This window comes from Halorussus salinisoli (genome assembly GCA_005239435.1).
GTDB classification, from domain to species: Archaea; Halobacteriota; Halobacteria; order Halobacteriales; family Haladaptataceae; genus Halorussus; species Halorussus salinisoli.
On the sequence record ML241305.1, the window covers coordinates 673576 to 728213 of the forward strand.

Genomic DNA, 54638 nt, shown 5'->3' on the forward strand with positions numbered 1-54638 from the left:
AGGTCGTCCTCCACGGGGTCCACGATGTCCGTGCCCTCGCTCTCCAGGGCGTCCACCACGTTGCCGCCGACCACGGTCACGCTGTCCCGGTTCGTGCTGGCGACGAACACGACGTGGACCGTCGCGTCGAAGCGGTCGGCGACGTCGGCGGCGTGCTCGATAGCGGCGTCGCCCCCGTCGCTCCCGTCGACTGGCAGGAGAATGTCCTCGAACATGACGTTTGGAACATTAGCGAGGAATAACAAAGAGGTTAGCACTCGGGAGCGCGGAGACGGTTCTACGGCCTCAAATCGACCCGACGGTTACGTAGAAGGGGACGACCTCGGCGCGTCGGTACTCGCCGTCGCTCATCTGCTCGACGACGGCCCGGCCCATCTCGCGCCAGTCGCTCCGGAGGTCGTCGTACTCCGCCACCGAGAGGTCGCCCGCGAGCAGGGTCGCTCGGTCGTCGGCCAACCCCTCGCCGCTGGCCTTCCGGCGGGCCGAGTGCAGGTCGCGGTCGGCGTAGGGCGGTTCGACCGTCCGCGTGTGGTAGTGACGGCGCGTGGTCGCGTCCGAGAGGCCCGCCTCGCGGAACGCCTCGCGGGTACCCTCGCCGCCCAGCGTCACGTCGGTCTCGACGCCGCGCAGGTACGCCCGGCGCGCGCGGGCCGCGAGGTCGCTCTCGGACTCGACGGTCGATTCGACCGAGACTCCGGCGTTGTCGGGTTCGACCGCGGCCACCAGGTCCGACGAGACCCGACGGAACTCCCGAACTGCGGCGACGGGGTCGGGAAGGTTGATGAGCAGGGCCTGACAGACCACGAGGTCGAAGCTGTCGTCCGGAAACGGCAGACGGAGCGCGTCGCCCGCGACGGTTTCGACTCCCGCCCGGTCGCGGGCGACCGCGAGGAGGTCGGGGTCGGCGTCGACGCCGACGACTTCGCCGGGCGTCTCGCTGGCGAGGACCCGCGAGAGTTCGCCCGTGCCGCATCCCACGTCGAGGACTCGCTCTCGGGAGTCGAGTTGCAGGTCGGCCAGCGCCGACCGGTCGTCCCACATTCCGCGGCGCGTGTCTCGAAGGTAGTCGGCGGAGAACTGTCGCACGGCTGATTCTGGGTCGGGGTTGGAGGTGCGCGGTGAAAAACGGGGCGGTCCGGGCGAGCGAGTCCCCGGGCGTTCGGCCCGAACGCTTCGCCGGAAAACCAAGGATAATATCGTTGGCCCCGCCTACGAACGGGCAGTGTCATCTCCTCGTGCCGACTTCCTCTCGGGCGTTCGAGTCGCCTTACCGATTCTCCTCGGGGTGTTCCCGTTCGGGATGGTGGCGGGCGTCGCCGCGATTGGTGCGGGCATCCCCGCAATCGAGGCGTTCGCCATGTCGGTCGTCATCTTCGCCGGAGCCTCCCAGCTCGCGGCGGCCGAGCTCGTCGGTCGGAACGCGCCCGCCGTCGTGGTCGTGTTCACCGTCCTCGTCATCAACCTCCGGATGATGATGTACAGCGCCTCCATCGCGCCGTACTTCCAGCGCCAGTCGACCCGGTGGAAGGGCGCGCTGGCGTACCTACTCACCGACCAGGCCTACGCAGTCTCTCTGTTACGGTTCGAGAACGACGAGGACGTCTCCCGGCGGTGGTACTACCTCGGCGTCGCCAGCGCGCTCTGGGTGACGTGGCAGATAGCCACGGTCGTTGGTATCGTCCTCGGCGCGAGCGTCCCCGACGGCTGGCGACTGGAGTTCGCGGTCCCGCTGGTGTTCCTCGCGGTACTGGTCCCGGCGGTCACCGACCGTGCGACCGGGACCGCCGCGCTCGTCGGTGGATCGGTCGCAGTCGCCGCCAACGGACTTCCGTTCAATCTGGGACTGATAGTCGCCGCCGTCGTCGGCATCGCGGCCGGGCTACTGGCCGAGGAGGTAGCGTAGATGGCGACCGACTACGGCACGCCGACGCTGTGGCTCGTCATCATCACTGCGGGAGTCGGGACCTTCCTCATCCGACTCTCCTTCATCGGACTGTTCGGCCTCCTCGACGACGTTCCCGAGGGAGTCGAGCGCGCACTCCGGTTCGTTCCCGCGGCGGTGCTGGCGGCGCTGGTCGCTCCACAGTTGGTCCTCTCGGACGGGTCGGTCGCGCTCTCGCCCGCGAACCCGCGACTGCTGGCGGGCGCGCTCGCGGTGCTGGTGGCGTGGCGAACCGAAGACATTCTGGCGACGCTCGTCGCCGGGATGGCCGGCCTCTGGCTGTTGACGTTCGCGCTCGGGTAGAAAGCGAGGACGGGACCGACTACTCCCGCAGTTCCTTCACGCGCTCGATGTTCCACGCGAAGCCCTTGCCGTCCTCGTGAGGCGTTTCGAGGACGAGGGGCACGTCTTCGAGGTCCGGATGGTTGATGAAGGCCCGCATGCCCTCTTCACCGATGAGGCCCTCGCCGATGTGGGCGTGTTCGTCCTTGTTCGTGCCGCACTCGTGCTTCGAGTCGTTGAGGTGGACGCACGTCAGATGCTCCAGTCCCACCACGTCGTCGAACTCCGCGATGGTGTCGTGGACCGCCTCCTCGGTGGAGAGGTCGTAACCCGCGGCGAACATGTGGGCCGTGTCGAGGCACACGTCGAGGTCCTGCTCGGAGCGCGAGAGGACTTCCGCGAGATGCTCGAAGTCACCGCCGAGTTTCGTCCCGGACCCGGCGTCGCTCTCGACGAGGACCGTGACGCCCTCCGGGACGTCCAGTTCGTCCAGCGCGCTCGCGGCGTTGTCGAGACCGCCGTCGACGCCCGCCCCGGTGTGTGCGCCGAGGTGGACGTTGACGTAGGGGACGTCGAGTTTGTCCGCGGCGTCGACCTCCTTCTGCATCGAGTCGATGGACTTCTCGCGGAGATCGTCCTTGGGAGTACAGAGGTTCACGAGGTACGACGAGTGGATGACCCACGGCCCCACGTCGTTCTCGGCCGAGAGCGTGCGGAACTGCTCGGCCTCGTCGTCGCCGATGTTCGGGTCCTGCCACACCTGCGGGGAGTGAGTGAAGATCTGTCCGCAGTTGCCGCCGTCCTCGACCTGCTCGTCTACGGCGTTGTAGACGCCGCCAGCGATGGATTCGTGCGCGCCAACTCTCATGTATTCGGGCAGGAATGGGAGGGTCAAAGGCGCTTCGGAACCGGGGCCGGATTACCGTCGAGTCGGGACCACCACCGTATGCCGTGCAGTATTCTACCAATCCACACGCTTATTGGATTCCGAGGCTTACGCGGGGTGTGCCCATCGCCATCGACACCTTCGAGGAGGGCGGCGAACGGTACTCCATCGAGGACCGGATCGTCGAGTTCCTCAGGGAGAACGACCAGCAAGCGTACAACGTCCGGGAGATAACCGAAGCAGTGATGGAGACCGGGTGGTCGGAGTCCAACGTGGACCACCCCATCGAGAACGGAGAACTGATCGGGTGTATCCTCGACCTCGCCACGGTAAGCTCGATTCTGGACCAACTCGTCGACCACGGTGCGCTGGAGCGTCGGGTCGTCGACGCAGGGGAGGGCGAACGAAGCTACTACCACACTCGCGCGGTGTAGTCCCCGATTCGGAGATTCACGCGGCGTGGCCGAGGAGTTCGACGACGAGGGGCCGGAGACGTTCGGGTTCTAACTCACTCGGTCGGGTCCTCGCGGTGGCGGACCCACGCCTCACTCCCGAACTTCGCTTCGGCGCGCTCCTCGGCGCGCGCCAGTTCGTCGTCTGTCCAACCGCCCTCGTCGGCGTCAGCCCAGTCGCGGAGGGCACCTTCGACCGCTTCGACGGCCTCCTGCCGGCCGACTCCGGCCTGCTCGTTCATGGTCGTCACGCGCTCGCGGAACTCCGCGGGCGAGGTGTCGGGGTCGGCGAAGGTCGAGAGGTGGCGGTCGGCGTCGAGGTCGAACTTGAGCGACCCGTGCTGGATGACCGCGTCCTTCCGGCGATACTGGGCGTTGCCCGAGATTTTCCGCCCGTTCGCTACCACGTCGTGGGCCGGGTGAAGTTCCCGGAGGTAGCAGGCCGGTTGGTGAATCTCGGGCAGTTTCTCGTCGGTGAACTGGGCGTCGATGCCGAGTCGCTCGAAGGCGTCGAAGACGGGTTCGCAGAGCAGTTCGTAGGTGTCCATCAGGTCGCCCGGCAGTTCGTCGGCGGGCGCGACGATGGAGTAGGAGACGTCGCCGTATCGGTCGTGGTAGATGCCACCGCCCCCGGTCGGCCGTCGCGTGACCGTGATTCCCTCGCGGTCGCAGTAGTCCCACGCCACGGTGTCGGTGTCCTGACGATAGCCCAGCGAGAGCGTACTCGGGTCCCACTGATACACTCGGACCGTCCGGGGACCGCCTTCGGCCGCGGTCTCCGCCGCGATTTCGTCCAAGGCCATGTTGAGCGGGCCGCGTCGGGACTCCTCTCGAATCAGCCGCCACTCGCGGTCGGACAGCGCCATGTCGGGACGTTCGGGCGAGGAGACCAAGTGGATTGCGAAGCCGAACAACTAAGTAGTTTAGGCCACCCTAAACTAGATATGGGACTGGACCGATTCGGCAAGAAGCGCGCGAAGCGAACTCGAACGTGGGCGGCGGTGTGCGCGGGTCTGTTCGGCGATCCCGCGTCCGAGGAGCGCGACGAGACCCAGTAGCCGTCACGGCTTTTGACGTGGGCGGCGAGGTCCGAGGGGGGAACGATGTCCGAACTCTCGATGCGAACCTCGGCGTTCACACACGGGGAATCGATTCCCGAGAAGTACACCTGCGAGGGCGACGACGTGTCACCGGAACTGACCGTCGCGGACGTGCCCGACGACGCGGCGGCGCTGGCGGTCGTGGTGGACGACCCCGACGCGCCCGCCGGAACCTTCACCCACTGGTTGCTCTGGAACCTGCCCGCCGACACCGTGGAGATTCCGGAGGGCGTGCCTCGACGCGAAACAGTCCCGGACCTCGGCGACGCGAAGCAAGGCGAGAACGACTTCGGCGACGTCGGCTACCGCGGCCCCTGTCCGCCGGAGGGCGACGGTCCCCACGAGTACCGGTTCACGCTCTACTCGCTGGACGAGCGACTGGACGCGGACGCGGGCGCGCTCCGGCCGGAGGTCCAGGACGAACTCGACGCCAAGACGCTCGACTCCGACCAGTTCACCGGGACCTTCGCGCGAGTGTGAAGACGACGCCGCGACGACCGACGCCGCACTCCCGGTCCGCCGCCAAGAACGAACGACGACTAGCGTCTTGTCCACCGTTGCAACTTGGTGTACCCTTCTAGATTCTACTTCTCCCCTGTTGGTGAGAAAATTCGTGTTAGTCAAGTAAACTATCTCCCGGCGCAGTTTTTCGAGTGTTTAACTACGAAACCACAATCTGCCTCGAATTCTGCGTTTTGTATCGCCGTACTTGGTTTATATCTGGTGGCCAGATGTGCTTATCCGAAACCGGGATAGAGTTCGTCACCCAAGTATCCATTTACGGCCTGTATTCGAATCGAACTACCGCGGTCGGGCGTTGCGCGGGGCTTTTATCCGGCGAGCGACTACGTGGCGGTGATGGTCCAGAACGTCGCGGGCATGCTGACCGAGTTGGAAGCCGAGGACTTCCACTTGCTGTCGGGCATCGAGCAGGGGATGCGCTTCTCGGAGTGGGTCGCCCGCGAGAAGATTCCCGAGTTCTCGCGGCTGACCACCGAGGAGGTCGATTACCGCCTCGACAGGTGTCTCGACCGCGAGTTGATCGAGCGCAAGACGATACAGTACGAGGGCTACAGCCTGAAGTTCGAGGGGTACGACGCGCTGGCGCTCCACACCTTCGCGGAACGAGACACCTTGGAGGGGTTCGGCTCACCCCTCGGCGTCGGCAAGGAGAGCGACGTGTACGAGGTCCAGTCGTACAAGCCGCTGGCGCTGAAGTACCACCGCGAGGGGTACACTAACTTCCGCGAGGTCATGAAAGAGCGCGACTACACGTCCGACCGCGAACACGTCTCGTGGCTCTACACCGCCCGGAAGGCCGCCGAGCGCGAGTACGAGGCGCTCGAATCGCTCTACCCCGACGTGAAGGTTCCCCGACCGGTCGACCACAACCGCCACGCCATCGTGATGGAGAAGATAGACGGCGTGGAGCTCTCGCGGACGAAACTCGAAGACGAGCAGGTGATGCCGATTCTCGACCTCATCCTCTCGGAGATGAGCGACGCTTATGCGGAGGGCTACGTCCACGCCGACATGAGCGAGTACAACGTCTTCGTCAACAACGAGGGCATCACCATCTTCGACTGGCCGCAGGCGACTCCGACCGACCACGAGAACGCCGACGAGTTCCTCGAACGCGACGTGGACAACGTGGTCGGCTACTTCCGGCGGAAACACCCGCAGCTCGTGCCCGACGACATCGACACCGCGGCGCTGGCGTCAGCGCTCGCAGACGGAGCGTTCGAGACCGTCGGCGAGTACGGTTCCGCGGAGTAGAGAACTGTCGGTCGGCTTCCTTCTGCTGGTCGGTGAGTCGGGTCTCCTCCTCGAACGACCGACGGCGTGACCACTGACGACCGCGGTCAGCAATTGGCCGTCACAGCACCAGCGAGACCACCGCCAGCACGAGGAAGGCGATCACCAGCCACTTTGCGATGTCCATCGACAGGCCCGCGACGCCACCTGCACCGAGTGCCGCTGCGATGATGGCGAGGACGAAGAAGCCGATAGCGAGTTCGAGAATGGCCATGCTATCGACCCCCCGAAGGTCGCGTCTGTCGAGCGTCGTCGAGTCGGTCACTGGCTATCTCGTATGCCATGTAAAGACGTAGTGGACCGAGGCTCTTTGTTATCCGCCGACTAATCGATTAACTGTCGAATACAGTCGAAACGGGACGTATGGAACGGTCTGCAACCGAAATCGGACGCTCGAAACGGAGGACGAAGACGAAGGCCTTAAACCCGAACGACGTGAAATTCGGGCTAACTCGCTGGTAGACGGGCACCAGCGGGCACCTGTGGGCCGCGGGCGGGCAGTTCCGCCCGCCCGCGGCCGCAGGACGGAATGTGGCCTGCGAGGTTCGATACGTCTCGCAGGCTGAACCACACAACGCCCGTGGTGACAACCATGGCAAAAAGTTTCTACTCCCACATCAAGGACGCGTGGAAGGACCCGGACGACGGCGATCTCGCCGAACTCCAGTGGCAGCGAAAGCAGGACTGGCGCGACCAGGGCGCTATCGAGCGCATCGAGCGACCGACCCGCCTCGACAAGGCCCGCGAACTGGGCTACAAGGCCAAGCAGGGCGTCGTCGTCGCCCGCGTCAGCGTGCGCAAGGGGTCGGCCCGCAAAAAGCGGTTCAAGGCTGGCCGACGCAGCAAGCGGCAGGGTGTCAACCGGATCTACCGACGCAAGAACCTCCAGCGCATCGCCGAGGAGCGTTCGAGTCGGAAGTTCCGCAACCTGCGCGTGCTGAACTCCTACTGGGTCGGCGAAGACGGTAGCCAGAAGTGGTTCGAAGTGATCCTGCTCGATCCCGAGCATCCGGCTATCGAGAACGACGACGACCTGAACTGGATCTGCGACGACTCCCACAAGGGCCGTGCGTACCGCGGTCTGACCAGCGCCGGACAGAGCAACCGCGGTCTCCAGCAGAAGGGCAAGGGCACCGAACACAACCGCCCGAGCAACAACAGCGGTCAAGGTCGCGCGAAGTAAGCAGACCGCACGCGCCGTGCCCGAGCGAATTTTTCACTCTTTCGAACCGACCAGCGGCGGGTTTTTACACCGAGACCACCAACCCCCGGACATGAGTCTCTCGCTCGACCCGACCCAACTCGACCGCTACTCCCGGCACATCATCATGGACGAGGTCGGACCCGAGGGTCAGCAGTCACTGCTCGACGCCGCGGTGCTGGTCGTGGGCGCTGGCGGCCTCGGTGCGCCGATTATTCAGTACCTCGCGGCCGCGGGCGTGGGCACCCTCGGAGTCGCCGACGACGACGAAGTGGAGTTGAGCAACCTCCAGCGCCAGATTATCCACGGGAACGACGACGTCGGTCGCCCGAAAGTCGAGTCGGCGGCCGACTTCGTGGCCGACCTCAATCCCGACGTGACGGTCCGGACACACGAGGTCCGAGTCGAACCCGACAACGTGGCGGGGCTAATCGAGGACTACGACTTCGTGGTGGACGCGACCGACAACTTCCGGACGCGCTACCTCGTCAACGACGCCTGCACGCTCTCGGGCACGCCGTTCTCCCACGGCGCTATCTACAAGTTCGAGGGACAGGTCACGACGTTCACCACGGAGGGGCCGTGCTACCGGTGTCTGTTCCCCGAAGCGCCGCCGGAGGGGATGGTCGCCGACTGCGCGAGTACCGGCGTGCTGGGCGTGCTTCCCGGCACGGTCGGATGCGTGCAGGCGACGGAGACGGTCAAGTACCTGCTCGACGAGGGCGAACTGCTCGACGGCCGAATGCTGTTCTACGACGCGATGGACATGACGTTCGAGGAGGTCGAGTTCCGCCGGAATCCCGACTGTCCGGTGTGTGGCGACGACCCCATCGAAACGCTTTCGCAGGTCGAGTACGCCGAGGAGTCCTGTCCGGTGAACGCCGACTGAACGACCGGCCCGCGAACTTGTTCGGCGTGGAGTATATCGTTCTCTGAAACTGGGAACCACTCTCTATTTATATACCCTACAGGCGCGTCTGTTCAACTGTAAGGTGAACTCCGATGGCAACTAACGAAATCAAAACCAGAGTGAACGAGTTCGAAAGCACGATCGGCGGCGTCACGGTCCACGGGAAGGCCCACAGCCTGAGCGCGTGGTTCGTTCTCGCGTTGCGGTTGATGATGGGCTACGCCTTCCTCTACTCGGGTTGGGACAAGATTACGGCGGCCGAACCCTTCAGCGCGACCGGCTACCTGATGAACGCGGTTCCGGCCGAGAGTCCGCTGGTGGACATGTTCCACTGGATGGGTAGCACGCCGTGGTTCGCCGACTTCCTCACCATCGCCGTGCCGTGGGGCGAACTCCTCATCGGGTTGGCCCTGCTGGTGGGCGCGCTGACCCGCCTCGCGGCGTTCTTCGGCGCGTTCATGATGCTGATGTTCTACTTCAGCAACTGGGACGTCGCCCACGGCCTCATCAACGGGGACTTCGCGTACATGCTCGTCTTCCTCGCCGTCGCGGCGTTCGGTGCGGGCCGCATCCTCGGGTTGGACGCGATCATCGAGCAGTACGACCTCGGTGGCGAGGCGCTGGTCGAGCGCTACCCCAAACTGCGCTACGTCCTCGGCTGAACGCTCTTTTCTCGAAACGTGAAAGCGACGAACTACTCTTCTCGTTCTCGTTCGCGGCGCTTGCGACGAGTTTCGGCTATAACTCCGCGGCCGACTCTATAACTCCACGACCGACCCCTGTTCGGCGCTCTCGTAGATGGCGGCCATCGCCTCCAGGTCCGTGAGACCGTGGCGGCCGTCGGGGTGGACGTCTCCGCCGGTCCGGAGTTGGTGGGCGAAGTAGTCGAACTCTTCGAGCATCTGGTCTACCTGCTCGTAGTCCACGTCGGCGGTCGTCCCCTCGACTTCGAGGGCTAACTGCCGGTCCTGGCGGTCGAAGAACGCGGGTTCGATACGGACCTCGCCCTCGGTGCCGACGACCTTCAGGTGGCTCGACCGGTAGGCGTTCTGGCTGGCCGAGCAGGCCGCCAGCGTGCCGTCGTCGAATCGAATCTCGAAGGTGGCGGCCTCGTCGGGCACGTCCGCGAACGCATCGTCCTCCGAGCGCGCGAACGACGAGACCGCCACGGGGTCTGCGTCGAGGACGAAGCGCGCGGTGTTCAGCGGGTAGATGCCGAGGTCCATCACCGACGCGCCGGGACCCGAGAGGTCGGGGTCGAGTCGCCACTGGTCGGGGTTCGGAATCATCTCCAGCAGGTCCTGCGACATGCTTCCGTGGACGAGAACCGGGTCGCCGATGGCTCCGTCGTCGACGAGTTCGCGCGCCCGTCGGACCGCGGGTTCGGTCTGCATCCGGTAGGCGACCATCAGCGTCACGTCGGCCTCCTCGCAGGTCTCGACCATCCGGCGGGCGCGCTCGGGGGTCGCCTCCATGGGTTTCTCGCAGAGGACCGCCTTGCCGAACTCGGCCGCGGACTCCGCGAACTCGAGGTGCTTTGCGTTCGGCGTGGCGACGTAGACGGCGTCGTACTCGTCGGTGGCCTCGCCGTCGTGGAACTCGTCGTAGGTAATCGCCGTTTCGGCGGCCTCGGCCACGTCCTCGGCCTTGTCGTGGTCGCCGCTGACCACCACGGTCGTCTCGCACCAGTCGCTGTCCTCGGTCGCGGGGATGGCCTCCTCGCGGGTCCACCACCCGAGTCCGATCATGGCGAATCGAACGGGTTGGAGGTCCGATTCGGTCTGCCAGTCGCGGCGTCCGAACTCCGAGAGGGCGTCTGCGTCCATAGCGGACGCTCGGCCCCCACGGTGACGTAGCTTTCGGCGGACGTCCCCGGCCGTGCGCTCCCCTCGGCGTTCTGCCTCGGTACGCCTCTCTCGATTCTGCCTCGGTACACATCTCTCGATATTCCCCCTGCGCACGACTCTCGACACCTAACTCCGGCGCGTGCTGGCGCGGCGCGACTGCGCCGCGCCAACCGCGCGAGGTCTTCAGGAGCGGAGTGACTGAAGGCTCGTCAGAGTGTGCCTCTGACGGTGGACGACTGAGCGAAGCGAAGGAGGAGGCTGGGGTGGAGGAGGCCCGCGGTAAGCTGTGCGGTTGCGGTGCGGTTGCGGGAGCGGTGCAGTTGCGGTACGAATGGCTCACGAGTAGCTAGCTTCTTCGCTTCCTCTCGAAGAGTTCCGAGCCTGAATCAGCCTTTCGACCGTATTCAGACGGTCGTTCACACGTCATAGAACGAAATGTCTATACTAAAGAAACTATATCACATGTTTGGGAAATAGAAACCAATCTTACAGACCATTCCAAGCGGGTCGACGTCACAGCGAACGGTCTATTGCGGCGGCACTCCGAGAGACAACACGAGCATGACAGACCGACAGAACGGCGACGGCAACCAGCACTACGACGTACTCGTCGTCGGCGGCGGCGTCGCGGGCCGGTCGGCGGCCATCTACACCGCGCGAAACGGTCTCGAAACGGTGATTCTGGACGCGGGCGGGTCGATTCTCCGTCGGAACGCCAATCTGGAGAACTACCCCGGATTCCCGGCGGGCGTGGACGCCCGACTCCTGCTGGAGATGATGCTGGACCAGGCCGAACGCGCCGGTTGCGAGTACCGAGAGACCGAGGTCACGCGGGTCCGACGACCCGACGGGAGTCGCGGCGATTCGACAGAGGGGAGTCGAGTCGGAGCGACCGGCGGCGGATTCGTGACGGAGACGGCCGACGGCGGTCGCTACCGGTCGCAGTACGTCGTCGCCGCGACGAAGAACGCGACCGACTACCTCGAACCGCTCGACGGCCCGGAGTTGGTGGACCGCGGAAAGACGTTCGTTGCGACCGACGAGAAGGGGCGAACCGGCGTCGAAGGACTATACGCGGCGGGGCGACTCGCCGGAAAACCCCATCAGGCAATCGTCAACGCCGGACACGGTGCCGAAGTCGCGGTGACGCTCCTCGAAGACGACGACCGACCCTTCTACCACGACTGGGTCGCTCCCGAGGGGTACTTCACCGGCCGCGGCCGGGAGGTGCCGCCCGGATGCGAGGAGATCGGCGACGACGAGCGCCGTAGCCGCGAGGACGATTCGCGTTCGGCGATGCAGGACTACTTCGACGAATCGCATCCGGACGAACCGGAGATGCACCCGAGCGTGGAGAACGCCGAGGAGACCGATTAGAACGTTCGTTTTACGTCGTCTCCGACATCGGAGTCGGTGGAATCAGCGTTGGTGAACGAGGAGTGACGTTGGTTCAGAAAGCCCCCGCCCGGTCGTGGTCGCTCAGCGACGTATCCTCGCTCGCTTCGCTGTCTCGGATAGAGGCCGCTGAGACGACCACGGGCCAGAGGCCCGCGACCGGGCGGCCCCTTTCAGTCCCACCCACGGTAGAGTGGTCGCCCGAGTGCCCGCGGAGTCGAGGAAGTAGCGGCCGTCGGAAGGATGCAACGGATACAAATCGCCGCGAAACCGATACTCGCGCATGCACACTCGTTCGGTGGCGCGGGGAGCCACGCTCCTGACTGCACTCGGCGCGGTGCCGGTCGCCTCGGCCCACGGCGGCGAGGCGACCCCGCCGATGCCCCAATGGTTGGCGCTCGCGGTTCTCGTCGTCGGGATTGCGGCGACGGTCGGGAGCGCGTACGCGCGGCGCTGGACCTCGGCGACGGCCGCGCTCGGGGGTGCGTTCGCGGGGCTCGTCGTGGCCGCAGTCGGAGCGGTCGGGTTGGTCCAGCTCTCTCCGGTCGAGACGCTGGCGACCAGCCAACCCGCCATCTCGCGGGCGTGGTTCGGCCCGCTGACGCTGGGCATCGGTCTCGCGATCGTAATCGGGAGCCTCGTCGTCGGCCGGGTGCGCTGGTCCGACCGACCGCGGTACGCCGCGCTCGGGATGGTCCTCGGCCTCTGGGTCGCCTACCCCGTCCTCGTGCCGGGGTCGCTCACGAACCCGGTCGGCTACCTGCTCGCCGCGACCGCGCTGGCGACCGTCGGCTACGTAGTCTGGCGCGACGGAAAGGTTCTGCTCGGCCGGGCGCTGGCCGACCGACCGAGCAGGTGGTTCGGGGCTGGCACGGGCGTGGTGGCCGGTCTGTTCTTCATGTTCTCGATGGGCATGCTGACGTTCGTGCCGGAAGCGGGCGGCGGCGTGGACCTGAGCCGGAGCTTCGTCACGACCGCGCGGGTCGCCAATCCCCTCGTCTACTGGCCCGGCGTCGAGTTCCACTTCCACGACTTCCTCGGGACGACGCCACTCAGCGGCGTCCTGTCGGTCGGGATGGGCGGCATGGTCGGACTGGTCGCGGTACTGGTCGGGTTGAACGCCGCGCTCCTCGCCTACCAGTGGCGCGCGAACGCCACAGGCGGCGGTGCGGAAGTGACCACCGGCTCTGCGGCCGTGGCCGCCCCGAACGCCTGCTGTTGCTGTGGCCCCGTGGTCGCCGAACTGGCCGTCGCATCGGCCGGTCCCGCCGCGGCCGCGCCGCTCTACTGGCTCTTCGTGGACCTCGCGTCGCCACTCGGCGCGCTGTTCTTCGTGGCGAGCATCGCCCTACTGGTCGGGAATCTCGTTCGGGCCGGAACTCGCGCCTGAGACTCGTCGCGCTTTACCCTCGACGGTCGTAGAAGCACCACTCGACTTCGGGCGGGTCGTCGGCCCGTTTGCGGTACTGCTCCACCGCGGCCTCGCCGAGGTAGCAGGGAAGCAGGAGTCCTCTAGTACGTCGAGACTACCGGTAGCCCGGGGACGTTGGACTACACGGCTCCGTGAAACTCTCTTCGATCGAAAAGGGTAGAGAGAAATCTCCCCCGTCTCGGCGGAAACGGTAGTTACCCGTTAGTATTGACGATTTTCCTCGAGACAATTTACCGTGACTCGGGTGAACGATATGCTCGCTATAAAATGTCGTGGATAGTCGCTGGAAGAGATGTCAAGAGGAGAGAAATCACCGCGACGGCGCGACGTTCTTCGAGTAAGCGCGGGGGCCAGCCTGCTCGGTCTCACAGGGCTGACGGCCAGCAGTGCAACCGCACAGGAGGAGACGACCACGGAAACCGAAGACGACCACGACGGCTTCGAGGTCGAGATACTCGGAGAGCCCGCAGCCTTCTCCGACGACGTGGCTGCGACGTTCGAACTCACCTTCGCCGACGCCGAGGACGAGGAACCCATCGTCATCGAGATGGACGATGCGTCTAACGTCATCGTGGCCGAGGCGACGTGGACGGAGGGAGCGAGGTCCGGCTGGCACCAGCATCCCGGGATGTCCATCGTCCACATGGTCGAGGGGGAAATCGAGTTCACGATAGCGGATGATTGCGTTACCCGCACCTACGAGGCGGGTGATGCGTGGATCGATCCCGGTGCCGTCCACACGGCGGACAGCGAAGACGGAGCGCGAGCCTACGTGATCTTCCTGGGCATTCCCGAGGGGGAACCAGCGACGGAGTCGATAGATCCCGAGTCCGTCGACTGCTGACTATCCAGTCCGAGAACGTGGTGGCTCACGATGGCAAGCGAGTCCGGGGAGTGTCCAGCAGACTGTTGTACCGCATCGGTCTCGGGCCAACCACCGACCGCCCAGGAACACCCGACAGTACTGTATATGTTCGTCAACGCTCTTTTATCGCCTCTCTCGAAGAGTACACGAGATGACGGCTGTCCACGCTGTGAACGGAATAGAAAGGAGCCAACGGAAAGCAAGTGTGATCGCCCTCGAAGCGTTAGAAGAGCACGTCAACTGGGAGTCGCGGGATTCGACCCTCTACGATTTCGTCGATACAGATGCGCTCGATAGCCTGGTCAGCCACGCCGGAGATTCGGACGTGTCCGTCGAGTTCGATATCGAGGGTTTTACCGTGACGGTCTGGCAGACTGACGACGAAATCTATTCTCGCGTTTACGATCGGCAAGAGTAACGTTACGTACCGACACCATCACGGTCCGGCGATTGGAGAGAAAGGCGCGACATCGAGGCATCGGAACCGTCAAAAACGGGTTGAACAGGCGGGGGCGAACTACTGTCGATTACTCCTCTCAGTCGTCGGACGTCGTCTGTGCCGGTGATTCCGGGACAGGTGCCGGTGGTTCGTGCGTGCCGAAATCGGGATGAGTCTCTTCCATCCAGAAGTACACGACCGCACCCGAGACGAACATCAGGATCGCCGTCATGTAGAAGGCGGCCTCGGCATTCACGAACTCCATCGACAGTCCGATCAGAATCGCGCCGACGCCGTAGCCCGAATCCCGCCACATCCGATAGACTCCCATCCCTGCCGACCGCCACGTCGGATGGGCCGCGTCGCTCGGAACCGTCATCAGGTTCGGATACAGCAGCGCCATTCCCAATCCGGAAATACCGGCCAGAATCGCCCACGGAAGGTATCCGGTGACGAACACCATCCCGAGGACTCCCGCTCCAGCGACGAACATGCCTACGACGACCGGCGGGCGTCGACCGATGCGGTCGGCGAGTCCACCGGTCGCGATCTGGAGGAAGTACATCGCGCTGTGGACGCCGACGACGACGCCGACGGCCGCGATTCCCAGACCTTGGCTCGTGAGATACAGCGGTACTGCGATCCAGAACAACGTATCCACGAAATTTTCGACGTGTCCAGCCTGTGCCGCGGCGAACAGCGTCTTGTCGCCGTAGGTCGCCCGCTTCAAGACTTCGTTGAACGGCAGGTTCGCGTCGTGGTGATCGTCGTCGCCCTCGGCCTGCGCGTACTGAACCGTCTCCTTGATCAGGAAGATGGAGATGAGGAACGCCAACACCACGACGGCGGCGAGGAAGTAGAACGGCTCGGGTCGGAGGCTCGTCCGGCTCGCGATGACACCCGTGATCCACGCACCGACGGCGACACCGGTGTAACCGAACGCCTCGTCGATGCCGACAGCCAGTCCACGTTGGTCAGGGCCAGCGAGGTCGATTTTGGCGTTGATCGCCATGCTCCACGTCAATGCTTGATTGACGCCCAACAGGACGTTCCCGACGGTGATCCAGCCCCAACTCGGCGCGAAGATGAGGATGACCGGGAGCGGGAGTGCAGTCGCCCACCCGAGGATGAGGACGGGCTTGCGGCCGTACTCTTCGCCCCACTTGCCCGCGTAGAGATTGAGGAGAGCCTTGACGAATCCGAACGAGACGACGAACGAGCCGATGACGAACAGCGACTCGACGCCAAGCACGTCGCGACCCAGTACGGGCACGACGGCGCGTTCGGACCCGATAGTTAGGCCGGTCGCGAACACCAGCAGGATGTGTAGCGAGAACTGGCCGAGATGTTCGCGGATACCTTGTTCGAGGGTCTTCGTCTCACTCATGAGTTATTCGGCCGCACAGCGGTTGGGTCCCAGTTCGAGGTCGGACAGTTCCTCGTCGGGCACCGATTCCCGACCGACGTTCGCTCGCTTGACGCGCTCGAAGTTCGGCGGGTGATCCGGGACGTCCGAGGCGAGCGTCTCTACGAACTCTTCCCGGTCACGTCCGAGGTCCTCGTTCTGCGCTTCGACTTCGCTCAGCGTCGCCGTCACAGGCGGTTCCGGCGACCCCGAATCGTGGGCCGGAAGAACGACTGCGTCGTCTGCCCGGTCACGGAGTCGCTGGAGGCTCTCGTAGAGCGTCGCCGCGTTGCCTTCGACGTCAGAGTCTTCGATACCGGCTTCGACGCCGAGTTCGACGCGTCCAACGCTTTCGTGAAAGAGCGTATCGCCCGTGATGAGCGCCTCGCCACCGACGTCGAACGAAACGCTCCCTTCGCTGTGCCCCGGCGTGTGGACGACCTCGATGTCGGCGTTTCCGACTCGAATAATCTGGCCGTCTTCGAGTGGGGTTGCGTCGATAGCGAGCGCGTCTTTCGGATGGAGGAAGTACGGAACGCCGTGACGAGTGGCGAGTTCCTCGCCTCCAGAGACGTGGTCGGCGTGAGCGTGTGAGTCGAACACGGCGACGAGTTCGGCGTCGTAATCGTCGACGATCTCCTCGTACTCTTCGACGTAGCGAGACGGGTCGAACACGGCAGCTTCGTCGTCCGAAATCAGAACGTGGGAGAGACAGCCCTTGCCCGGACGGGCGACCTGAACTAGTTGCCCGTCGAGGTCGACGGACACGGCTGCGTTCCGGTGGACGCGGCTCCACCCGTTCATTCCGTCCGTGAGCGTGATGGCGTCGTATCCCATCTCTCGGAGAACGTCAGTCGCGGTCCGCGAGACGACGCCTGCGGCACAGACGGTGACGATTTCCGGTTCGTTGGGGAGTTCTTCGAGAGCGTCTTTCGCTGCGTCCTGATCGTCGACCAGTTCGTCGTACACGTCGACGTTGACGCTGTCTGGAACGTGCCAGTCGTCGTAGTCAGCCTGGTGGCGAATATCGAGGACGAGAAGACCCTCCTCGTCGGCCTGCAACCGGTCGGCGAGTTCGTTCGGACTGATTTCAGTCATCGGTACTCCTCTGTACGGTAAGTATCTGGATATAGGTGGTGCCGGTCATGACCGGCACCGTTAATTCGGGTGAGACCGAATCTGTTTCTATGAGTCTGTACGAGGCTTCGTTCCGGGTGAAACACGAGTGTCCGTACCGGAAAATCTCGGAACGGTATCCCGACCTCAAGATACGCGAGTGGTACTTGAGCGACTGCCAAGTCCTCGAAATCACCTCCACAGCGGCACCGACAGACGAACTGCTCGAGGAGATAACGAAGCTAGGGAGTATCCTTCACCAGTCGGTCGACAGTACCGGTCTGCACGTCGTTACGCAGTCTTGCCTCTGTTCGCTCGAGGACTCCATTATCGACCGATTCGAGGAACACAACTGCCTGTATCAACCGCCGACGATACACCAACAAGGGTGGGAGCATTACACGGTAATCGCCTTCGACGAAGCCGACGTCCGAGCGTTGCTTTCGGACTTGGAAGCAGATCGAGACATCGAAGTACTCTCGAAGACCGCCATCACGGAACAACAGATCCCGCACAGTATGCTAGCTCCGGTCGACCAGTTGTTCGACGACATCACCGAGCGACAGTTGGCGGCACTCCAGTTGGCCCTCGAGAGCGGGTACTACGAACAGCCCCGAAGAACGTCACTTCGGGAACTCGCTGAACGGACGTCCGTGGCCCGGTCGACCTACGAAGAACACCTTCGGAAGGCGGAGAACAAGTTGCTCACGAATGCGGGTCAGTTCTTACGGTTGGTGACTGCGACCTCTGCCGTCAATCCATTACAAGTTGAACGGTCAGAAGCGCCCGAACAGAGTGCTGACTAAAAGACGTTCGCACATCCGATCCAACCCCGTCAGAAGTGGATCGTCTAGACGAGGCCTTCGGCATCGTTCGGCAGGTGCAATCCTCGAACTGCTCGGCAAGCAGGGAACGGTCCGCTCGGAGTAGAATCCCTCTACACGGACTGTCCTCGTGAGGAGAGGCAACCGGAAGGCTTCGCTTCGGGTGATGGGCTTTTCCCTCTCGCGCCGTAACGCGGATGTATGAGTACGATCGACGAAGACAGACTCACCGTCTTCTCGGACTACGTTTGTCCCTTTTGTTATCTCGGGAAAGCGGCCATGGAGGAGTACCTCGAGGAAGCCGACGATCCGCCGGACGTCGAGTGGCACGTCTTCGACCTCCGGGGCTACAAGCGTCAACCCGACGGAAGCATCGACCACGACGTAGACGACGGGAAGGACGACGACTACTTCGCGCAGGTCCGCGAGAACGTCGAACGTCTCAAGAACGAGTACGACGTCGAGATGACGCTCGACTACTCACTGGAGGTCGACTCGTGGGACGCCCAGAAGGTCTCGTTGTACGTCGAGCAAGCGTACGACGAGGAGACCTTCGAGGCGTTCCACGAGCGCACGTTCGAGGCACTCTGGCAAGACGGCCGTGACATCGGCGATTCCGTCGTCATCGCAGACATCGCTGACGGCGTCGGCGTTCCCGAAGACGAAGTGTACGACGCTATCGACGACGACCAACTCGAAGCCGAGATGAAACAGCGCTTCGAGGAGGCGAAAGAACGGGGCGTCTCGGGTATCCCCACGTTCGCGTACGACGGCCACGCCGCTCGCGGGGCGATTCCGCCACATCAATTCGAGCGACTCGTCAACGGAGCAGAAGGTCGCTGATTACGGTCGTTCTGGATACACCGCCGGCTTCGTCTCGTAGTAGTGGTCTTGAGGAGAGGAATAGTTGACTCTGCAGATTCCTTCGGGCTCGAGAGTAGTTGGCGATTCAGTTGTGGTGTGGATTAATCGGTTCCGCTCTCGGTCGTGGTCACGTTCTCGAACTCGAACTGCGCCCCGCCAGCGTCGCTTTCCGTCACCTGGCAGTCCCACCCGTAGACCTCGGCCAACTCCTTCACGAACGCCAGTCCGAGCCCCGTTCCCCCCGTCTCGGACGCGGTCGTATAGCCCTCCCGAAAGACGGTTTCACGCTCATCTGGCGGGATTCCAACTCCGTCGTCGGCCACGTAGAATCCAGTCGAGAGTTCGCCGACCGTGACCGTGACGTCGCTCCCGCCGTGCTCGACCGCGTTGTCGAACAGGTTTCGGAACAGGTGGTGGACGTACGTCTTGTCCGCGTGAATCGTGTCGTCAATCGCGACCTCGAGCGCCGCGTCGGGCGCATCCACGTCGTCCCACGCATCGTGTGCAACGTCCCCGAGTTCGACCGGCGTGCGCTCGCCCACGGCCTCGCGGCCCCGGGTCAACACCAGCATAACGTCGATCATTTCCTCGATCCGGTCGAACGCCTCCGTGACGTACTCGACCGCCTCCGGGTACGTCTCGTTCGGCAGTTGTCGACTGTAGATCTGACCGATGTTGACGGGATTCCGGAGTTCGTGCGCCAGCATACTGGCAAACTTATCTAACCGCTCGTTCTGGCGCTGGAGGCGACGCTCGCGCTCAGTCCGCTTGAGTGCGGCCTCCGCAGTCGCCGCGACGAGTTGCACGAGGTCCTGAGCGTTCATCTCGAACGTCTCCTGATCTGCCTCTGTGACGGCGAGGACGCCGTAACTCCCGAGCGGAACCAACATCGTTCGGCGGTCGCCAGTCACCGTTTCGGGCGTGATAGATTCGGTAAACTGCGTTTTGCCTTCCTGAAAACTCCGCCAGACGGGCGAGTCTGCTCCGGCACTGAGCGACGCCAATCGGTTCGTATCCGACTCGGCCTCGAACGACGAACTCACCGGTTCCAGCGCGCTCTCGGCCGCGTCGAAGCGGTACACGACCGCGTCGGACAGTGCGGCGTCGTCCGTCAGCGTTTCTACGATGATGTCGCCGATCTCCGTCTCGGTCTCCGTGTTGAGCAATCTGCGCGTCGATTCCTGTAGCGCGGTGAGCGTCTGCTCGCGTTCCTTCCGTCTGATCGCGGAGATGGTGTGACTGATTGTCTCGCCCAACTCGCTCATCACGGCGATTTTGCGTTCGTCGAAGGCGGACTCGCTATCGGCGTACACCGTCAAAATGCCGTACTCGGCCTCGTTGTACACGAGCGGGACCGTAAGCGCCGACCCGTAACCCGCTGCGAGCGAGGCCTCTCGCCACGGTTCGCCGCCGCAGTCGGTTTGGAGTCGCTGTACGGGTTGGGGCGTCCCCGTCTCGAGTGCGGTCGCTCCGACGCCTTTCTCCGTTCGCTCGGCAGTGTCCGCGTCCGCCGTCCGAATCGCGTCCAGATACGCCTCGTCGATGCTGGCCGACGCTCGCGGCGTAACCTCTTCGTAGTCGGCGGTGTACTCGGCGGTCCACGCGGCCGAAAAGGGCTCAGACGCCGCCAACCGATCGCACACCGCCTGTTCGACCTCCTCGCGCGAGGTGGCCGAGACGAGCACCTGGTCGATGTCTCGGATGACCGCGTTGATTTGGTTGAGTTCGTCTAACTCGTCGCGCTGGTCGCGGAGTCGTTGTTCGTACTCGTGGCGCTCGGTCATGTCCCGGGTGACTTTTGCGAACCCACGGAGGTCTCCGTCGTCGTCATGGAGGGCCGTGATGATGACGTTGGCCCAGAACGTCGATCCGTCCTTGCGGACGCGTTCGCCTTCGTCCTCGACTCGACCGTTTTCGTGTGCTTTTTCGAGATTCTGTTCGGGACGGCCTACCTCTTTGTCCGCCTCGGTGTAGAACGTCGAGAAGTGTTCACCGATGATCTCGTCGTCATCGTAGCCTTTGAGCTGTCTCGCACCCTCGTTCCACGTCTGGACGATTCCGTCGGTGTCGAGGAGGAAGATGGCGTAGTCTTTGACCTCGCGCACGAGCGTCTCGAATCGTTCTTTCTGCTCGCGGAGTCGTTGTTCGTACTCGTGGCGCTCGGTCATGTCCCGGGTAACTTTGAGGAACCCTTGGAGGTCGTCGCCGTCGTAGAGGGAGGTGAGCGTGATGTTTGCCCAGAACCGCGAACCGTCCTTCTGGACACGCCAGCCCTCGTCTTCGACACGGCCGTCGTCAGCCGCTATCGCGAGATTCCGGTCGGGGACGCCCGCTTCTCTGTCCGCCTCGGTGTAGAACGTCGAGAAGTGCTGGCCGACGATCTCGTCTTTCTCGTAGCCTTTGAGCTGTCTCGCACCCTCGTTCCACGTCTGGACGTAACCATCAGGGTCGAGGACGAAAATCGCGTAGTCGGTGACTGCCCCGACGAACTCGTCGAACTGCACTCGTTCGATTCGAGACTCGTCACCGTCCGGAGTGGTCTGGGGTTGCTCGGTCGGTCGCCACCAGATTCGTTCGTTTGCACCGACTGTCCGGGTCCCGAGTTTGCCTCGGTCAGCCAGTTCTTCGAGATTGCTGGCGGCAACGCGTCGAGTAGCGTCTAGTTCGTCAGCGACTTCGGACGTCGTGAGAGGCGTTCCTGAAGTGTCCCTCGTGAACACAGTAAGTATCTCGTCGAGTGTGTGTTTCGAGGGCCCTGACGTTCCCATAAGCCGTAGTAGACTGCTCGACCTATAAAATCACCCTGAAAGACGACTTCAGTTACCGTATCGCTCCTCCGACTTCTGATTCGTTTCCCTCTGAATCGAGTGACCTTTGCCGAACCCGTACTCCGTCAGGTGTCCCAACGAAGTCACGAGAACTGATATCACCCGAACAGACGGTAGCACGCGTCCGGTGTCCTCCCGTCGTGGCTGTTCGTCGTGAATTACTCGAGTTTCGAGAACGGACGCCGATTTCGAGAATCGCGCGACTACGCCTCGCCTCTCGACTCTACGAACTCGACCACTGCCTCGGTCTGCTGGAACCCCTCGGCGAGTCGTCCGACGAGTTCGCCGTCCTCGAAGAGGAGGAGCGTGGGAACGCTCCGGACGTCGTACTCCTCGACCAGTCGGGGGTCGTCGCGGGGGTTGAGCATTCCCACCGCGGCGTCGGTCACGCGAGCCACGTTCCCCACGACCGGCTCGATAGCCTGACAGAGCGAACAGCCCTTGGTGTAGAAGTCCACCAGCACGAGGTCGTGGTCGGCGACGAAGGCGTCGAGGTCGTCGGCGTCGTCGAGGTGGACCGGCTTCTCGGAGGCCGCTGAAGTTGCGTCGGTCATGTTCAGTCGTACGTCGTCGGTAACTGTTAGCCCTTCCGCCCACGGCCGATTTCGTGCGTCTTTTCCGTGGTGACAGTCGAGCACGCTCCCCGTTTCGAAACACCCGCCGCGCTGGACGAGAAAACCCAATCCCCTCGTCGGCTTCCGATTCCTATTTTTGGCTCGGGCCACTTTAGATTCACTCATGGACGCGGCGCTGGGGCCACCCGAGAAGATGGCCGAGAACGAGGACGACCTGACGCCGATGATGAGTCAGTACTTCGAGCTATGCCGAGAGTACGACGACTCGCTCGTGCTGTTTCAGGTGGGGGACTTCTACGAGACGTTCTGCGACGCCGCCGAGCGAACCGCCCGACTGCTCGAAATCGCGCTGACCCAGCGCGAGGACTCGACGGGCACCTACCCGATGGCGGGCATCCCCATCGACAACGCCGAGTCGTACATCGAGACCCTGCTCGACGCGGGCTACCGGGTCGCGGTCGCCGACCAGGTCCAGGAACCCGAGGAGGCCTCCGGCGTGGTGGACCGGGCCGTAACGCGAATCGTGACGCCCGGGACCCTGACCGAGGACGAACTCCTCGACACCGACGACAACAACTTCGTCGCCTGCCTCACGGAGGACCCCGACCGCTACGGTCTCGCCCTGCTCGACGTGTCGACCGGCGACTTCTACGCGACCAGCGCGCGCCGGGCCGACGCAATCGCCGACGAGGTGAGTCGGTTCGGCCCGGCCGAGGCCATCGTGGAACCCGGTACCGACGCCGACCCCTTCGACGCGGACTGCATGGTCTCGCCCTACGACGCCGAAGCGTTCGACCACGAGGCGGCTACCGAGAAGGTCGAGGCGTACTTCGGGTCGCCCGACACCCTGCTCGCGGCGGACTCGGAGGTCCGGGCCTGCGGTGCCCTGCTCGCCTACGCCGAGTACACCCGCGGCGGAGAAGACGACCGCCTCGACTACCTCAACCACCTGACGCGCTACGAACCGCGGGAGTACATGCTGTTGGACCGGGTGGCGCTCTCCAGCCTCGAACTGTTCGAGCGCCGGACGGTCCACGGCGACGCCGACGTGACCCTGCTCGGCGTGCTGGACGAGACTTCGTGTGCGCTCGGAAGCAGGAAACTGAAGGACTGGCTCCGACGCCCACTGCTCGACCCCGACCGAATCGAGGCCCGACTCGACGCGGTAGAGGAGTGGACCCACGACGTGCAGGCCCGCGAGGAGGCCCGGAACCTGCTCAGGGACGTGTACGACATCGAGCGTCTCGTCGCCCGCATCTCCAGAGGACGAGCCAACGCCCGCGACTTGCGGTCGCTGAAGGCCACACTCGACGTGGTGCCCGAACTGAAGGCCGCGATGGCCGACTTCGAGTCCGAACTGCTGGCCGAACTCCGGGGGAGTCTCGACGAACTCGCCGACGTTCGGGACCTCGTGGACCGCGCCATTCGGAAGAACCCTTCGCGCGAAATCACCGAAGGCGACGTGATTCGGTCGGGGTACGACGACGAACTCGACGAACTCCGACGGACCGAGCGCGAGGGCAAGGCGTGGATAGACGACCTGGAGGAACAGGAGCGCGAGCGAACCGGCATCGACTCGCTCAAGGTGGGTCAGAACTCGGTCCACGGCTACTACATCGAGGTCACGAATCCGAACCTGGATTCGGTGCCCGACGACTACAACCGCCGCCAGACGCTCAAGAACTCCGAGCGGTTCTACACTCCCGAACTCAAACAGCGCGAGGACGAGATTCTGCGGGCCGAGAGTCGGGCCGACGACCTCGAACACGAACTGTTCCGCGACGTCCGCGCGACGGTCGCGGCCGAGTCCGAGCGCGTGCAGGCCGTGGCCGACGCCCTCGCCGAGTTGGACGTGCTGGCCGCCCTCGGGGAGGTCGCCGCCACGCGCGACTACGCCCGACCCGAAATCGGCGGGGACGGCATCCACGTCGAGCGGGGCCGCCACCCCGTCGTGGAGCGCACTCAGCAGTCGTTCGTGCCCAACGACGCCCACTTGGACTCGACGGCCTCCTTCGCGGTCATCACCGGCCCGAACATGTCGGGGAAGTCGACGTACATGCGGCAGGTCGCGCTCGTCACCGTCCTGGCCCAGACCGGGAGTTTCGTCCCGGCCGCCGAGGCCCGAATCGACCCTGTGGACCGCATCTTCACCCGGGTCGGCGCGAGCGACGACATCGCCGGCGGTCGCTCCACCTTCATGGTCGAGATGACGGAACTCGCCTCGATTCTGGAGAGCGCGACCGACGAGTCGCTGGTACTGCTGGACGAGGTGGGCCGGGGAACCAGCACCACAGACGGTCTCGCCATCGCCCGCGCCGTGACCGAACACGTCCACGACGAGGTGGGCGCGCTGACGCTGTTCGCCACCCACCACCACGAACTCACCGAGACCGCCGACGAACTCCCGCGGGCGTTCAACCTCCACTTCTCGGCCGACCAGACCGGCGAGGAGGTCGTCTTCGACCACGACGTGCGCCGCGGCGCGGCCACGGCCTCCTACGGCGTGCAGGTCGCCCGCGAGGCCGGAGTCCCGGACGACGTGGTCGAGCGAGCGCGCGACCTGCTGGCGGAGGCGGAGTCCGCAGACGTGGAGGCTTCTGCGTCCGACCCGCCACCGCAGGCCATCGCCGACGGCCCGGAGGACGAACTCGCCGCCCGCCTCCGCGAGGTGGACGTGGCGACGATGACGCCGCTGGAGGCGATGAACGAACTGGCCGAGTTGAAACGCGAAGTGGAGTGACCCGCCCGGTCAGTCGGATTCGCAGACGTGCTGGTCGTCGGTCGGACGCCCGCCGTCGGTAAGCGCGCGGTCGGCGAACGGAGACCGGAAGAGTCCTCGAACGTCTATCGACTCGCTGCCGAGAACCGCGAACCCGGCGAAGATGGTGAGGAAACCGGCGACCGCGAGCGACGAGACGTTCTCGCCGAGCAGTGCCCACCCGCCGAGCGTCGCCACGACCGGCACGAGGTAGAAGACGAGATTCGCGCGAATCGCGCCGGTGCGGTCGAGGAGTCCGAAGTAGGCGATGTACGCCAGCGCGCCGGCGAAGATGCCGACGTACCCGAGCGCGGCCAGCGCCTCCGGAGTCCACGTGACGGACGCGACCGACTCGCCAGCCGACCAGCTCAGGAGGTGACAGAGCAGCGCGCCGAAGGGCAACCCCCACGCAGTGCGGACCGTACTCGACAGTTCTCCGTCGGCCCACCGAATGAGGACGCTCCCGAGCGCGCCGCTCACCGCGCCCGTGAACAGGATCGCCTTGCCGACCGCGTCGCCGCCGAGCAGGTTCGCCGGGTCGGGGCTGACGACCAGACCGACGCCGACGAGACCGAGGAGCATTCCCGCGGCCCCGCGAGCCGAGAGACGCTCGTCCGCCAGCAGAACGGCCGCGAACACCGGCGTCAGGATGGGGTTGAGGCTGAAAACGATAGAGGCGACGGCGCTGGTGGCGTACTGCTGGCCGACGAACAGCAGGGCGTTGGCCAGTCCGATGGCCAGAACTCCGGTCGCGAGGATGCCAGCAGCGTCACCCCGCGTCCGCGGGAGTAACTCGTCGCGCGACGTCGTAAGCACTGCGTACCCCAGCAGCACCGTGGCCGCGACGTCGAACCGTAGCGCGACGAACAACAGCGGCGGGAAGTAGTCAAGGCCGGCCTTCGCGGCGACGAACGTCCCGCCGAAGAGGACGCTGACGGCCGCGAAGAAGACGAGGGTGCGGCGTTCGACCACGTTCACGCCACCTCCCTGCGTATCGCGTGCGCCGGACCTGCGAGGAGCGGCGCGTCGAGAGAGCGTATCATAGAGTACTGTAGGAGCGCCGGGGTTATAGTTTCGTTCAGAAACTATTTCACGGCAAGAAATAACCGTGAGTCGGCCGGAGGCTTCGAGTCGTGAAAGATTTTCACGGTGCGAAAACGGTTTACTGCGAGGGGACCGAGTATCGGCTATGGAGTCTGCGCTGGAGGAAATCGAGTTCCTCGCGCTCTCGCCCAATCGAGTCGAAGTGCTGCGACTGCTCGCCGCCGACCGCCACACGCGGAGCGACCTCGCGGCGGCCACGGGCGCGTCGCAGGCGACGCTCGGCCGTATCCTCGGCGACTTCGAGGAGCGGTCGTGGATACGCCGCGAGGACGGCGAGTACGCGGCGACGGCGACGGGGCGACTCGTCGCCGAGGGGTTCACCGACCTGCTGAATATCCTCGAAATCGAGGGGGAACTCCGCGACGTCGTGCGGTACCTCCCGACCCACGCGATGGACTTCGACCTCCGGCGACTCGCGGACGCAACCATCACCGTCCCGAGTCAGACGCGGCCGAACGCGCCCGTCCAGCGCGTACTCGACCTGCTCGGCGGCGCCGACGAGATCCGGGTGTTCTCCCACGCGTTCAACGAACAGAGCCTCGCGCGGATTCGCGAGCGGACGACCGCCGGGGAGGGAACGTTCCGGGGCGTCTTCTCGCGGAGCGCCATCGGCGCGCTCGCCGACGATCCGGGGTTGCGCGAGCAGTTATCGTCGCTACTCGACGCCGACGGTGTAGCGATACGGGTCCGCGAGGAGGGAATTCCGCTCGCGGTGACGGTCGCCGACGAGGTGGTCCACCTGCTGTTGCGCGACGGGAACGGCGTCCTGCAGGCGTCCGTGGACACCGACGACCGGGCCGTGTACTCGTGGGCACAGGACACGTTCGACCACTACTGGCGGACGGCGGCCCCGCTCGAACCCGACGAGTTTTCGACCTGAGCGGTGCCGTCACTCCGGCGGGCCGAGCGAGACGAACTCCAACCCGTTCTCGGCCAGCAGGTTCCGGGCGCGCTCCGTCACGGAGGGCGCGACCAGGAACCCGCGAATCTCGGCGTCGGCGTGGAGTTCGCGGTCCAGCGTCTCGACGTATCGCGAGAGCTGACCAACTGCATCGGGACCCACCCGCTTGCGCTTGAGTTCCACGACGACCGTCGCGCCGTCGCGGTCCTCGCCGTAGATGTCCACCGCGCCAGCGGGCGTCTCGCGCTCGATGGCGAGCGGTCGGAACCCGGCTTCCACAAGGTCCGGGTCGTCGAGGATGCGCTGGCGGAGGTCCTCCTCGGTACCCGTCAGCGCGAGGTCGTTGCGGTCGGTCACGTCGAAGGTCGAAATCCGCTCGACCTGCTCGAACGCGACGACCAGTCGCTCCTCGGGCGAGGTCCGGCGGCTTCGAATCCGAAACTCCCCGTCCTCGACGCCGACCTCGTGGCTACACCCCGGCGGTTGCCAGTTGACCGGCTTTTGCCCCTCGTCCGTGTGGACCAGCGCGGTACCGTCGGGCTTGAGGACGACCAGTCGGTCGCCGGGACCGAGCGTGCTGGCGGCCCGACCCTCGTACTCGACCGTACACCGGCCGAAGACGGTCGTCATGGCCCCGCGGTCGATCGCCGCGGCGACGCGGTCGCGTGCCGTGGCGGGGTCCGGCCGGTGGAGAGTCCCGCTCGCCGAGTCGCCGTCTGCGATTGTCACTGGGTCCGAGTAGGCGACGAGCGCACTAAAGCGGCCCGTGTCGCAGAGATGGAAGGTTCCCGGTAGCGTCAGTCGGGCAGTATCACCGTCCGGTCGTCGGCCCACGTCTCGACGCGTTCGGAGAGGCAGTCGGTGGCTTGCTCGCGGGCGAGCGCACTCCGGTCGACCATCTCGCCGACGACGGCCTTGGTCCCGCGGAACCAGCCTCGGAAGTAGTCGGCGTTTCCGGGGCGGGCCTCGACGAGTGCGCCGTGCCCGACCGTCTCGCTCCGCTCGACGGTCTCGCTGTCGACTTGAGGCCGAACCAGCAGACGTGGAAGGCCGTCGTCCGGTAGTCGGTCCCGACGCGATAGAACGCCTCGTGGTGGAGGAAATCGAGATAGTTCGCGGAGACGTCGGACAGCGAGACGTCGGTTGCTATGGGTTCGGAGTCCACCGCGAAGGCGGTCTCCGCGGCGAAGGGGTCGTCGGCCGAGAGGCGGTTCGAGAGCGCGAAGTCGGCCCCGCCCCAGTGCGAACGGTGGAGGTCGTAAGTGGCGTCGCAGGTGGTCGGGAGGTCGTCGGACGAGTCGGTTCGGTCGCCGGTCGAGGGGTCCGTATCGTCGGTCGAATCGTGGCTATCGTCGGTCGAACCGGTGTGTTCGTCGGTCGAGTCGGCGGGGTCGTCGTCGCGGCGGTACGCGAGGAGTGCGCGGTGTCCCATCGCCGCGAGTTCGTCCCGTCCTCGGATTTAAACGTTCGTCCGGGGTCGGAGCACGCACGAGAACTATCCCGCCAGAAGATAGCTAAATATGTCTTAAACACGTATACTCTTTCATTAGAAGATTGTATAGATTGCTCCATCCGACCAGTGACTTCGCCGAGAGACGGAAAGGACTGCCGGCGTCTACGACGCGGCATTCGCATCGATTCCGGACGGCGACGCCGCGGACCCGCCGAGACGCGGGTTGCGCCGTCGTTCCTTCGTACCCGTTCTCGGAGAAGGTTTCCGACGGCTACTCTCCTTTTGACGTTCGGTGCGTAGTCCGGAGTAACCGCTCATGTCTACGACTACGAGTGCCGAGCGATTCGTCGGCAATCTCACCGACTTCCGGTACCGGGAAGTACTGATGACTGGCGCGACGGCCGCCATCGTCGTCGGCGCAGTCGCGCTGTTTCCCGGCGTCGAAAGCGTCTCGAAGGGTATCGACGGGAACCTGACCGCGTGGCAACTGGCACTCTTCGTCCTCCTGCCGGTCGCAGCAGGCGCGATAAAGGGCACCATCGGCTTCGGCTACGCGCTCATCACGACGCCCATCTTCGCCACGGTCATCGACCCGACGATGGCCGTGGTGGTGCTTGCGATTCCGCCGTGGATGATAAACGTGTTTCAGGTGGGCGAGACCGACACCGGACTCGGCTACGTCCGTGAGCGATGGTCGCTCATCCTCCTCGCGCTGGTCGGCTCCATCGTCGGCGTGTTCTTCCTCGACACGTTCAGCACGCATCCGGTGGTGCCGTTCCTCATCGGCCTGCTGATTCTGGGCTACGTGGGCTTCGAGGTGGCGAAGAACTTCGTCACGGTCGAGAAGGCCCACAACCCGCTCGCGCTCGGGAGCGTCGGCCTGCTGGAGGGCTTTCTCCTCGCCGCGGCCAACCTCGGACCGCTCCTGCCTGCGTATCTCCACACCTTCGAGCGCGACACCGAGCAGTACGTCGGCGGCCTCTCGATGGTGTTCACCTTCGTCTTCACCGCCCGTATCGTTCAGATGGCGCTGTTCACCGACCTGCTGACGACCTATCGCCTCTGGCTCGGCTGTGCCCTCGCAGTCGTGACCCTCGTCGGCCTGTTCGCGGGCACGTATCTCCGCCGGACGGGCGTGGACGAAGACCGGTTCAACTGGCTCGTGGTGGGCCTGCTGTTCGTCATCTCGCTCAACATCTTCTCGAAGACCGGTCCCGCAGTGGCGGCCTCGGTCCGGAAAGTTCTCCCGGCACTCGTCCCCTGACAGCCGAGGCGTGCCGCCCGTGCGCCGCTCGATTTCGACTAACTTCCGCACTCTCTCGGAGGACGCGCCGTGCTCGCCCGGAAGGTCGCTCGGAAAGCGTTCGGTCTCGGGTGGCGGTACCCGTCGACTGGCGTACGGTGTGATAAATTAGTTGACGCGATAGCAAATCTGTCTCGCAGCGTCAGTCGGCAGTCGCGGGGGTAGTCGTCTCGTCTTCCCGCAGGCTCTCGATGCTCGCCCAGACCACGGCCCCGCTGACCAGCAGCGCCGACCCGAAGATGAGCGCCATGCTGAGTCGGTTCAGCAGTTCGATTCCGTAGGCGTTGCCGAGGTTCTTGCTCGCCACGGCGGCCCCACCTGCCAACAGCATCGCGGCGAAGTACTCCGTGATTTCGTCTTCGTCCACGAGCGTCGTCGCGGCAGCACCGACGCGGGCACCCATCGCGCTCCCCGCCAGCAGGGGCAGGACGATGGAGAGGTCCACCGCGCCGGACTCGGCGTAGGTGAACGCGCCGAACGCACCCGAGGCGGTGATTTGGAACACGTCTGTTCCGACCGCGACCGCGGCAGGGACGCCGAGGCCGTACATCATCGCGGGCATGAGTAGGAATCCCCCGCCGACGCCGAGGAAACCGGAGAGAACGCCGATGAACACCGCGATGGCGAGCGTCAACCAGAGAGACACCTCCGCGCCGCCCTTGATGGAGACCATCGGCGGAATCCGAACGGACTGGAGTTTCCGGGCGAGCGCCGACTCCTCGTCGTCGGCCCCGTCGGCGTCCTCCTCGCGGGCGTCTCGGAGCATGAACAGACCGACGGTCGTCAGCAGGCCGATGTACGAGAGGCTCACGACGATGTCGGCCGAACCGAGTTCCTTCAGGAGGTAGACGAACTCCTTTCCGACCTCGATGCCGGCGGTCATACCCACGATGAACATCAGGCCGAGTTTGTAGTCTACCTGTCCGTGGTCCCGGTGCCGGAGCGCCGCGATGACGGAGGTTCCGAACACGAAGGCCAGTCCACTCCCGACCGCAGTCGTCGAGTCGTACCCCATCACGAGGAGTGCAGGCGTGACGAGGAACGACCCACCCATCCCGAAGAATCCGAACAGCGTCCCGACGAGCAGACCAAAGCCGACGAAGAGACCGAGTTCAGTCGCCGCGATGCCGAAAAGTTCCATCGTCACGACGATCCTCCTCCGAGGACCCGTCGGACCGTCCCGCTCAGTGCGGTCGTCATCGCTCCATAGCCGGCGTAGAGGGCTATCGCCTCCCCGAGAACCGTGCCGACGTCGGCCACGGCCCGTTCGGCCGGACCGAGCGTTTCGAGACCGATCATCGCTCTGTCACCGTAGTTGTGTACGGTTGTGTCGTAACCATGAATATCTACGGCTCAAGCCACGGTCGTTTAATAGTTTTGTGGAACTCGTGCAATATAGTATTCGCGATGGATTGGCATCACGTCGCGTATCCAAGGCATAACCTATCGGATATCGGACGTGGAAAGGAGTCGATAGCCTCCGGGACGTCGAAAGAGGCACTCGATTTGTGTCCACACCCCAATACCGAGCCGTCTCGGGAGCGCGCTGATACGGAATCGCGTGAGAAGCGTGCTTCTCGCGGGCGCGCGAAGTACTTATTTAAAATACCAGAGGAGAGTAACCCAAGGTACTGTCGCTGGACAGTCGCTGGCGACCCATGCCGGAACGACGCTCGGTCTGACTCAGGCGATAGCTTCGTCTTTGTCCTCGGCCGAGTGGAGGTGTTCCATCCCCCAGTCGAGCATCTCGAAGATCAGGGTCTCGAGCGACTCGCCCTGTTCGGTCAGCGAGTAGTTGACGCGAACCGGCTTCTCGCTCACTATCTCTCGGTCTACTAACTGCTTGTTTTCGAGATCCTCCAGACTGTCCGACAGGACCTTGCTGGAGATGCCGTCTACGTCCTCTTTGAGTTCGTTGAACCCCATCGGTCCGCCTTCGAGCAGTCGATGGATGACCACCGGGTGCCACTTCTTGCCGATGAGCATCGCGGTCGCGGTAATCGGACACCACTCCTGGCCAGCGCACCAGACGGGGAGTCGGTCGGTCGCGTCGGTCATAGACGAGGGTACTCTGGCGATAGTTAAAAAGTTACCTCCACTCATTTAGTTACCGATAGTAACCGACTTGGAGAGACGCCGTCGAGTAGAGACCACGGTGACTCCCGTTCCACCAACGTCGTCGCTAGTTCCGTCCAAATCACCACCGATTTGTCCGCGCCGACGCAATCTCCGCCAATGACCGACCTTGGCAAGGTAGACCGCGAGTTCTTCGACCGGCACATCTACCCCCACCTCGGAGCCGACCGAGACGACGTGCGCCTCGGCCCCGAACACGGCGTCGATTTCGGCGTCGTGGAAGTCGGCGGCGAGGCGGTCGTCCTCGCCAGCGACCCGCTCTCGCTGGTCCCGGCGCTCGGCTTCGAGAAGGCGGCGTGGTTCGCGGTCCACGTCGCGCTCTCGGACGCCGCGGTGTCCGGAATCGCGCCCTCCCACCTCGCGGTCACGTTCACCCTCCCGCCGGAGATGACCGACGGCGAGTTCGCTACGGTCTGGGAGACCTTCGACCGCGAGGCGAGCGAGTTGGGCGTCAGCATCGTCACGGGGCACACCGCCCGATACGGCGGATGTCGGTACCCGTGGGTCGGCGGCGCGACCACCCTCGCGGTCGGCGACCCCGCGGACCTCGTGCGACCCGACGGCGCGAGTCCGGGTGACCGCCTGCTGGTCACCAAGGGTCCCGCGGTCGAAGTCGCGGGCTTTCTGGTGACGCTCTTCGAGGACGCCGTGGACCTCCCGGAAGCGACGATTACCGAGGCCAAGGAGCGATTCTGGGACATGAGTCCGGTCCGGGACGCGCTGACCGCCGCGGCGGCCGGCCCAGTCACCGCGATGCACGACGCGACTGAAGGCGGACTTCAGGGCGCGCTGGTCGAACTCGCGCGGGCCGGTGGGGTTCGATTGGACGTGGACTCGGACGCAGTGCCGATTCTCCCCGGCGTCGAGGAGTCGTGCGACTTCTTCGGCATCAACCCGTGGGCCGCGACCAGCGAGGGGACGCTCGTCCTGACGGTCGAATCCGACGGCGTGGGCGACGTGCTGGCCGCGCTGGAGTCGGAGGGCATCCCGGCGGCCGAAATCGGAGCAGTGCGAGAGGGCGACGGCGTCTTCGTGGACGGCGAGCAGGTGGAACATCCGGAGGTCGACCCCTCGTGGGCCGTCTTCGAGGAGTACGCCGAGAAGGTAGGGTTGGAGTAGGTGAAACTGTAGTCGGTCGGACTGGAACAAGCGACTGCGGGAGGTAGGACTGGAATAGACGCGACTGGAGTGACCTCTCGGTCGTCGCGCTCGGCTTCAATCCTTATGTCTACGCAGAACGTATATCTGCGGAGATGACCAACTGGTACGCAGTCGTGGTCGGGTTCGTCGTCATGACCGTGGTCGGCGTCGTCGGTCTCGCTATCCCCGGTCTGGGTCAGCTAACTGCGGGTCTCGTCGGCGGATTCGTCGCGGGATACATGGCGGCAGGCAGCGCGGGCCGAGGGGCGTGGCACGGCCTCGTCGCCGGGTCGCTCGGCGGTATCGCCGTCGCGCTGATATTCGGCTTCGCGGTGGCCGTCCTCGGCACGGCCGGTCTCGGACCGTTCGGCCCACTGCTCGGCGGTGGCGTCCTCGTCGTCGGCGTCGCCATCACGCTGGTGATGGGCCTCGAAAGCGCGCTCGCCGGGGCAGTGGGCGCGTGGGTCGCCGAGGAGTGAGCGAAAGTCGGTCTCTCCGTGTCGAGGGCGAACCGGTGGACCTCACCTCTATCGATTTGTAGCGCCGATCAGACGAGACGTCGTAGCGCGAGTCCGGTAGGACGTGGCACGCCCCTCTATCGAAGTGTTTCGCCGGAGGAGACGTTCTATCGGCTAGACACCTCTATCGAAGTGTTGGAAACGGGGGAGAACTCGGACGGAGACACCTCTATCGATGTGTTCCGGAGTCGAGGGTACGCTTCGAAATCGGGATACGCTCCGTAGTCGGGGCGAGCAGTCGGACAGACTCCGATTCGTGTCCCTTACTTCGAGATTACGTACAGGGTAGACCAGTCGTTACGCACGGAGTAGAACACATCGAACACTTCGATAGAGGTGACTGTGAGGTCTGTGAAAGTCTTCGAGTTCGAGCGGTGGTATTACAGCAGAGCGACGGCGTTCCCGGCCGACCACCACAGAGTTTACGCTCGAGAAGGCGACCAGCGACCTGACCCGTCCCTCCACCCCACCCGACCCGGACGAACACTTCGATAGAGGTGTCTCTGTCCGTGGAGACACGGTCTACGACAACCGGACCGGTTCTACGGCAGCGAACACATCGTCGGACCCGACCGAAACTCGGGGGCTACGCCACCGAGAGAGGAGAATCCTGTACTGGAGCGAAGTATGCACGCGGAAAACACATCGATAACGGCAACGTTTAATGGGCTGACCGAGACGCCCGAAGCATGGATTCCGACGCCCCAGTTGGAAATATCGAAGAGGGGGACGCTTCTCTACGCGACACCGAGGTCGATTCGCTCTCCACGGAACCGCGAGTCTCGGAAGAGGACGCGGATGCAGTCGAAGAACCGTCCGAGACCGGGAACGGGTCGAAGTCGATAGAGGAGATGCTTCTGGACTTCGACGAGCAGCAGTCGCTCATTCGGAACCGGTCGCTGCTCAATCCGAACGAGGTCGTCGAAGAGGAACGAATCGTCGGCCGCGACGAACAGTTGACGCAGGTCACGAAGATGCTTCGCGTCGCAATCGGCGACAATCGACCGCCGAATCTCTTTCTGTACGGTCCGTCGGGGACCGGGAAGTCGCTCATCATCAACGCGGTGTGTAAGAACATCGGCCGCCTCTGTGACAACCGGGGAATCCGGTTCGGCGTCATCGAGATGAACTGCCAAGACATCGGCACGCTCGGGTCGGCCGTCTACGAACTCGCGCGGAAGGTCGCCGACGAGGCGGACGTGCCCCTCGAAGTTCCACAGCACGGCGTCTCGACCAAGGAGAAGTGGCGCGAACTCTACCGACTGGTCAACCAGAACTACGATACGGTCGTGTTCGTCCTCGACGAACTCGACATGCTCGTCGGTCGGCGTGACAAGGACCAACCCGCGTTCTCGCGCCTCCTCTATCAGCTCTCGCGGGCCGGGTCGAGCAACGACATCACGGCGCAGGTCTCGATTGCCGCGATTACGAACGACACGAAGATGCTCGAATCGGTGGGGAGTCGGGCGCTGAGTTCGTTCACCCCCGAGGACGTTCACTTCGACGACTACGACGCCAACCAGTTGCGAGCGATTCTCCACCACCGAGAAGACGCCTTCTACGACGACGTTCTCGAAGACGACGTCATCCCGCTCGCGGCCGCGTTCGCCGCCCAGACTCACGGTGACGCGCGGAAAGCCATCGACCTGATGCGGGTCGCGGGCGACCTCGCGGAACGGGAGGGGGCAGACCGCGTCACCGAACAGCACATCCGGAAAGCGCAGGACAAGGTGGAACGAAATCGCGTCCTCGAAGTGACGCGCGGAATCAGCACCCAGAAGAAGCTCTGTCTGTACGCGACTGCGGCCGTGGCAAACGAGAGCGGAAACAGTTCCGCCAGGAGTACGACGGGGTATCAGGTCTATCGCTTCCTCACCGACACGCTCGACACCGACCAGTACCACCAAGAGACCTACGTGAACAAGATGAAGGAGCTAACGACCTACTCCATCGTCGAATCCGAGCGCAAGAGCCACGGTCCTTCCTCCGGGATGTTCATCGAGTTCACCTTCAACGAACAACCGGAGACCATCATGGAGACGCTCCGCGAGGACTCGCGTCTCGGCGACCTGTCGAGAAACGAGGCGACGGCCGTCGTTCGGGCGCAACTCTCGAACGGCGGGTGACCTGCCGCCGCGACTTCCGCGAGGCGTAGCCCTACCCAACGGTTTTGCGTCCGTGGTCCGAACCCCCGGCCATGGCGACAATCGACGCCGACTCCCTGCTTCCGAACGAGCGGATGCGCCGCGGCGCACTGGCCGGACAGATATCCCAGATTCACCGCGGCGACCGGTACGCCGACGAAGGCGACCGGTTCGAGGTGGACGGCGAGTCGTTCGAGGTCGTGGAAGTCCGCGAGCGAACGCTCGGCGACCTGACCGACGAGGACGCCCGAAAGGAGGGAATGGCCGACCTGGAGGAGTACCGCGAGATACTGAACCGGGTCCACGACGACTTCGAGTGGTCCGACGACAGCGACGTGGTTCTGCACCGATTCGAGAAGGTGGCGTAGAGCATCGGTACGTCTCCAACTCGAAGGAGTCTACGTCTACAGGCCGACGCGCGAGCGGGCGCACCGACCGTAAGCAAACCTATTTGTTTATCTAAGGAACGGATATATTGCCGAAAGAATTGCGGAGTTATTAGCGGCGCTCGCGTAGCTCCGCCCGCAGGTCCGCGAGGTCCATCTCCTTCATCGAGAGCAGGACCAACAGGTGGTAGACGATGTCGGCGCTCTCGTGGGCGATCTCCTCGCGGTCGTCGTCCTTGGCGGCCAGCAGCAGTTCCGTCGTCTCCTCGCCCAACTTCTCCAGCACCGCGTTCTCGCCCTTCTCGTGGGTGAACAGCGAGGCGGTGTAGGAGTCCTCGGGCAGGTTCTCCTTGCGGTCTTCGACGATTGCGAACAGTTCGTCGAGTACGGCGTCGGTGTCTTCGGAAGCGGTCGATCGTTCGCTCATGGTCCCAGTTCCGCCACCTCTCGGATGTCCTGCAACTGGTCGAACTCCTCGCGCTCTCGGCGGCCGGACTCGAACACGTCGGCCTCGACCTCGATCGGAGCGTTCGTCCGGGCCGCCAGCGCCAGCGAGTCGCTCGGTCGGGCGTCCACCACCGTCTCACCGCGCGGCGTATCGATGTGGAGATCCGCGATGTAGGTGTTGTCCTCCAGCGACGAGACGACGACGCTGGTGACGCGCCCGCCCAGTTCCTCCACGAGGTCGAGCGTCAGGTCGTGGGTCAACGGCCTGCCGATGTCCTCGGCCTCCATCCCGCGAGCGATGCTGACGGCCTCCTCGAAGCCGATGAAAATCGGGAGTACGCCCTCCTCGTCGTCGGGTGCGAGCACGACGACCGGAATCGGCCCGTCGTCGGTCATCGCCACGCGCACCGCGTCGATGTCGGCGTCCATGTGCGTACCGACGAGAGCCAGAAAGAAAAGTCTGCCCTACTGGAAACCGTAATCGGAACGACCGCCGAGAACAGCGAACGCGCCTTCTCGAAAGCCCCGCCGCTTCGAGACTAAACAGACGGCAAGGAGGAAACCGTAGTCGAAAACGCGTTTTAGAAAGCCCCCGCGCGGTCGCGGTCGCTCTGCGGGATATTCTCGCGCCTCACCTGCGGTTCGGCGCGTCGAATAGTGGCCCGGCAGAGACGACCACGTAAACGCGAGCGCGCGGCCCCTTTCAGTCCACCCAAACTGGCGTTTGTGGGGCCGAGCGCATCCCGAAGGGTGGGGCGAAATTCGCGTTACTGATCGGAGGTCGAGCCGTCGTCGCCCTCCGCCTCGAACAGTCCGAGTCCGTGAATCCGGGAATCGGGCGTCAGTTCGGGGTGGAACGAGGTGCCGACGACCGGCCCGTCCCGGACCGCGACCGGTCGGCCGTCCCACTCCGCGAGGACCTCGACGCCCTCGCCCACGTCGCTGATGAGCGGCGCGCGGATGAAGACCGCCGGGAACGGTTCTTCGAGCCCCTCGACTTCCAGCGGGGCCTCGAAGCTGTCTTTCTGCCTGCCGAAGGCGTTGCGTTCGACCGTCACGTCCGCGATTCCGAGGGTCTCGACGCGGTCGTCTCCCGCGTCGGTCGCGGCCACGATGAGGCCCGCGCAGGTCGCCAGCACGGGCTTTCCGGCCTCGACGTGGGCGACGATCTCCTCGGCGATGCCCTCGTCGTGGAGCAACCGCGAGATGGTGGTCGATTCCCCGCCGGGCAGCAGCAGCAGGTCGCAGTCGGGGACCGTCCCGGCGGTCCGTATCTCCTCGACCGTCACTTCGCGGTCGTGGGCCGCGCCGGCGCGCCGGACGGCCTCGGCGTGTTCGCTCACGTCGCCTTGCACCGCGACGACGCCCGCTTTGAGAGTCATGCCCGCGAGTAGGGATTCGGGGCGCAAAAGTGGCGCGTCTTCGCGTCACCCGACCCCATACGTGCGCAGGGCCTCGCGGTGCTCGCGGGCGCGAGCGTCCACGGCCGTCTGCCCGCGACCGGCCATCTCCTCGTCGAGGTTGACCATCAGTCGCAGGCGAGCGCCGAACCGACAGCAACGGCGATGAGTCTCGAACCCTTGCCGGTCGAGGACGTCGGGGTTCACCGACCGGTAGGCGTCGTAGAAGCGTTCGCGGAGGTGGCGTTGGCGGTCTTCGCCGACCTCCGGCCAGTCGAGCAGGATGGCCTCGGTCACGGCGAGGTCGTGGACGGCGGGCACGGCGGTGGGCGTCGCCCAGTCGATGACGGCGTTGGTCGCTCCGGTTTCGGGGTCCACGAGCAGGTTGCCGAGTCGGTAATCGCCGTGGGTGAGCACGGGGTCGAAGGGGCCGTACTCGAGGAGTTCGTCGGCGAGGATTCGAGCGTGCGATTCGAGTTCCCGGCGGAGGTCCGCGAATCGGGTGTCTTCGAGCCGCTCGACGTTGTGATTCAGCCACGCCTCGAAGTAGGTCGGCCAGTCGGAGAACTCCCGGACGTAGCCGAGGTCGTCCGCGCCGCGCTCGACGCCCAACGTCCCCCAGCCGTCGGCCGGAAAGGCGGCGTGGAGGTCGCCGAGGTAGCGACCCCCGTCGGCGCAGACCCGCTCGAAGACCTCCGGCGCGAGTCCCTCGGGCCCGGAGTGGAGGTTCAGCCCCGGAACCGCATCGGCGAGGAAGTAGGGGTCGCCATCGAGGTGGCCGGTGGCCCGGACCGTCGGGACCGGAATCTCCGTTCGCTCGGCCACGGCGTCGAGCAGGTGTGGTTCGGCGCGACACCCGGCCGCGAAGTGGTGGTCGCCGACCTTCAGGAAGAGTCCGCGGCGGTCCTCCTCCGCGCTGAGGACGATTCTGTAGACGGAGTTCTCGCCGTCTTCGACCGGCGTCACCTCGCGCACCTCGGCGTCGGGGAGGTCGGCGGCGACCACCGCTCGGACTTCGTCGTCGTGGTCCTCGTCGCTCGCTGGCACGCCCGGCGCTACGGTCACTCGCGTGATATACTTTCTACCGGTCGTCGCTCGTCCGGGACCCGAACATCGTGCCGAGGCTGAGACCGTAGACGAGGTGGCCCGCGTGGAAGACGAGGCGCTCGTCCACGTCGGGGTCCATGTCGAGGACGCGCTCCAGCACGACGCGCTCGCCGAAGACCGAGAGCGCGAGTGCGTAGACCGCGCCCCACAGCAGGCCGAGGGCTTCGTGGGCGGCGGTTTCTCGGGAGTCACCGTCGTCGCTCCTCGCGCGTCGGAACCCGCGCGAACCGCGGCGCGAATCGAAGGGCGTGAGTGCGCCGAAGACGGCCCCGCCGACGGTGCCGTACACAAGATGCAACGCGAGCGCCGCTATCGGGTGGTCGTCCGGGTCGTCGCCGGAGACGAACTTCGACCAGAAGCGCGCGGTCGGCGGCAGCGAACGAGAGACCGGCAGGCGGTAGGCCGTCATCACGAGGGTGGCGACGAGTCCGGCCTTCGAACCCTCCGTAAGTCGGGCGGCGAGTCCGATGGTCGGGGCAGAGTCTGCCTCGCGGTCGGAATCGGCCCCGGAGTCGGAATCGGTTCGTCGGTTGGGCTCCTCGTCGGCGGTACTGACGAACGGGATTCGCATAGAGGAGCGGCGACGCCGACCCGGATAGCACTGGCGGCCGTCGAGAAACGAGAAGTCGGTCGCGGAGTTCGAAAGCGTCCGGAAACTACAGTCCGAGGATGTTCAGAATCTCGATGAAGACACCGAAGAGGACGCCGAAGGCGACGATGGTCTTGGGGTCGATGCGTATCGCGTTGCGGTCCTCGGCGTCGAAGTACCGGACGAGTCCGGCACTGGACATCAGTCCGCCGGAGTTCTGGCCACTGCTCATGTCCGACGGTGCGTTCGCCGATTGCCTAAACCTTTCGGAGCGTGGCGACGCCACGCCATCGAAAGCGTGGCGTAACGACGCCCTGGAGAACGTGACGTAGCTACGACTCGGGAAACGCGGCACGACCGTGCCATCGAGAAAGCGGAAAAGTTGCGCTGGTGGGAAACCCTTATGCGCGCGGCGAAGATAGTTCAGCCAGAACACCAATGAGTGTCACCTTGAAGGACTTCTACGCGGACTGGTGTGGCCCGTGCAAGACTCAGGACCCGATCCTCGAAGAGATGGAGGAGGACTGGGACGGCGTCGAGTTCGAGAAGATCGACGTAGACGAACACCAAGACGTCGCCAACGAGTACCAGGTTCGGTCCATTCCGACCATCGTGGTCGAGAACGACGACGGCGTCGTGGAGCGATTCGTCGGCGTCACTCAACGCGACGATCTCGAAGACGCGCTCGAAGAAGCCGGCGCGTAACCGCTCCAAAGAGGCGGTTTTCTGACGGTTTATCGGCCGGTAGTCACGACCTTCGCCCGACCTCCCGTCCGAGTTCCCGTCTCGTCGCGCGGTCCTCGTCGCCGTCGCTCGCGCCCTCCCCGACCCCGGGCGGTTTCCAGCGACGATTCGGGGAGGCCAGCACGTCGGCGCTCGGACTGTAGTAACACACCGGGTCGCCGTCGGGCGTCTCGAAAGCGTTCGCGCGGAACAGCGAGTTCTCCTCGATGGTCACGTCGGCGGAGTGAAGCCGCCAGCGCGGGTGGTGAACGTCGGCGTACCGAAACCGTCCGCTCGGCGACTCGGTGTAGTGGCGGTGACGCTCGGTGAGGAACTCGGCCAGCGAACCCTGCTCGGACTCGAACTGGTCGCCTTCCGGGCCGTACTCCCCGACGAACGCCGCCGGGCGAGCGCCGGGGGTGCGGCGTCTGCTCTCGAATCGCACCCGGCCGTCGCGGGACTCGACCTCGATGGTCGCGAAGTAGTACGGCAGGAAGTGAGGGAGGCGCGCGCCGAGGACGGTGAACGGGTCGCTCACGTCGAGATTGAAGAAGTAGATGGCTGGCCGTCCCTCGCGCGTGACGTAAGTACGGAGGTTCACCTCAGGGATTCGGATACCTCTCGGAAACCAGTAGGGGCGCACGTCCACGTTCGTGAACGCGACAACCGACAGCCACGCCCGGCCGTCGTAGGTGTCGAGCGACACCGAATCGGGGACGTGAGCGGCGACGACGTGCGGGTCGACCGACCAGTTGGCGAACAGCACGTCGCGCCACCCCATGTGAAGCGGGACGACCATCGTCGGAATCCGCGTGACGGAGAACGCTACTTCGTCGCCTTCGACGCTCCGTCGGCCGATAGTCGTTGTGGCCTCCGGCGAGTAGATACATCTGCACCGAGGCCGTCGTCCGGGCCGTGAACGCCGCCCGTTTCGAGACCGCGACGGTTCGGGCGCGCGTCGGGGCCTACCCCCTCGACCTGCTCGTCGTCGGTGTTGCGGTGGTCGGCGTCGCAGGCCGATCGGGGCGCTCGCGCCGCGAGCGCCTCGGCCTCGTCGGTCTGCTCGGACTCGCGGTCGCCAACCTGTATCACGTCGTTCTCGAAGGGAGTGCCGGCCAGACGGTCGGGAAGAGAGGGGTCGGAATCGCCGTCGTTGGTGACGACGGCGAGCGCCCTTCCTACGCCAGCACCGCGATACGGACCGCGTTCCGATTCGTGGACTGGCTTCCCGCTGGCTACCTCCTCGGTTTCGTCAGCATGGCGCTCACGGAGCGGCGGAAACGCCTCGGCGACCTCGCCGCGAACACGGTCATCGTCCGCGAGGGAAGCGCCGAGGAGACCGAGTAGAAGAGTCCGGTATCGACGGCTACAGGTCGTAGATGTCGCCGAACTTCTCCTCCGCGTAGTCGAGGAAGTAGTCGGCCGTCAGGTCCTCGCCCGTTGCCTCCCGAATCAGTTCGTCGGTCGTGTACCGCTGACCGTGTCGGTGGACGTTCTCGCGGAACCAGTCGTGAAGCGGGTCGAAGTTACCCTCCCGAATCAGGCCGCGGGGGTCGTCGAGTTCGTCCTCGATGGTCGCCCAGAGTTGGGCCGCGAGGACGCTCCCGACCGTGTAGTTCTGGAACCGGGCGAACCCGCCGGTCCAGTGGATGTCCTGGAGACAGCCCTCGGCGTCGGAGTCGGGTCGGACGCCGAGGTACTGCTCCATCTTGTCGTCCCACGCGGCCGGAATCTCGCTCACACCGAGGTCGCCCGAGACGAACTCGCGTTCGATCTCCGACCGGAGGATGATGTGCATGTGGTAGGTGAGTTCGTCGGCCTCCACCCGGATGACGTTGTCCTCCTTCACCCGGTTGGCTGCCCGGTAGGCCTCCTCCGGCGTCACGTCCGAGACCTGCGGGAAGTGGTCTTTCACGGTCGGGAGGAACAGTTCCCAGAACTCCTCGGTCCGACCGACGTGGTTCTCCCAGAACCGCGACTGGGACTCGTGGACGCCGTGGGAACGCGAGTTCCCGAGCGGCGACCCGTAGGCGTCGTCCCGGAGTCCGAGCGCGTAGGTCGCGTGGCCGAACTCGTGGATGGTCGAACCGATAGCGCCGAGGAGGTCCGACTCGTCGAACCGGGTCGTGACGCGTGCGTCGAACTGATTGCCCGACGTGAAGGGGTGGGCGGAGGTGTCGAGACGGCCCCGGTTCCAGTCGTAGCCAAGCAAGTCGAGCGCGTCCTCCGAGAGCGCCAGTTGCGCGTCGGTGTCGAAGGTGGCCTCGAACACGTCGGGGACGTCCTCGCTCGCCCGAATGTCCTCGACGAGGGGGACGAGTCCGTCCTTCAGTTCCTCGAAGATTCGCTCTACGGTGTCGAGACCGAGGTACGGTTCGCCGTCCTCGAACATCACCTCGTAGGGGTCCCGAGACGGGTCGACGTGTTCGGCCTTCTCGACTCGAAGTTCCAGCAGTCGCTCCAGCGCGGGTTCGAACGCCGAGAAGTCGTCGTTCGCCTTGGCCTCCCGCCAGTCGTCCTGGGCCTCCGACTGGAGGCGAGTGTGTTCCTCCACGAGTTCGTCGGGAACCTTCGCCTTCCGGTCGTACTCCCGGCGAATCTCGCGGACGACCGCTTCCTGCTCGTCGGTCAGGTCCTCGCTCTCGGCCGCGTCCAGCAGTCGGCCGGTCTCGTCGGCGGTCAGTCGCTCGTGGGCGAGCGTCGAGAGCGCCGAGAGTTGCCGAGAGCGGGCGGGCGTGCCGCCTTCGGGCATCATCACTTGCTGGTCCCAGTAGAGGACGCCGCGGCCGTCCTCCAGCGCGGTGAGTCGTTCGTACCGGTCGAGTAAGTCGTCGTAAGCCTCGGCCATACGTTCCCCTCACATCCCCAACGTATCAAAATGAGGGTGGCGGCGAGGAGCGTGGTGTTCGTCACCAGTTGTCGGGATTCGAGGAGCGCTCGAGACGGCAGTGGAGTAACGTCCTCGCATTCCCTCCCGAAGACAGTAAGAGACGCGCTCGAAGGCGCGAGCAGTCGTTACTGGTAGTCGTCCAGTTCGTACAACTCGCCGTACTTCGACTTCACGTAATCGAGGAAGTAGTCGGCGGTGTAGTCCTCGCCCGTGGCCTGCCGGACGAGTTCGTCGGTGGTGTACTGGCACCCGTGTCGGTGGACGTTCTCGGTCAGCCAGTCGTGGAGGTCATCGAAGTCGCCCGCCGCGATCTTCTCGTCCAGGTTCTCGACGTCGTCTTCGGCGTTGGCGAACAGTTGGGCCGCCAGCACGCTCCCGAGCGAGTAGGTCGGGAAGTAGCCGAAGTCGCCGTGGCTCCAGTGGATGTCCTGGAGACAGCCCTCGGCGTCGGAGTCGGGCCGGACGCCGAGGTACTCCTCGTACTTGTCGTTCCAGAGTTCCGGCACGTCTTCGACCTCGATGTCGCCGCGAATCAGGTCGCGCTCGATTTCGAACCGGACCACGATGTGCATGTGGTAGGTGAGTTCGTCGGCCTCCACCCGGACGAGGTTGTCCTCGTACACCTCGCTGGCGGCCTCGTACACGTCGTCGACCGAGGCGTCGCCGAGCTTTTCGGGGAAGCGTTCTTTCACGGTCGGGAGGAATCGCTCCCAGAACGCCTTCGACCGACCGACGTGGTTCTCCCAGAGGCGCGACTGGGACTCGTGGACGGTCATGTCGCGGGACTCGCCCAGCGGGGTGCCGTACTCCTCGCGGGGGAGACCGAGGGTGTAGGTGGCGTGACCGAACTCGTGGACAGTCGCCATCAGCGCGCCGAGGGGTTCGTCGGGGCTGAACCGCGTCGTGACGCGAGCGTCGAACTGGTTGCCCGACGAGAAGGGGTGTGGCGCGGTGTCGAGGCGGCCGTGGTCCCAGTCGTAGCCCAACTCGTCGAGTACGTCGCGGGCGAGGTCCTCCTGCGTGTCGGTGTCGAACTCGCCGTCGAACGTGTCGGTGGCGAGGTCGGCGTCGGACTCGCGAATCGCGTCCACGAGGGGGACGAGTTCGTCGCGCAGGCACTGGAGTACCTCTTCGGCGGTTTCGACGCCCAGATACGGTTCGTACTCCTCGAAGAGGACCTCGTAGGGGTCGCGGTCGGGGTCGACGTGTTCGGCGTACTCGCGCTTGAGTTCGACCAGTTTTTCGAGCGTCGGCGCGAACGCCGAGAAGTCGTCTTCCTCCTTGGCCTCGTGCCAGACCGGCATCGCCTCCGAGGCGACCTCGGAGATCTCCTCCACGAGTTCCCGCGGGACGTTCGACTGCCGGTCGTGCTTGCGTCGGATTTCGCGGACGACCGCTCGCCGGTCGTCGGACAGGTCCTCGTCCTCCAGTTCGTCGAGCATCTCGGCCATCTCGTCGGACGTGAGCATCTCGTGGGCGACCGTCGAGAGCGCCGAGCGCTGTTTCGAGCGGGCGGGCGTGCCGCCTTCGGGCATCATGACCTCCTGGTCCCAACTCAGTACCATCCCGGCGTGTTTGACGTTCGATAGTCGCTGTACGTGCTGTAGAAACTTCGAGTACGTGTCGGACGCCTCGTCGGCGGCGGCTTCGCTTGCCATCGTGAGTTCGTAAGGTGTCACCCGATATCAAAAGAAGGATTTCGAATCGAAGTGAAACTTACTTCGAGACGTTCTCTGCCGCCGCGCGATAGGTCTCGTAGCATCGCTCTACCACCGCGACACTCGCGCTCTCGGTGTCGGTGTGGGCCTCGCCGGGTTCGGCCGGTCCGCAGACCACGCAGGTCGTTCCGGCCTCGGCCAGCCATCCGGCGTCGGTGGCGTGGGGCTTCGAGACGAGTTCGGGCGACCCGGACTGGGCGTCCGTCGCGGCGGCCAACACCGTCTCGGCGAACGCCTCGTCGTCGCACCGCATCGGCGGGAGGTCCTGGTCCACGCGCCACTCGACGCCGTCTATCGCTTCGACGCGCTCGAGTTCGGCGCGCTCGCCGGGGACCGTCCGCTCGTCCACCGTCACCTCACACGTCTCGGGAATCACGTTCCACGCGCTCCCGCCGTCGATTTCGGTGACCGCGACGCTCCCCCGGACCCGCTCGCCGAGCACTTCGGTCGCGGGGAAGTCGAGGTCCCGAACCACGTCCACCGCGTCGCAGGCCCGGTAGACCGCGTTCTCGCCCGCTTCGGGTTCGCTGGCGTGGGCCGACGCGCCGCGGGCGGTGATGGTACTCCCCCGACGACCCTTGTGCGCGATAGCGACGTCGGTCACGCCCTCGGCGGAGTAACCGGTCGAGCCTTCGCCGACGATGGCGTAGTCGGGCGCGAATCCGTCTTCGATGGCGGCGCGTGCGCCGATGCCGCCCTGCTCCTCGCCGACGAAACTGGCGAAGACGAGTCGGCAGTTCGGGTCGGCATCCCGGAACGCCAGCATCGCGGCCGCGACTGCGCCCTTCATGTCGGCGGTTCCTCTGCCGTAGAGGCGGCCGTCGCGTTCGGAGACCACGTACTCACCCTCCGCCGTCGTCTGGGAGTCGCCCGGAGGCACTACGTCGTGGTGGCCGACGAGCGCGAGCGAGTCGGCCCCGCGCGTGCCTCGTCTGGCTATCACGTTCCCCGTCTCGTCGCGGGTAACGTCGGCGTCGGTCTCCTCGCGGAGCCAGTTCTCGATAACGTCGCCCGCCTCGGTCTCGTCGTCGTGACTCGGAATCGAGACGAGTTCGCGGGTCAACGCCACGACTTCGCTCATGCGTCAGGCGTGGAGCGCGACGTGCTTCAAATCGGTGGTCGCTGCGGGAGCACGATTTCCCGGCCCGGACATATTCGTATATGTTTAAACAATAAAGATGTGCACCTAAGCGTTAGAAACACGTCTTCGAACCGCGAGCGACTACTGCACGGGACCACCCACCGGTCGGCTACAGTTTCTCGCGCTCGTACTCCCGGACCTGCTCCTGCAGTCGAGTCAGTTCGTCGGCGACGGCTGGCGAGGCGTCGTCGGCGAGACGGTCGATCTCCGCCCGGATCTCCTTGAGACGGTCGGGTCTCGGGTCGTTCTCTTCCGACCGCATTCCCGCCATCGCTTCCTCGATGGAGTCGAGAGACAGGCGCACGTCGCGGTCGGCGTCGGTCTCCTCCCGGATTCGGCGTATCTCCTCGTGTATCGATTGGAGGTCGGTCATGTCGGAGCGAACGGGACGCGCGAGAAAAGGCGTGGTGGCCCGACCAGTCGAGGCGTAGTGCTCGGCCAGTCGAGGCGTGGTGACCCTGCCAGCGGGGACGTAGTGGGGCCGTTCGACCGCGGGACTCGGCCCGACGGTCACAAACTGAAAGAGCGTAGACGTACTACGTCCGCCATGTCTGAGGAACTGCAGTCTACAACGGGGGACGCGACGAACGCGGCGGGGGAACGACGCTCTAGCCCGGAGGAGCGATGCGGCCACACCCACGAAGCCAGCGCCATCTCCGGTCTCGGTGGCGTCTGTTGCTGGCGACCCGTCTGGGGCGACACCGACCGATGCATCTGGCACGCCGACATTGCCCAGAAGCCGACACGCGAACTGGAGGACGCCGCACCCACGGTAGGGGAGCGCCTCGACGGGGCCATCTTCCGGGACGTCGAACTCTCCGACACCGACTGGCTCGCCGAAATGACTCTCACGGACTCGCGGTTCGTCAACTGCAACCTCGAAGGGACCGACCTCGGCGGTGCCGACCTCCGCTACTCCCACTTCGAGGGCGTGGACGCCCAGCGGGTAAACCTGCGCGGCGCGAACCTCGAACACGTGGAGTTCGACCGCACCGACCTTCGAGAGGCGGACCTCTGCGGGGCGCGGTTGTACTACGTCGTCTTCGAGGACGCCCGCATCGCCGAATCGACGACGTTCGGCGACAAAGTGGTCTACGAGGAAGAGATCGCCGAGAGCGACGACCTCGCCTCGCGTCTCGAACGGTACGAGGCTACCTACTGGACCTACGGCGAACTCCAGCGACTCACGAAGGAGAACGGCCTGACGCAGGCTTCGCGGGGGTACTATCTCGACCGAAAGGACGTGCGGAGACGCGAGGCCTGGGACCGAGGGTCGTACTCCCGCGCGCTGGCCAAAGAGGCGTGGCGGTGGACGACCGGGTACGGGAGCAACCCGTGGCGGGTCATGGCAACGTCCGCGTTCGTCATCGTCCTCTGTGCGTTGCTGTATCCCGTCACCGGCGGGATACAGGAGGTGTTGGAGGAGACCGGTACGCCCATCCAATACGTGGTGTCCGACCCCGAAACGTCGCAGTGGAACTGGCTCCTCTTCGTGTTCGGAAAGAGCCTCTACTTCAGTACCGTCACGTTCGCCACCCTCGGATACGGCGACATCCAACCGCTTGGTGGTCTGGCACGAGCCATCGCCGGAGGCGAGGCCCTGCTCGGGCAACTCCTGATGGCACTGCTCGTGTTCGTCCTCAGTCGGAACGTCACGTGGTCGGAGTAGTCAGATAGCGCAGTCGTCCACGTACTCGAACCCTTCGTCGTAGTCGTCGGTCGCTTCGTCGTCCGTCCCGTCCTCGTCCGCATCGATTCGGTCGTGGCGCGCGTCGAGTTTTTCGTCGGTTTCGTCCTCGCGCTCGGTTTCGGCCAACTTCAGTTCCACCGCGTCGGCGACCCACGCTTCGAGCGACTCGCCCGCGTCGAGGTCGGCGTCGATTCGCTCCTTGGTCCCGGATTCGACCGTGACGATGAGGTGTTCGTGACGCATGGACCGCGATACGGGACGGGAAGCCAAAAGCTAGTCGTCCATCGCCTCGGTCGCCTCGTCGGCGGCGTCTTTCGGCCGGGCGGCGTCGACCCCGGCGACGACGACCGCACCCACCTGGTTGAACACGAGGTCGTTGATGATGTCGCTGAGTCCGTACTGAGCCAACACGGCCTGGCCGCCGAACAACTGGGACGCCAGTCCGGTTCCGAACTCGATTATCTCCCAGAGGACGCCGAACGCCATCACGAATATCAGGATGAACGCGAACTGGAGCTCGGCCGGGAGGTTCGTCCGCTCGGAGTTGCGGTCGATCGCCTTCACCGTGGCGTAGCCCGCGCCCGCCACGATAGCCGCCGAGAGACTGTGAGCCACCGAGTCGTACCACGGAATCGAACTGTACGGTCCCAAGACTCCCACCGCGTGGACGAACACCGCAATGGAAATCGCCAGCACGTAGCCGGTGTCCATCGAGATGTCCGTGTCCCGCCGGAGGAGCGCCGGAACGAACGTGACGGCCAGCGAGACGAGAGCGTTGACGACGATGCCTATCTTGCCCCGGTAGAGCCCGTAGACCGCGATGGCGAACAGACCCGCCTGAAGCAGGCGGACGAGCAGTCGCTCCTGGCGGTCGTCGAGCAGGTCGGTCATCCGCTATCGCCCTCCGGCAGGTCCGCGAGGGTCGCGTTACTCGCCGTGTTGTACTCGAAGTAGAACTCGAAGACGACGGCGGCCGCGATACCCGCGGCGGTCGCCCTGACGAACTCCCACATCACGGCGTCGGCCGACCCGAGGAGTTCGGTCCCGAGGAACTGGTCCGAGTAGAACTGGAGGATGGCCCAGGCGCCGATTGCGGCCATCGTCGTCAACACGACCATCACGTCGGCGAACCACGGCGACATCTCCGCCTCGGTGAACAGCGCCAACTCGACCACGACCGCGAGCGCCACCGCGGCGACTCCGACGTAGGTCGCATACTCGGTGACCCACTCGGGACCCAGCGCCCGCGTCACGCCCGGAAGGACCGCCATCGCCGTCACCTCCGGCGGGAGCATCGCCGAGCGGTCCCGGAACACCGCCGCGGGCAACACGAGGACGACGAACGTGACTGCGAGAAACCCGGTCCAGATGAGGTGGCCGTCGACGAGGTTCTCCAGTATCGCCAGTGTCAGCACTCCCACGAGCGCCCAACTCACTCCGCCGCCATCGTCGGCCAACGATTCGAGAACGCCCATATCAGGTACAGGACACCGACCCGATTGAAACTTGTTGCCCAGAACCGGTTCCGCACCTCTCTGGAGTCCCTCCCTCGTAAAGAGTATCAACGCGCCACACGAAAAGGATATCATGAACGTACTTCCGGACACGAGCGTCGTCATCGACGGCCGAGTTTCCGAGCGCGTCGAAGACGGTGACTTCGAGGGGGCGACGGTACTGGTGCCCGAGGCCGTGGTGGCCGAACTCGAAGCGCAGGCCAACGGCGGTGCCGAGAGCGGATGGAACGGCCTGTCGGAACTCCAGCGACTCGCCGACCTCGCCGACGAGGGGACCATCGAGTTGGAGTACGTCGGCGACCGACCCGACGCCGACGAGCAGGGGCGGGCCAGCGAGGGCGAGATAGACGCCCTGATTCGGGAACTCGCGGCCGAACACGACGCCGTGTTCGTCACCAGCGACGTGGTCCAGAGCGAAGTCGCACAGGCGAAGGGCATCGAGGTCGAGTACGTCTCTCCCCGGGTGGACGAGACGGACATCGGAACCCTCTCCATCGAGGACTACTTCGACGACCAGACCATGAGCGTCCACCTCAAGGCCGGCGTCGAACCGATGGCCAAGCGCGGCGACGTGGGCGACATGCACTACCAGACCATCGGCGACGAGGCGATGGACGAGGAGGAGGTCCGCGAAATCGCCGGGGAGATTATCGACAGCGCGAAGGAGAGCAACGAGGGGTTCATCGAACTTGACGAACCCGGGATGACCATCGTCCAGTTCCGCGACTACCGTATCGCCATCGCGGAGCCGCCGTTCGCCGACGCGTGGGAGATTACCGCGGTCCGGCCCATCGTCAAGACCGACTTGGAGGACTACGAGCACGCCGACGAACTCAAAGACCGACTCCTCGAACGCCAGCGCGGCGTCCTCATCGCCGGGTCGCCCGGTGCCGGGAAGTCCACCTTCGCGCAGGCGGTCGGCGAGTTCCTCGCGGACAGCGACTTCGCGGTCAAGACGATGGAGAAGCCCCGCGACCTCCAGGTCGGCCCGGAAATCACCCAGTACACCGAGTTGGGCGGCGAGATGGAAAAGACCGCCGACTCGCTGTTGATGGTCCGCCCCGACTACACAATCTACGACGAGGTTCGGAAGACCGACGACTTCGAGGTGTTCGCCGACATGCGCCTCGCCGGCGTCGGAATGGTCGGCGTCGTCCACGCCACCCGCGCCATCGACGCGCTCCAGCGCCTCGTCGGCCGGGTCGAACTCGGCATGATTCCCCAGATCGTGGACACCGTCGTCTACATCGAGGCCGGGAAGGTCGAGAAGGTGTACGACGTGTCCACGCAGGTCAAGGTACCCGAGGGCCTGATGGAGGAGGACCTCGCGCGCCCGGTCATCATGATTCAGGACTTCGAGACCGGTCGCCCCGAGTACGAGATCTACACCTTCAACCGGCAGGTCGTCACCGTCCCGCTCAACGAGGGCGAGCGCGAGGAGAGCGGCGTCTCGAAGCTCGCGAAGCAGGAAATCGAGCGCGAAATCCAGTCGGTCGCCCGGGGTTCGGTGGACGTGGAGGTACAGGGTCAGAACCGCGCCACCGTCTACGTCACCGACGACGACATCTCCTACGTCATCGGGAAGGGCGGCGGCCGCATCGAGGACATCGAGAACCGCCTCGGCATCGACATCGACGTGCGGACCCACGACGAGAAACCGCAGTCGGTCTCGGGCGCGAGCTCGAACGCGGGCGGCGCAGGTGCAGGCGGCGCAGGCGGTGCGGCCACGCAAGGCGAAACCGTCACGCCGGACATCACGTCCCGCCACATCGTCCTCCCGACCGACGGCCACGCGGGCGAGACGGTCGAAGTGCAGGCCGACGGCGAGTACCTGTTTACCGCGACGGTCGGCCGCGGCGGCGACATCCAGGTCTCGCGCGGGAGTGCGATTGCCGAAGAACTGGAGCGAGCAATCGACCGCGAACAGCAGATCACCGTAATTCGGGCCTGAAGACGGTCGTAAACGAATCTCTCTGTCCCGGTAGACCACAGAGATACCCGCTGTGAACATCTTTTTGCGTTCTTGAACGACCACTCTTATCGTAAATCGACAGCCGTAGTTCTCCGAGGGAGTCTCGCGTCGACGCACGGACCGTCGCGGCCGCCGTTCGACGGCGGGGTCGCCCACTCGGTACCGACGTCGTTCGGATACGACGGCGACGTTCCTCCTTCCCGACGTGTGACGACCGGAGTTGACCAGCGTCACGGTTCGCGGCGAAGTCACCCGCGTCTCCGAAAACGAGACCGACGACGTGACCGGTCGGTCCGCTGCGTCAACAAACCGACCGGAGAAACCCTCGGCCTGTCAGTCCGAATCGACGCGAGAGTCGAACGCGAGATGAGATACGCGAGGTCCTGAATCAGGTTCCCGACGATACCTGCGAAGGCGATAACCATCGTCACGCCGAGGATAAGCGGCAGGTCGCGGTGGTGAATCGCAGTGAGTCCGACGTTACCGATTCCCTCGATGTAGAGTACCTCTTCGAGGACGAAAATCTCCACCACTAGCACGCCGAGGAGGTCCGCGAAGAACAGCGAGAACACCGTGCGCGAACGACTGGCCGACGGCGAGGCGGCCGACGGCGCGGTTTCGGAGCGAAGCTACGCGAGGCCATCCGCCGCGAGCACGACCTGCCGCGAAACTCGACGACGAGGCCGCCGAGCGCGCGCTTTCGGAGGCGGTCGATGGGGCCGCCGCCGGAGCAGTCGAAACCGCGGCAGCGCGACTCCGCGAAGCGTTCCCGTCGGTCCGTGTGCAGGAATGTCCAGAGGCGCACGAGGCCGGGAGTCGGACGGTCGCGTGTCACCTCTATCGGAGTGAAGAGTCGGGCGAGTCCGACGAAAGCGCAGAAAGTTCGGCGAGCAGTTAGTGGTCGAACCGGCCTGTAAGCGTGACCAGCCACGTGAACGTAACGTTGAGAGGGATTACCGATTCGCGTCCTACAGAGGGTGTCGTCGACTTGCTGAGTTCGTCTCCTCCCGGCTCAAAACGGTCGCGCTACTCGGCGCACTTCTGAGCGTCGGCACAGTCCGCCGAGGTGTCACAGGAGACGCTTATCTCGTAGAGATTCTGGCGAGCGTCGGCGAAGTACACGTCTTCCTCCACGACGTCCAGTTCTTCCAGTCGTTCGAGAGCGTACCGAACCGTGCGCGCCGAGAGCATCGACTCCTCGACTATCTGCTTTTGGGTCAGCGCACCCTTGTATTCGAGCACCTTGAAAACCAGTTTCGCACTCGGCGGCAGGTCGTCGATGTCCTCTAACTCGGACTGAGTTGCCATCGTTACGAATCGAAACACGCCATCGTCATAAAAGTACGACCTTTGCATTACAACTTGTAACACGCTCGGCCGAACGCGCCGGAAGACGCGGCGACGGAAACGGGTGGTTCGCTCGCGGCGGAGTAACGGGTTCGACCCGTTTCCGTCGGCGGAATCGCCGTCGGGATTCGGAGCGCGACAGAAGTCGGGGGTTTTTGAGGGAGCGGCCCCGACGAACAGTCATGGCGACCGAACAGGTATCCGAGCGACGGTCATCCCACATCAGGGGTATTACGGTGACGTCCGTCGCCACGTTAGCGGGCGTCGCCGCGGCGCTCGTCTCGGCCGCGTTCCTCGGAACTGCGGCGAAAGACCAGTTAGGGCTGGTGGTCGTGGCTGCGTTCGTCTTCGCGCAACTGCCCGTCCTCAAAGTACTCGGTATCGACGTGGAGGACTTCTCCACGAAGGACCACCTCTACGTGCTGTTTATGACCTTCTCGCTGTGGTTCGTCACGTGGACCATCCTCCTGACGAACGGAGTAACCTTCTAACCCATGGCGGACGACAGTATCGCGGTCGTGGACCTCGAACGGTGTCAACCCGACAGATGCAACTACGAGTGTAAGAACTACTGCCCGCCGAATCGGACGGGCAAGGAGTGCATCACGCTGCGCGGCGACGACGCCGAGGAGGGCGACCCCGACCAAATACACATCAGCGAGGAGATTTGCCTCGGCGAGACCTGCGGTATCTGCGTCGAGAAGTGTCCGTTCGACGCGATAGAGATCATCAACCTCCCGCAGGAACTCGAAGACGACCCCGTGCATCGGTACGGCGAGAACGCCTTCTCGCTGTACGGCCTGCCGGTCCCGCTGGAGGGACAGGTCACGGGCATCCTCGGGCCGAACGGTATCGGGAAGACCACCGCGGTCCGGGTTCTGGCCGGCGAACTCGCGCCGAACCTCGGCCAGCACGCCGACCCGCCGGGATGGGACGCGGTGCTGGACGCCTACCGAGGCACCGAGCTACAGGACTACCTCGGCGCGGTCAAGGACGGCGACGTGAGCGTCGCGCGCAAGCCCCAGTACGTGGACAGGATTCCCGACCGATTCGACGGGCCGACCTCTCAACTGCTGGAGAACGTCGACGAGCGAGGCGTGCTCGACGACCTGCTCGAACGACTCGAAATCGAACACGTCCGAGACCAGGACATCGACAGCCTCTCGGGCGGCGAACTCCAGCGAGTCGCGCTGGTGGCGTGTCTGGCCCGCGACGTGGACTTCTACTTCGTGGACGAGATTACGCCGTACCTCGACATCAGCCAGCGCGTGAAGGCCGCGCGACTAATTCAGGAGATGGCCGAGGAGGAGGGCAAGTCGATGCTCGTGGTCGAACACGACCTCGCCATCCTCGACCTCGTGGCCGACAACCTCCACGTGGCGTACGGTGAACCCGGCGCGTACGGTGTCATCACTTCCCCGAAGTCGGTCCGGAACGGCATCAACGAGTACCTCAAGGGGTATCTCGACAACGAGAACATGCGCATCCGGCCCAACGCCATCGAGTTCGAGGAACACGCCCCGCGGGTTACGAGTCGTTCCGACGCGCTCGTCGACTACCCCGACCTCACGAAGTCCTACGGCGAGGGCGAGTTCGGTCTCGAAGTCGAGGGCGGCACCATCCACGAGAACGAGGTGCTGGGTATCGTCGGCCCGAACGGTATCGGGAAGTCGACGTTCGCCGAACTGCTCGCGGGCCGACTCGAAGCCGACGAGGGCGAAATCGACTTCGACCTCGACATCTCCTACAAGCCCCAGTACATCGAAATCGACCAGCCGATGCGGGTCGATAGCTTCCTGCGCTCGATTACCGACAGGGTCGGCTCCTCGTACTGGAACACCGAAATCGCTCAACCGCTCCAACTCGACCGCATCATGGAGCAACAGCTCACCGACCTCTCGGGCGGCGAGCGCCAGCGGGTCGCCATCGCGGCCGCGCTCTCGGAGACGGCCGACCTCTACCTGCTGGACGAACCGTCGGCGTACCTCGACGTCGAACAGCGGGTGCGCGCGACCAACGCCATCCGGCGGTTCGCCGAACAGCAGGACGCGACCGTGATGGTCATCGACCACGACATCT

The 54638-nt window shown here is 64.8% G+C and carries 58 protein-coding genes and 1 pseudogene (2 of these 59 only partly in view); 27 read left to right on the top strand and 32 right to left on the bottom strand.

Features of this window, described 5'->3' with window-relative positions; genetic code table 11:
• Together E2484_RS03405 and E2484_RS03410 are read right to left on the bottom strand one after the other, a co-directional pair.
• A protein-coding gene (locus tag E2484_RS03405) for a universal stress protein (protein ID WP_137283810.1) crosses the window boundary here: on the bottom strand, positions 1 to 215 show its beginning. Its footprint begins 649 nt before the window's first position; only the first 215 of its 864 coding nucleotides appear in the window; its start codon is at positions 213 to 215; the stop codon falls past the left edge of the window.
• Between the two features lie 70 nt (positions 216 to 285).
• Positions 286 to 1086, bottom strand: a complete 801-nt coding sequence (locus E2484_RS03410; RefSeq protein ID WP_137283811.1) for a class I SAM-dependent methyltransferase — start codon at positions 1084 to 1086, stop codon at positions 286 to 288.
• Positions 1087 to 1222: 136 nt separating this feature from the next.
• On the opposite strand from E2484_RS03410, the gene E2484_RS03415 reads away from it, so the two are divergent.
• Both E2484_RS03415 and E2484_RS03420 read left to right on the top strand, forming a co-directional pair.
• On the top strand, positions 1223 to 1903 hold the full coding sequence (locus E2484_RS03415) for an AzlC family ABC transporter permease (RefSeq protein WP_321111700.1): 681 nt from the start codon (positions 1223 to 1225) through the stop codon (positions 1901 to 1903).
• The gene (locus E2484_RS03420; protein ID WP_137283812.1) at positions 1904 to 2245 is read left to right on the top strand and encodes an AzlD domain-containing protein; all 342 of its coding nucleotides are present in this window, start codon (positions 1904 to 1906) and stop codon (positions 2243 to 2245) included. It abuts the gene before it with no gap.
• A 19-nt stretch (positions 2246 to 2264) separates the two neighbouring features.
• On the opposite strand, the gene E2484_RS03425 is transcribed toward E2484_RS03420, so the two are convergent.
• Positions 2265 to 3092 (bottom strand): deoxyribonuclease IV, encoded by an 828-nt coding sequence (locus E2484_RS03425; RefSeq protein WP_137283813.1) that lies wholly within the window; start codon positions 3090 to 3092, stop codon positions 2265 to 2267.
• A 137-nt stretch (positions 3093 to 3229) separates the two neighbouring features.
• Here E2484_RS03425 and E2484_RS03430 point away from each other — a divergent pair, with 137 nt between their 5' ends.
• Positions 3230 to 3544, top strand: a complete 315-nt coding sequence (locus tag E2484_RS03430) for a hypothetical protein (RefSeq protein ID WP_137283814.1) — start codon at positions 3230 to 3232, stop codon at positions 3542 to 3544.
• A 74-nt stretch (positions 3545 to 3618) separates the two neighbouring features.
• Here E2484_RS03430 and E2484_RS03435 read toward each other — a convergent pair whose 3' ends face one another.
• Positions 3619 to 4428 carry a lipoate--protein ligase family protein gene (locus E2484_RS03435; protein ID WP_137283815.1) on the bottom strand — a complete coding sequence of 270 codons (810 nt, stop codon included), beginning with the start codon at positions 4426 to 4428 and terminating at the stop codon, positions 3619 to 3621.
• A gap of 237 nt (positions 4429 to 4665) precedes the next feature.
• Here E2484_RS03435 and E2484_RS03440 point away from each other — a divergent pair, with 237 nt between their 5' ends.
• Together E2484_RS03440 and E2484_RS03445 are read left to right on the top strand one after the other, a co-directional pair.
• Positions 4666 to 5142: a YbhB/YbcL family Raf kinase inhibitor-like protein gene (locus E2484_RS03440; RefSeq protein WP_137283816.1), complete on the top strand. Its 477-nt coding sequence runs from the start codon at positions 4666 to 4668 to the stop codon at positions 5140 to 5142.
• Between the two features lie 378 nt (positions 5143 to 5520).
• Positions 5521 to 6438 (top strand): serine/threonine-protein kinase RIO2, encoded by a 918-nt coding sequence (locus tag E2484_RS03445; protein ID WP_137283817.1) that lies wholly within the window; start codon positions 5521 to 5523, stop codon positions 6436 to 6438.
• A gap of 100 nt (positions 6439 to 6538) precedes the next feature.
• Here E2484_RS03445 and E2484_RS03450 read toward each other — a convergent pair whose 3' ends face one another.
• Positions 6539 to 6685 (bottom strand): DUF1328 family protein, encoded by a 147-nt coding sequence (locus tag E2484_RS03450; protein ID WP_137284051.1) that lies wholly within the window; start codon positions 6683 to 6685, stop codon positions 6539 to 6541.
• A 384-nt stretch (positions 6686 to 7069) separates the two neighbouring features.
• On the opposite strand from E2484_RS03450, the gene E2484_RS03455 reads away from it, so the two are divergent.
• The 3 genes from E2484_RS03455 to E2484_RS03465 all read left to right on the top strand — a co-directional run bounded on the left by E2484_RS03455 (position 7070) and on the right by E2484_RS03465 (position 9250).
• A complete protein-coding gene (locus tag E2484_RS03455) occupies positions 7070 to 7660 on the top strand; it encodes a 50S ribosomal protein L15e (protein ID WP_137283818.1) in 591 nt (196 codons plus the stop codon).
• 91 nt (positions 7661 to 7751) lie between these two features.
• Positions 7752 to 8567: an SAMP-activating enzyme E1 gene (ubaA, locus tag E2484_RS03460; RefSeq protein WP_137283819.1), complete on the top strand. Its 816-nt coding sequence runs from the start codon at positions 7752 to 7754 to the stop codon at positions 8565 to 8567.
• A 113-nt stretch (positions 8568 to 8680) separates the two neighbouring features.
• The gene (locus E2484_RS03465) at positions 8681 to 9250 is read left to right on the top strand and encodes a DoxX family protein (RefSeq protein ID WP_137283820.1); all 570 of its coding nucleotides are present in this window, start codon (positions 8681 to 8683) and stop codon (positions 9248 to 9250) included.
• A 96-nt stretch (positions 9251 to 9346) separates the two neighbouring features.
• Here the strand turns inward: E2484_RS03465 and gfo6 are convergent, their stop codons facing one another.
• A complete protein-coding gene (gene gfo6, locus E2484_RS03470; RefSeq protein ID WP_137283821.1) occupies positions 9347 to 10414 on the bottom strand; it encodes a D-xylose 1-dehydrogenase Gfo6 in 1068 nt (355 codons plus the stop codon).
• Positions 10415 to 10996: 582 nt separating this feature from the next.
• Between gfo6 and E2484_RS03475 the strand changes: the two genes are divergently transcribed.
• The 4 genes from E2484_RS03475 to E2484_RS03490 all read left to right on the top strand — a co-directional run bounded on the left by E2484_RS03475 (position 10997) and on the right by E2484_RS03490 (position 14545).
• Complete coding sequence (locus tag E2484_RS03475) at positions 10997 to 11812, top strand: NAD(P)/FAD-dependent oxidoreductase (RefSeq protein ID WP_137283822.1); 816 nt, start codon at positions 10997 to 10999, stop codon at positions 11810 to 11812.
• 301 nt (positions 11813 to 12113) lie between these two features.
• Complete coding sequence (locus E2484_RS03480; RefSeq protein ID WP_137283823.1) at positions 12114 to 13220, top strand: hypothetical protein; 1107 nt, start codon at positions 12114 to 12116, stop codon at positions 13218 to 13220.
• Between the two features lie 334 nt (positions 13221 to 13554).
• On the top strand, positions 13555 to 14106 hold the full coding sequence (locus E2484_RS03485) for a cupin domain-containing protein (RefSeq protein WP_137283824.1): 552 nt from the start codon (positions 13555 to 13557) through the stop codon (positions 14104 to 14106).
• 172 nt (positions 14107 to 14278) lie between these two features.
• Positions 14279 to 14545: a HalOD1 output domain-containing protein gene (locus E2484_RS03490; protein WP_137283825.1), complete on the top strand. Its 267-nt coding sequence runs from the start codon at positions 14279 to 14281 to the stop codon at positions 14543 to 14545.
• Positions 14546 to 14663: 118 nt separating this feature from the next.
• On the opposite strand, the gene E2484_RS03495 is transcribed toward E2484_RS03490, so the two are convergent.
• Positions 14664 to 15953 (bottom strand): MFS transporter, encoded by a 1290-nt coding sequence (locus tag E2484_RS03495; RefSeq protein ID WP_137283826.1) that lies wholly within the window; start codon positions 15951 to 15953, stop codon positions 14664 to 14666.
• Between the two features lie 3 nt (positions 15954 to 15956).
• Complete coding sequence (locus E2484_RS03500; protein ID WP_137283827.1) at positions 15957 to 17069, bottom strand: MBL fold metallo-hydrolase; 1113 nt, start codon at positions 17067 to 17069, stop codon at positions 15957 to 15959.
• A gap of 89 nt (positions 17070 to 17158) precedes the next feature.
• On the opposite strand from E2484_RS03500, the gene E2484_RS03505 reads away from it, so the two are divergent.
• Together E2484_RS03505 and E2484_RS03510 are read left to right on the top strand one after the other, a co-directional pair.
• Complete coding sequence (locus E2484_RS03505; RefSeq protein WP_137283828.1) at positions 17159 to 17893, top strand: helix-turn-helix domain-containing protein; 735 nt, start codon at positions 17159 to 17161, stop codon at positions 17891 to 17893.
• Between the two features lie 219 nt (positions 17894 to 18112).
• Positions 18113 to 18754, top strand: coding sequence for a DsbA family oxidoreductase (locus tag E2484_RS03510; protein ID WP_137283829.1), 642 nt, complete (start codon positions 18113 to 18115; stop codon positions 18752 to 18754).
• A 122-nt stretch (positions 18755 to 18876) separates the two neighbouring features.
• On the opposite strand, the gene E2484_RS03515 is transcribed toward E2484_RS03510, so the two are convergent.
• Both E2484_RS03515 and E2484_RS03520 read right to left on the bottom strand, forming a co-directional pair.
• The gene (locus E2484_RS03515; protein WP_137283830.1) at positions 18877 to 21543 is read right to left on the bottom strand and encodes a PAS domain S-box protein; all 2667 of its coding nucleotides are present in this window, start codon (positions 21541 to 21543) and stop codon (positions 18877 to 18879) included.
• A gap of 263 nt (positions 21544 to 21806) precedes the next feature.
• Positions 21807 to 22157, bottom strand: a complete 351-nt coding sequence (locus E2484_RS03520; protein WP_137283831.1) for a thioredoxin family protein — start codon at positions 22155 to 22157, stop codon at positions 21807 to 21809.
• A gap of 184 nt (positions 22158 to 22341) precedes the next feature.
• Here E2484_RS03520 and mutS point away from each other — a divergent pair, with 184 nt between their 5' ends.
• Positions 22342 to 24918, top strand: a complete 2577-nt coding sequence (gene mutS, locus E2484_RS03525; protein WP_137283832.1) for a DNA mismatch repair protein MutS — start codon at positions 22342 to 22344, stop codon at positions 24916 to 24918.
• 9 nt (positions 24919 to 24927) lie between these two features.
• Here the strand turns inward: mutS and E2484_RS03530 are convergent, their stop codons facing one another.
• Complete coding sequence (locus E2484_RS03530; RefSeq protein WP_137283833.1) at positions 24928 to 25908, bottom strand: DMT family transporter; 981 nt, start codon at positions 25906 to 25908, stop codon at positions 24928 to 24930.
• A 217-nt stretch (positions 25909 to 26125) separates the two neighbouring features.
• Here E2484_RS03530 and E2484_RS03535 point away from each other — a divergent pair, with 217 nt between their 5' ends.
• The gene (locus tag E2484_RS03535; RefSeq protein WP_137283834.1) at positions 26126 to 26920 is read left to right on the top strand and encodes a helix-turn-helix transcriptional regulator; all 795 of its coding nucleotides are present in this window, start codon (positions 26126 to 26128) and stop codon (positions 26918 to 26920) included.
• Positions 26921 to 26929: 9 nt separating this feature from the next.
• On the opposite strand, the gene nucS is transcribed toward E2484_RS03535, so the two are convergent.
• Positions 26930 to 27670, bottom strand: a complete 741-nt coding sequence (nucS, locus tag E2484_RS03540) for an endonuclease NucS (protein WP_321111706.1) — start codon at positions 27668 to 27670, stop codon at positions 26930 to 26932.
• A gap of 68 nt (positions 27671 to 27738) precedes the next feature.
• A pseudogene (locus E2484_RS03545) lies at positions 27739 to 28373 on the bottom strand (DUF6735 family protein).
• Between the two features lie 337 nt (positions 28374 to 28710).
• Here E2484_RS03545 and E2484_RS03550 point away from each other — a divergent pair.
• The gene (locus E2484_RS03550; protein ID WP_137283836.1) at positions 28711 to 29658 is read left to right on the top strand and encodes a TSUP family transporter; all 948 of its coding nucleotides are present in this window, start codon (positions 28711 to 28713) and stop codon (positions 29656 to 29658) included.
• A 181-nt stretch (positions 29659 to 29839) separates the two neighbouring features.
• On the opposite strand, the gene E2484_RS03555 is transcribed toward E2484_RS03550, so the two are convergent.
• The 3 genes from E2484_RS03555 to E2484_RS03560 all read right to left on the bottom strand — a co-directional run bounded on the left by E2484_RS03555 (position 29840) and on the right by E2484_RS03560 (position 31755).
• The gene (locus E2484_RS03555) at positions 29840 to 30838 is read right to left on the bottom strand and encodes a sulfite exporter TauE/SafE family protein (protein WP_137284053.1); all 999 of its coding nucleotides are present in this window, start codon (positions 30836 to 30838) and stop codon (positions 29840 to 29842) included.
• 2 nt (positions 30839 to 30840) lie between these two features.
• On the bottom strand, positions 30841 to 30996 hold the full coding sequence (locus E2484_RS24725) for a DUF7512 family protein (RefSeq protein WP_170977227.1): 156 nt from the start codon (positions 30994 to 30996) through the stop codon (positions 30841 to 30843).
• A gap of 384 nt (positions 30997 to 31380) precedes the next feature.
• On the bottom strand, positions 31381 to 31755 hold the full coding sequence (locus E2484_RS03560) for a winged helix-turn-helix transcriptional regulator (RefSeq protein ID WP_137283837.1): 375 nt from the start codon (positions 31753 to 31755) through the stop codon (positions 31381 to 31383).
• A 177-nt stretch (positions 31756 to 31932) separates the two neighbouring features.
• On the opposite strand from E2484_RS03560, the gene E2484_RS03565 reads away from it, so the two are divergent.
• From E2484_RS03565 to E2484_RS03580, 4 genes are all read left to right on the top strand, one after another.
• Complete coding sequence (locus E2484_RS03565) at positions 31933 to 32952, top strand: AIR synthase family protein (RefSeq protein ID WP_137283838.1); 1020 nt, start codon at positions 31933 to 31935, stop codon at positions 32950 to 32952.
• A 134-nt stretch (positions 32953 to 33086) separates the two neighbouring features.
• Complete coding sequence (locus E2484_RS03570) at positions 33087 to 33452, top strand: DUF5518 domain-containing protein (protein ID WP_137283839.1); 366 nt, start codon at positions 33087 to 33089, stop codon at positions 33450 to 33452.
• Between the two features lie 890 nt (positions 33453 to 34342).
• A complete protein-coding gene (locus tag E2484_RS03575) occupies positions 34343 to 35617 on the top strand; it encodes an orc1/cdc6 family replication initiation protein (RefSeq protein ID WP_321111808.1) in 1275 nt (424 codons plus the stop codon).
• Between the two features lie 71 nt (positions 35618 to 35688).
• Positions 35689 to 36003: an ASCH domain-containing protein gene (locus tag E2484_RS03580; RefSeq protein WP_137283841.1), complete on the top strand. Its 315-nt coding sequence runs from the start codon at positions 35689 to 35691 to the stop codon at positions 36001 to 36003.
• A gap of 130 nt (positions 36004 to 36133) precedes the next feature.
• Here the strand turns inward: E2484_RS03580 and hisE are convergent, their stop codons facing one another.
• The 6 genes from hisE to E2484_RS03605 form a co-directional block, all read right to left on the bottom strand.
• Positions 36134 to 36448 carry a phosphoribosyl-ATP diphosphatase gene (hisE, locus tag E2484_RS03585; RefSeq protein WP_137283842.1) on the bottom strand — a complete coding sequence of 105 codons (315 nt, stop codon included), beginning with the start codon at positions 36446 to 36448 and terminating at the stop codon, positions 36134 to 36136.
• Positions 36445 to 36897, bottom strand: a complete 453-nt coding sequence (locus E2484_RS03590; protein ID WP_137283843.1) for a bifunctional nuclease family protein — start codon at positions 36895 to 36897, stop codon at positions 36445 to 36447. The genes hisE and E2484_RS03590 overlap by 4 nt, the downstream gene beginning before the upstream one ends.
• 338 nt (positions 36898 to 37235) lie before the next feature.
• Complete coding sequence (gene pdxT / locus E2484_RS03595) at positions 37236 to 37850, bottom strand: pyridoxal 5'-phosphate synthase glutaminase subunit PdxT (RefSeq protein WP_137283844.1); 615 nt, start codon at positions 37848 to 37850, stop codon at positions 37236 to 37238.
• A 45-nt stretch (positions 37851 to 37895) separates the two neighbouring features.
• A complete protein-coding gene (locus tag E2484_RS03600) occupies positions 37896 to 38915 on the bottom strand; it encodes a phosphotransferase family protein (protein ID WP_170977228.1) in 1020 nt (339 codons plus the stop codon).
• A gap of 34 nt (positions 38916 to 38949) precedes the next feature.
• The gene (locus E2484_RS24730; RefSeq protein WP_170977229.1) at positions 38950 to 39546 is read right to left on the bottom strand and encodes a hypothetical protein; all 597 of its coding nucleotides are present in this window, start codon (positions 39544 to 39546) and stop codon (positions 38950 to 38952) included.
• 85 nt (positions 39547 to 39631) lie between these two features.
• The gene (locus E2484_RS03605; protein ID WP_137283846.1) at positions 39632 to 39796 is read right to left on the bottom strand and encodes a preprotein translocase subunit Sec61beta; all 165 of its coding nucleotides are present in this window, start codon (positions 39794 to 39796) and stop codon (positions 39632 to 39634) included.
• A 206-nt stretch (positions 39797 to 40002) separates the two neighbouring features.
• Here E2484_RS03605 and E2484_RS03610 point away from each other — a divergent pair, with 206 nt between their 5' ends.
• Positions 40003 to 40269 carry a thioredoxin family protein gene (locus E2484_RS03610; protein WP_137283847.1) on the top strand — a complete coding sequence of 89 codons (267 nt, stop codon included), beginning with the start codon at positions 40003 to 40005 and terminating at the stop codon, positions 40267 to 40269.
• Between the two features lie 43 nt (positions 40270 to 40312).
• Here E2484_RS03610 and E2484_RS03615 read toward each other — a convergent pair whose 3' ends face one another.
• The gene (locus E2484_RS03615; RefSeq protein WP_137283848.1) at positions 40313 to 41086 is read right to left on the bottom strand and encodes a YqjF family protein; all 774 of its coding nucleotides are present in this window, start codon (positions 41084 to 41086) and stop codon (positions 40313 to 40315) included.
• Positions 41087 to 41202: 116 nt separating this feature from the next.
• Between E2484_RS03615 and E2484_RS03620 the strand changes: the two genes are divergently transcribed.
• The gene (locus E2484_RS03620) at positions 41203 to 41634 is read left to right on the top strand and encodes an RDD family protein (protein ID WP_170977230.1); all 432 of its coding nucleotides are present in this window, start codon (positions 41203 to 41205) and stop codon (positions 41632 to 41634) included.
• A gap of 19 nt (positions 41635 to 41653) precedes the next feature.
• On the opposite strand, the gene E2484_RS03625 is transcribed toward E2484_RS03620, so the two are convergent.
• The 4 genes from E2484_RS03625 to E2484_RS03640 all read right to left on the bottom strand — a co-directional run bounded on the left by E2484_RS03625 (position 41654) and on the right by E2484_RS03640 (position 46409).
• A complete protein-coding gene (locus E2484_RS03625) occupies positions 41654 to 43135 on the bottom strand; it encodes a carboxypeptidase M32 (RefSeq protein WP_137283850.1) in 1482 nt (493 codons plus the stop codon).
• Between the two features lie 167 nt (positions 43136 to 43302).
• On the bottom strand, positions 43303 to 44835 hold the full coding sequence (locus tag E2484_RS03630; RefSeq protein WP_137283851.1) for a carboxypeptidase M32: 1533 nt from the start codon (positions 44833 to 44835) through the stop codon (positions 43303 to 43305).
• A gap of 58 nt (positions 44836 to 44893) precedes the next feature.
• Complete coding sequence (locus tag E2484_RS03635; RefSeq protein WP_137283852.1) at positions 44894 to 45976, bottom strand: M20 family metallopeptidase; 1083 nt, start codon at positions 45974 to 45976, stop codon at positions 44894 to 44896.
• Between the two features lie 169 nt (positions 45977 to 46145).
• Entirely contained in the window at positions 46146 to 46409 is a 264-nt protein-coding gene (locus E2484_RS03640; RefSeq protein ID WP_137283853.1) for a DUF7553 family protein, read from the bottom strand.
• Positions 46410 to 46583: 174 nt separating this feature from the next.
• On the opposite strand from E2484_RS03640, the gene E2484_RS03645 reads away from it, so the two are divergent.
• Positions 46584 to 47705 carry a pentapeptide repeat-containing protein gene (locus tag E2484_RS03645; RefSeq protein ID WP_137283854.1) on the top strand — a complete coding sequence of 374 codons (1122 nt, stop codon included), beginning with the start codon at positions 46584 to 46586 and terminating at the stop codon, positions 47703 to 47705.
• Here E2484_RS03645 and E2484_RS03650 read toward each other — a convergent pair whose 3' ends face one another.
• Genes E2484_RS03650 through E2484_RS03660 form a run of 3 tightly spaced genes read right to left on the bottom strand, consistent with a single transcriptional unit; the run spans position 47706 to position 49201 of the window.
• Positions 47706 to 47969: a hypothetical protein gene (locus E2484_RS03650; protein WP_137283855.1), complete on the bottom strand. Its 264-nt coding sequence runs from the start codon at positions 47967 to 47969 to the stop codon at positions 47706 to 47708. It abuts the gene before it with no gap.
• A 30-nt stretch (positions 47970 to 47999) separates the two neighbouring features.
• Complete coding sequence (locus tag E2484_RS03655; RefSeq protein ID WP_137283856.1) at positions 48000 to 48617, bottom strand: hypothetical protein; 618 nt, start codon at positions 48615 to 48617, stop codon at positions 48000 to 48002.
• Positions 48614 to 49201, bottom strand: a complete 588-nt coding sequence (locus tag E2484_RS03660) for a hypothetical protein (protein ID WP_137283857.1) — start codon at positions 49199 to 49201, stop codon at positions 48614 to 48616. The genes E2484_RS03655 and E2484_RS03660 overlap by 4 nt, the downstream gene beginning before the upstream one ends.
• A gap of 112 nt (positions 49202 to 49313) precedes the next feature.
• Here E2484_RS03660 and E2484_RS03665 point away from each other — a divergent pair, with 112 nt between their 5' ends.
• Positions 49314 to 51191, top strand: a complete 1878-nt coding sequence (locus E2484_RS03665) for a PINc/VapC family ATPase (RefSeq protein ID WP_137283858.1) — start codon at positions 49314 to 49316, stop codon at positions 51189 to 51191.
• 269 nt (positions 51192 to 51460) lie between these two features.
• Here E2484_RS03665 and E2484_RS03670 read toward each other — a convergent pair whose 3' ends face one another.
• On the bottom strand, positions 51461 to 51784 hold the full coding sequence (locus tag E2484_RS03670; protein WP_137283859.1) for an ABC transporter permease family protein: 324 nt from the start codon (positions 51782 to 51784) through the stop codon (positions 51461 to 51463).
• A gap of 454 nt (positions 51785 to 52238) precedes the next feature.
• Positions 52239 to 52520 carry a helix-turn-helix transcriptional regulator gene (locus tag E2484_RS03675; RefSeq protein ID WP_137283860.1) on the bottom strand — a complete coding sequence of 94 codons (282 nt, stop codon included), beginning with the start codon at positions 52518 to 52520 and terminating at the stop codon, positions 52239 to 52241.
• Between the two features lie 221 nt (positions 52521 to 52741).
• Here E2484_RS03675 and E2484_RS03680 point away from each other — a divergent pair, with 221 nt between their 5' ends.
• Positions 52742 to 53050 carry an EMC6-like membrane protein gene (locus E2484_RS03680; RefSeq protein ID WP_137283861.1) on the top strand — a complete coding sequence of 103 codons (309 nt, stop codon included), beginning with the start codon at positions 52742 to 52744 and terminating at the stop codon, positions 53048 to 53050.
• Positions 53051 to 53053: 3 nt separating this feature from the next.
• Positions 53054 to 54638, top strand: partial view of a ribosome biogenesis/translation initiation ATPase RLI gene (locus E2484_RS03685; protein ID WP_137283862.1) — the 5' portion only. The gene runs 230 nt beyond the window's last position; only the first 1585 of its 1815 coding nucleotides appear in the window; it begins with the start codon at positions 53054 to 53056; the stop codon falls past the right edge of the window.

What these genes read in the sequence shown, in the direction of transcription:
- E2484_RS03615 (WP_137283848.1), bottom strand. Translation starts at nt 41,086, where the DNA reads ATGGTCGTCCCGCTTCACATGGGGTGGCGCGACGTGCTGTTCGCCAAC.
- E2484_RS03565 (WP_137283838.1), top strand. Translation starts at nt 31,933, where the DNA reads ATGACCGACCTTGGCAAGGTAGACCGCGAGTTCTTCGACCGGCACATC.
- mutS (WP_137283832.1), top strand. Translation starts at nt 22,342, where the DNA reads ATGGACGCGGCGCTGGGGCCACCCGAGAAGATGGCCGAGAACGAGGAC.
- E2484_RS03650 (WP_137283855.1), bottom strand. Translation starts at nt 47,969, where the DNA reads ATGCGTCACGAACACCTCATCGTCACGGTCGAATCCGGGACCAAGGAG.
- E2484_RS03495 (WP_137283826.1), bottom strand. Translation starts at nt 15,953, where the DNA reads ATGAGTGAGACGAAGACCCTCGAACAAGGTATCCGCGAACATCTCGGC.
- E2484_RS03655 (WP_137283856.1), bottom strand. Translation starts at nt 48,617, where the DNA reads ATGACCGACCTGCTCGACGACCGCCAGGAGCGACTGCTCGTCCGCCTG.
- E2484_RS03455 (WP_137283818.1), top strand. Translation starts at nt 7,070, where the DNA reads ATGGCAAAAAGTTTCTACTCCCACATCAAGGACGCGTGGAAGGACCCG.
- E2484_RS03510 (WP_137283829.1), top strand. Translation starts at nt 18,113, where the DNA reads ATGAGTACGATCGACGAAGACAGACTCACCGTCTTCTCGGACTACGTT.
- E2484_RS03480 (WP_137283823.1), top strand. Translation starts at nt 12,114, where the DNA reads ATGCACACTCGTTCGGTGGCGCGGGGAGCCACGCTCCTGACTGCACTC.
- E2484_RS03485 (WP_137283824.1), top strand. Translation starts at nt 13,555, where the DNA reads ATGTCAAGAGGAGAGAAATCACCGCGACGGCGCGACGTTCTTCGAGTA.
- E2484_RS03490 (WP_137283825.1), top strand. Translation starts at nt 14,279, where the DNA reads ATGACGGCTGTCCACGCTGTGAACGGAATAGAAAGGAGCCAACGGAAA.
- E2484_RS03630 (WP_137283851.1), bottom strand. Translation starts at nt 44,835, where the DNA reads ATGGCAAGCGAAGCCGCCGCCGACGAGGCGTCCGACACGTACTCGAAG.
- E2484_RS03580 (WP_137283841.1), top strand. Translation starts at nt 35,689, where the DNA reads ATGGCGACAATCGACGCCGACTCCCTGCTTCCGAACGAGCGGATGCGC.
- E2484_RS03570 (WP_137283839.1), top strand. Translation starts at nt 33,087, where the DNA reads ATGACCAACTGGTACGCAGTCGTGGTCGGGTTCGTCGTCATGACCGTG.
- E2484_RS03425 (WP_137283813.1), bottom strand. Translation starts at nt 3,092, where the DNA reads ATGAGAGTTGGCGCGCACGAATCCATCGCTGGCGGCGTCTACAACGCC.
- hisE (WP_137283842.1), bottom strand. Translation starts at nt 36,448, where the DNA reads ATGAGCGAACGATCGACCGCTTCCGAAGACACCGACGCCGTACTCGAC.
- E2484_RS03680 (WP_137283861.1), top strand. Translation starts at nt 52,742, where the DNA reads ATGGCGACCGAACAGGTATCCGAGCGACGGTCATCCCACATCAGGGGT.
- E2484_RS03635 (WP_137283852.1), bottom strand. Translation starts at nt 45,976, where the DNA reads ATGAGCGAAGTCGTGGCGTTGACCCGCGAACTCGTCTCGATTCCGAGT.
- E2484_RS03555 (WP_137284053.1), bottom strand. Translation starts at nt 30,838, where the DNA reads ATGGAACTTTTCGGCATCGCGGCGACTGAACTCGGTCTCTTCGTCGGC.
- E2484_RS03640 (WP_137283853.1), bottom strand. Translation starts at nt 46,409, where the DNA reads ATGACCGACCTCCAATCGATACACGAGGAGATACGCCGAATCCGGGAG.
- E2484_RS03475 (WP_137283822.1), top strand. Translation starts at nt 10,997, where the DNA reads ATGACAGACCGACAGAACGGCGACGGCAACCAGCACTACGACGTACTC.
- E2484_RS03590 (WP_137283843.1), bottom strand. Translation starts at nt 36,897, where the DNA reads ATGGACGCCGACATCGACGCGGTGCGCGTGGCGATGACCGACGACGGG.
- E2484_RS03625 (WP_137283850.1), bottom strand. Translation starts at nt 43,135, where the DNA reads ATGGCCGAGGCTTACGACGACTTACTCGACCGGTACGAACGACTCACC.
- E2484_RS03645 (WP_137283854.1), top strand. Translation starts at nt 46,584, where the DNA reads ATGTCTGAGGAACTGCAGTCTACAACGGGGGACGCGACGAACGCGGCG.
- E2484_RS03535 (WP_137283834.1), top strand. Translation starts at nt 26,126, where the DNA reads ATGGAGTCTGCGCTGGAGGAAATCGAGTTCCTCGCGCTCTCGCCCAAT.
- E2484_RS03505 (WP_137283828.1), top strand. Translation starts at nt 17,159, where the DNA reads ATGAGTCTGTACGAGGCTTCGTTCCGGGTGAAACACGAGTGTCCGTAC.
- E2484_RS03500 (WP_137283827.1), bottom strand. Translation starts at nt 17,069, where the DNA reads ATGACTGAAATCAGTCCGAACGAACTCGCCGACCGGTTGCAGGCCGAC.
- E2484_RS03435 (WP_137283815.1), bottom strand. Translation starts at nt 4,428, where the DNA reads ATGGCGCTGTCCGACCGCGAGTGGCGGCTGATTCGAGAGGAGTCCCGA.
- E2484_RS03420 (WP_137283812.1), top strand. Translation starts at nt 1,904, where the DNA reads ATGGCGACCGACTACGGCACGCCGACGCTGTGGCTCGTCATCATCACT.
- pdxT (WP_137283844.1), bottom strand. Translation starts at nt 37,850, where the DNA reads ATGACTCTCAAAGCGGGCGTCGTCGCGGTGCAAGGCGACGTGAGCGAA.
- E2484_RS03445 (WP_137283817.1), top strand. Translation starts at nt 5,521, where the DNA reads ATGGTCCAGAACGTCGCGGGCATGCTGACCGAGTTGGAAGCCGAGGAC.
- E2484_RS03575 (WP_321111808.1), top strand. Translation starts at nt 34,343, where the DNA reads ATGCTTCTGGACTTCGACGAGCAGCAGTCGCTCATTCGGAACCGGTCG.
- E2484_RS24730 (WP_170977229.1), bottom strand. Translation starts at nt 39,546, where the DNA reads ATGCGAATCCCGTTCGTCAGTACCGCCGACGAGGAGCCCAACCGACGA.
- E2484_RS03560 (WP_137283837.1), bottom strand. Translation starts at nt 31,755, where the DNA reads ATGACCGACGCGACCGACCGACTCCCCGTCTGGTGCGCTGGCCAGGAG.
- ubaA (WP_137283819.1), top strand. Translation starts at nt 7,752, where the DNA reads ATGAGTCTCTCGCTCGACCCGACCCAACTCGACCGCTACTCCCGGCAC.
- E2484_RS03675 (WP_137283860.1), bottom strand. Translation starts at nt 52,520, where the DNA reads ATGGCAACTCAGTCCGAGTTAGAGGACATCGACGACCTGCCGCCGAGT.
- E2484_RS03440 (WP_137283816.1), top strand. Translation starts at nt 4,666, where the DNA reads ATGTCCGAACTCTCGATGCGAACCTCGGCGTTCACACACGGGGAATCG.
- E2484_RS24725 (WP_170977227.1), bottom strand. Translation starts at nt 30,996, where the DNA reads ATGATCGGTCTCGAAACGCTCGGTCCGGCCGAACGGGCCGTGGCCGAC.
- E2484_RS03465 (WP_137283820.1), top strand. Translation starts at nt 8,681, where the DNA reads ATGGCAACTAACGAAATCAAAACCAGAGTGAACGAGTTCGAAAGCACG.
- E2484_RS03515 (WP_137283830.1), bottom strand. Translation starts at nt 21,543, where the DNA reads ATGGGAACGTCAGGGCCCTCGAAACACACACTCGACGAGATACTTACT.
- E2484_RS03660 (WP_137283857.1), bottom strand. Translation starts at nt 49,201, where the DNA reads ATGGGCGTTCTCGAATCGTTGGCCGACGATGGCGGCGGAGTGAGTTGG.
- E2484_RS03550 (WP_137283836.1), top strand. Translation starts at nt 28,711, where the DNA reads ATGTCTACGACTACGAGTGCCGAGCGATTCGTCGGCAATCTCACCGAC.
- E2484_RS03610 (WP_137283847.1), top strand. Translation starts at nt 40,003, where the DNA reads ATGAGTGTCACCTTGAAGGACTTCTACGCGGACTGGTGTGGCCCGTGC.
- E2484_RS03605 (WP_137283846.1), bottom strand. Translation starts at nt 39,796, where the DNA reads ATGAGCAGTGGCCAGAACTCCGGCGGACTGATGTCCAGTGCCGGACTC.
- gfo6 (WP_137283821.1), bottom strand. Translation starts at nt 10,414, where the DNA reads ATGGACGCAGACGCCCTCTCGGAGTTCGGACGCCGCGACTGGCAGACC.
- E2484_RS03520 (WP_137283831.1), bottom strand. Translation starts at nt 22,157, where the DNA reads ATGACCGACGCAACTTCAGCGGCCTCCGAGAAGCCGGTCCACCTCGAC.
- E2484_RS03665 (WP_137283858.1), top strand. Translation starts at nt 49,314, where the DNA reads ATGAACGTACTTCCGGACACGAGCGTCGTCATCGACGGCCGAGTTTCC.